The organism is Quyinboa sediminis (assembly GCF_042219855.1).
Classification (GTDB): Bacteria; Bacteroidota; Bacteroidia; order Bacteroidales; family UBA5342; genus JBHJHP01.
On the sequence record NZ_JBHJHP010000003.1, the window covers coordinates 571,024 to 628,694 of the forward strand.

A 57,671-nucleotide genomic window follows, 5' to 3' on the forward strand; every position below is an offset into this window, starting at 1 on the left:
ATGACACGAACATTTTCTCTTTCGCGGATGCAGCAATTACTAACATAATTATGGATTCGGTTAGCATCCGCGGAATATTTCTGAATGCCTGTCCCTTCGAGCGAAGCTAGAAGTCTCAGTCCGACTAGTTCAGAAATTTTGGGACTTTGCGGTGTTTGGTTTTTTGCTCGTATCCAAAAGCAATTTCAATTAAAACCGGTTCACTCCAGGCCCTTCCGAAAATTGAAATTCCAACGGGGAGGTTATTTACGAATCCCATGGGAAGTGTGATGTTGGGATATCCGGCCATTGCAGCAGGTGAAGAGCTTGAAAGCACAAAGCTATCTCCGTTTTCAAGGTCAGTGCGCCATGCCGGTGAACCGGTAGGTGCAATGATTGCATCGAGATCATATTCATCCATTAATTTATCAATACCCTCTGTTGTCGACATTTCTTTCATTTTATTTAAAGCCTCCAGGTATTCAGGTGAATTCAGATCTCCTTTATCTTCAGCCATTTCAAGTATTTTCTGATCAAAATATTTCAGTTCCAGGGAGTCACCTTTATTAAAAGCGATGATATCTGCCAGTGTTTTTACCGGAGCTTCATCCCCGAGTGAAGCAAGGTAGGAATTGATTCCATCTTTAAACTCATATAACAATACATCAAAGGAATAGTCCAGTGCCAGCGTGTCATATACTGTTTTAAAATCAGTCACCAGTTCAGCTCCAGCGGCTTTCATATCATTAATGGCAAGTTTGAAAAGTGAATCAACTTCGGGTAAAATACCGGTAGGACCGGTATACACTGCAATCCTTTTACCTTTTAAGCCCTTCGGATTAAGAAACGGAGTATAATCTGATAAACTTAAATCTTTGCTGTTCAGTGTTTTGCTGTCGGTGGTGTCTGTGCCTGTTAAGGCACCGAGGCAAATGGCTGCATCGGTCACGGTTCTAGCCATGGGGCCGGGGGTATCCTGCGTAAATGAGATCGGAATAATCCCCGACCTGCTTATCAAACCTACCGTTGGCTTGATGCCTACAATTCCATTGGCTCCTGAGGGACAAACAATGGATCCGTTTGTTTCTGTACCAATGGCTAACATGCAGAAATTGGCTGATACTGCTACGCCAGACCCGGAACTTGATCCACATGGATTTTGTGTCAGCACGTATGGATTTTTAGTCTGACCGCCAACACCACTCCAGCCACTGGAAGAACTGAATGATCTGAAGTTGGCCCATTCGCTTAGATTCGTTTTACCGAGGATAACAGCACCTGCTTCACGCAGTTTGGCTGCTACCCAGCTGTCTTTCAGGGGGTATGATCCCAATAGAGCCCTGGAACCACCTGTGGTTTCCATCATGTCATGTGTGTCAATATTGTCCTTTAGTAAAACCGGAATCCCATGTAAAGGTCCTCTGGAATGTCCGTTTTTGAGTTCTTCATCCAGTTTTGCAGCTATGTCTACGGCATCAGGATTAATCATGATGACTGAATGCAATTCAGGACCATCCCAATCCATGGTTTTTATTTGCTCTATGTAATATGCTACAACTTCTGATACCGTGCGTGTACCTTCGTTATAACACGTTTGCAGTTCAGGAATTGTAATCTCTTCGATTGGTTTACATTGTTCTTTGGGTTTATGTTTGCAGGATGCAATGCTGATCAGACTTAATGTAATAAAAATCCGGATAAATAAATTTCGGGTCATAACAGTGGATTAAGAGATTAATAATATGCAACAAATTACAATAAAATTATGAATTCTGTTTGATAATTGCGGTACAACCGGCTTAAAATACACAACCTGGCCCTGATAACATATTTTAACACTGTGGATGCTGAAGTACACAATTTATATAGGATTTTAAAAAAAATCAATAGGACTAAACATATTGCTATTTCATTGTGTTGCTTTAGGGTCACGCCTTATTTAGAACAACAAAAACGGTATGACATTGTTATAGTTTAGAATAAATAAAAACTGAATGGATAGTATTAACAAGCATCCGTTAATAACGGACGAACACAGAAACTATAGAGAAAAAATACGCTCGTTTGCTGAAAAAGAAATTAAGGGCATTGCAAGACAACTGGATAAGGAGAACCGTTTTTCTGTTGAACTCACAAAAAAGATGGGGAAGATCGGGCTTCTCGGGATACAGATTCCCAGGGTTTATGGCGGTCAGGAACTGGACACCTTATCTTACATTATTGCGGTTGAGGAGCTTGCCAGGGTTGATGGTTCTCAGTCAGCAACGATAGCTGCGCATAATTCACTTGGACTTTATCCTATTTACAAGTACGGAACTGATGCCCAAAAGGAAAAATATCTGCCTAAATTGGTGGCAGGTGACCATTTATGGGCTTTCGGAATAACAGAACCTACAGCTGGTTCAGACGCACAGGGTGTTAAAACAAAGGCAGAGCTTCAAGGTGATAAGTGGTTAATTAACGGGTCTAAAATTTTCATTACTAACTCTGCTTCGGATATGTCGGCAGGTGTGACCATTCAGGCTGTAACAGGCGAGAAGAATGGTAAACCCGAGTTGTCAGCTATATTGGTTGATCAGGATACCAAAGGTTTTTCCCGTGGTTTTATTACCGGAAAACTGATGTGGCGCGCAGCAGATACAGGACGTTTGTTTTTTCAAAATAGTGTAGTGCCCAGTGATAATTTGCTGGGGGAAAAAGGGCAGGGCGCCCGGATAATGCTCGAAACACTTGATGGTGGCCGCTTGTCCATTGCTGCAATGGGCCTTGGTTTGGCGCAGGGAGCATACGAAATGGCTAAGGATTATGCGCAGAACCGTCAACAATTTGGCCGATCAATTTCAAAGTTCCAGACGGTTGCTTTCAAACTGGCTGATATGGACAAAAAAATCGAGCTTGCCCGAAACACGCTTTATAATGCATGTTGGTTAAAAGATCAGGGGAAACCATTTGGCCGTGAAGCTGCCATATCAAAACTATATTGTTCAGAGGTGGCAAAAGAGGTGGCAGATGAAGCTGTTCAGATTTTCGGTGCATACGGATTAACCGATGATAATGACATTGAGCGTTTTTATCGTGATCAGCGCATTCTGCAGATCGGAGAAGGGACATCTGAAATTTTAAAGCTTGTTATATCACGACATATAGGCATTTAATGCGTATATTGTTTAATTGATTTGAAAAGACCCCAATAAAAAATGAAAAAGCGGAAAACAGAGCATTTAAATCTGGCCTTTCAATCCCGGACTGATGTGTCGGTATTGGATAATCGCTTTGTATATGAACCCATGTTTAGCGGGCATCCTGATCAGAACATCCCTACGGTAGAACTGGGCGGAAAGAAACAAAAGATACCGGTTTGGGTATCAAGTATGACCGGAGGTACAGATTATGCCGGCCATATAAACCGAAATCTGGCCAGGGCCTGTGGTGAATTCGGCATGGGAATGGGACTCGGTTCCTGTCGGGTATTACTGGAGGAAGATAAGTACCTGAGTCATTTTGACCTGAGGAAATACCTTGGGAATGAGGTGCCGTTTTTTGCCAATCTGGGTATTAGTCAGATTGAGAAATCCATCAGGAATAAGTCGGTAGACGATATTGCTTCAATGATAGAAAAGCTCCGGGCTGACGGACTTATCATTCACATCAATCCTATCCAGGAATGGTTGCAACCTGAAGGAGACAACATTTCTGTTCCCCCGATTGAAACGATTCAGACGTTTCTGGAAGAAACCGGTATTCCGGTTATTGTAAAAGAAGTTGGTCAGGGTATGGGATATGAAAGTCTGAAGGCCTTGTTGAAACTGCCTCTCGTAGCTGTTGAATTCGGTGCTTTTGGAGGAACCAATTTTGCCCGGATTGAACTGGAGAGAAGTACCCCGGAACGTAAAAAACTGTATGAACCACTGGCTTATATCGGTAACGATGCCTACAGAATGATGGACTATGCTAATACGATAAGGCAGTCAGAAGAGGATTTAAAGTGTGATCATCTGATTGTTTCGGGTGGATTGAAAAACTATCTTGATGGTTACTATTTTTTGCAGAAATCACAATTTACAACCATTTACGGGCATGCCTCGGCATTTCTGGAACACGCCAGAGAAGAGTACGAATTGTTAAGGGATTTTGTAAGCAGTCAGATAAAGGGCTTACAGATTGCCTATGCCTATCTGAAGTTGAATAAAGAGTATTAATCCTGAAAAACAACCTCAATGTTAAAAGGATTTTCAAGGTTATCGAAAGACGAAAAACGGCAAATTCTTATCGGGGAAGGACTAATTTCAGAGAGCGAATTAGATGAAATAATTCAATCTGAACACGTTGATCCTGAATTCCGAAAAAGACTGGAAGGATTCAGTGAAAATGTGCTTACATCCTACCATCTGCCTTTCAGTGTTGCGCCTAATTTTTTAATTAACGGCACTTCTTATATCATCCCAATGGTTACAGAAGAAAGTTCTGTGGTTGCTGCTGCAGCGTCTGCAGCCGGATTCTGGGCTATGAACGGTGGCTTCCATTGTAATGTGAAGTCAACAGTTAAAGTCGGCCAGGTATTTTTTGAATGGGGTGGCCCGGTTGATTTGATGCAAAGCCGTCTGGCTGAACTTACAACAGTGTTAAATGACGTAACAACTTCATTAACAGGGAATATGCAAAAACGGGGAGGGGGAATCACTGCATATAGTCTGATTCCGCATCCCAATGTTTCTTTTTCCTGCATTGAGCTTCATGTGGAATTTGAAACTGCTGATTCCATGGGGGCAAACTTTATAAACTCATGCCTGGAGGCGATAGCTGCGGAAATACCGGTGTTCACTGAGGAGCACTTTCCGGATTATCCTGGTGCAGATGTAATCATGGCAATCCTCTCAAACCATACACCACATTGTATTGTGGAATGTTACGTTGAAGCACCGGTTATGTCATTGAATAAGTTTGATGCTGATAATAATGGAGAACGATTTGCTGAACGGTTTAAAAAAGCAGTGGATATTGCATTACAGGACACTTCGAGGGCGGTTACACATAATAAAGGCATTTTTAATGGTATTTCTGCCGTTCTCCTTGCAACCGGGAATGATTTTCGGGCCGTTGAAGCAGCGGGACATGCTTATGCTGTTAAGGATGGTCATTATGCATCCTTGTCAAAGGTATCGCTAACGGGTGAAACGTTTCGCTTGTCCCTTGAAGTGCCTATGGCTGTTGGAACTGTTGGTGGTCTAACCCGTTTACACCCCATGGCAGCTGCTGCACTTCATATTCTCGGAAACCCCGGTGCTGAAAAGTTAATGATGGCCATTGCTTCTGTGGGGCTGGCTTCAAATTTTTCAGCTGTAAAAGCATTGACGACCAGTGGGATACAGCGCGGACATATGAAGATGCATCTGGTTAATATTCTGAACCAGTTGGGAGCAACAAACGAACAAGTTGAGCAGGCTCAGCGTTTTTTTAAAGATAAGACTGTTTCTGTAAGTGCAGTGCGTTCATTTTTAACAAAAAAGAATTAACTATGAAAGAAGATATTTACACTGCGTATTCAAAAGGTAAATTAATGCTGGCAGGTGAATACCTGGTCCTTGCCGGTTCCAAATCCCTTTCGGTTCCGTTAAAAGCCGGACAAAAACTAACCATAAGTTTTAACGCAGACGGTCCACATGAAGTGTTATGGAAAACATTTGAAGGTGAATCTCAGCCAATTGAGTTCAGTTTTCCGATAGAAGATATTGATCAGCAAAAATATAAGCCGGAAGGCGACAGGGGCTATTTGCTAAGGATTTTGCGTTCGGCACGAAGAATTAACAGAACTTTTCTGGCAGAAAGAGGATTATATGTGGCGGAGTCTGAATTTGATCCGGGGTTGAAGCCGGGACTCGGGCAGAGTTCTTCTCTTATTTCAAATATTGCTTTCTGGGCTGATGTGGACGTTTACCGGTTAAACCGTCTGATGAGTAAAGGTTCAGGTTATGATCTGGCAACAGCAAGAGCTGAATCAGCTATAACCTTTGTAAAGCAGTGTCCGTCACCTGATATTGAGTCCGTTTCACTGAAACCTGAAATTCTTGATAAATTATTTTTAGTTCATTTAAATAAAAAAGAGAGCAGTGAGAAATCAATTTCATTATATTTGAAATTATTGATGACAAAGAAGAAGGCTGTTGCTTCCATGAACACCATTATCGAAGAGATGGTAAATGCCGGTTCGGTATCTGTATTTGGAAAACTTATGGATCAACATGATAAACTTCTTGCAGGTGTATTGAGAAGAAAAACGGTTAAAGATCTTTATTTCAAGGATTTTAAGGGATTTGTAAAATCTTCAGGAGCCTGGGGAGGTGATTATATACTGGCCTTGACAGAGGAGAATGAAAAGTGGGTGAAAGATTATTTCACTGAAAAAGGGTATAAACAGGTTTTGAAGTTAAATGAATTGATAGCATGAGTTCAGCAATGGCATGGAAAAAAGTAGCTTGGCGCAGTCCGTCGAATATAGCTTTAATCAAATACTGGGGTAAATACGGAAGACAGCTTCCCCGAAACCCTTCCATCAGTATGACCCTGAAAAACTGTTACACGGATACCGAAATGGAATACCGTTTCGGAAATGTTTCAAATGGGCCTGTGCTTGATTTCAGGTTCCAGGGGAAGCATGACGAAGTATTTGCAGCCCGAATTATGCATTACCTGGATGACATAAGTGCGGAAAAGCCGTTTCTTAAAAATCTTGAGATGCGGGTTAATTCGTCGAATAGTTTTCCTCATTCTGCCGGTGTAGCTTCGTCGGCTTCATCAATGAGTGCATTTGTACTGTGTATGCTGGTAGCTGAAAATCAGATTATTGGTGTGGAAAAGGATATGGATGATTTTCTAAGGGAAGCTTCATCATTCAGCCGTCTTGCATCCGGCAGTGCTGCACGTTCTCTTTTCGGCGGTTATGTTATATGGGGAGAATCAGCTTTTATTCCTCATTCCTCATCAAGGTTTGCCATGCCTGTAACTGAAGTAGCACCGGTCTTTCAGCGTTACCGTGATGCAGTTATGATTGTTTCAAGTAAAAAGAAAACCATGGCCAGCACCCGCGGACATAAGCTAATGGAAGATCATCCTTTTGCCCAGGAACGCTATGGTCAGGCCAGGGTTAATCTGTCCCGCATGATAGAAATTCTTCGAAACGGTGATCAAATGGGATTCGCCGAACTTCTGGAACATGAAGCTCTGACCCTTCATGCCCTGATGATGTCATCCATTCCGGGCTACATTGAAATTAAACCCAATACAATCAACATCATTGATAAAATAAGGGAGTACCGGGATAAAAGTGGTGTTCCACTTGCATTTACACTTGATGCCGGACCAAACGTTCATATTCTCTATCCTGAGGAGGATAAGGAAGAGGTGATCTATTTCATCAAGCATCAGCTGAAGGATTTGTGTGAAAATAAGAAATGGATAGACGATGAAATGGGAACCGGACCGGAAAGACTTTTGTAAGATACAAGACGCAAGACACAAGATACAAGATACAAGATGTAAGGTTTAAGATGCTGGATTGATAGTTCTTGAATACGAAAAGAATATTTTAAAGTTGGGATAACTAACTTATTACTTACAACTTATTACTAATTAACCAAATCATGAATTACGCCAAACTGTTGCTTTTCGGTGAATATACTGTTCTTTATGGCGGAGATTGTCTGGAGTTGCCTTATAAAAGATACGGAGGCATGCTGACGCTGGAGGAACCGGTAGAAGGAGAGGAACAGTTGGCCAGATGGTCGAACAGACAGTTGCTTGAGTTTTACCATCATCTCTTAAAGGTATTAAATACCGGAAGATACAGGATGTCTTTTGATACAGAACAGATGGCTATAGATTTATCAAGAGGCTTATGGTTCAAAAGCGATATTCCCGGTCAGTCGGGGTTTGGCAGTTCGGGAGCTCTGGTAGCTGCTTTTGTGAATCGTTATGGTGTAAACGTACTCTCCGAACATACCGATAACCTGAAACAGCTGTTTGCATCACTTGAAAACAATTTTCATGGCAACAGTTCCGGTATGGATCCGTTGGTTTCATTTTTGAATATTCCTGTAGCAAAAACTTCAGCCGGATTATTGACTCCCGTATTGCAAAATCAGTTTGCTGACGATATAAAGTTATTTTTGGTTCATGCAAGACAGGAACGAAATACCAGGGAACTGATCCATGCATTTAAGAACCGGATGGCTGATGCAGGATTTCAAAAAGAATATATGGATACCATACTCCCTCATACAAACCGGGTAATCCAATCAATACTCAGCCATGATGACGATTCATGGTACGACCATCTAAAGGTACTTTCGCAACTTCAAAAGGTGTTTTATTCAGACATTATTCCTGACATTATTCCTGTCAAGTTTGATTCAGATATTTTTCATTTAAAACTTTTAGGTTCCGGAGGTGGTTTCATGCTCGGGTTTACAAGAGATTACAAAAAGACGGTTGATTTCTTTAATACCGCCGGTATTTCTGTTAACCGGATCAGACATTCTGATCTTATTCTGGCCTGATAACATCCTTAACACAACGAAAACCTATGTGAGGAGCACTGGTGTCAGGAGTGGATTTCATTCGCGCAGCTGCCCTGTAGCCGGAACAATATGCATCATTACATAAAAACGACCCTCCGCGGATCACTTTCTTATGCGCATAAGGTTCATCAGGATCATAACTCGTTTCAGGTCCCTTTGGATTATAAGCTATGGTGTTTACTAAAGTACTGTAATATTCGTTATGGTACCAGTCGCTGCACCATTCCCAAACATTCCCGGCCATGTCATACAGTCCAAATCCATTCTGCTTAAACTGTTTGACGGGAGCCGTAAAATAATATCCGTCTGATTCGGTGTTGATATAAGGGAATTTCCCATCCCAGCTATTGGCTTTTGCAGGTCCGGAATTGACAGGCTCTTTGCCCCAGGGATATACATTTTCATCGTTTCCGCTACGTGCTGCATATTCCCATTCTGCTTCTGTAGGAAGTCTTTTTCCGGCCCAATCAGCATAGGCTTTAGCATCTGTCCAGCTTACATGAACTACCGGATGATCCATTAGATCTGCAATTGAACTGTTTACGCCGGCAGGATGTCTCCAATTGGTTCCCGATGACCACTTCCACCAGATCATCGGATTATTCAGGGGGACTTCATGATCCGGAGGGTTAAACTGCAGGGAACCTGCTTTCAGCATGGCTTCAGGTGGTTTAGGTGTTCCCGGTGGCAGTTCTTTTTTCATTTCCTCCCAGTTTATGGCTTTTTCTGCAGTGGTGATGTAACCGGTTGCCTCGACGAAAGCCGAAAATTGCCGGTTAGTCACTTCATGTTGATCCATTAAAAAAGCCTTGATTTTTACCTTATGAACGGGAAATTCATCGGATCGCGCAAACCTTTTATCTCTTCCACCCATGCTGAATTCTCCGGCAGGCAAATAAACCATATCGTCAGGAATCTTTATATGCGCATTTACCTCATACTGTATCTGATCTCTGCTTTGCTTGAATGTTGTGTCTGCATTTTCTGTCATTAGTGCATACCTGGATTCTGCAGAAGGGGATATGCATTGCTTTGCTGAATCCTGCTGATTCATTCTGCCGGTTTCCTTTTTCAGATTATTTTTACAGGACAGGAAAAGAAGACTTGCCAGAAAAATAGAAAAAAATTGTTGCATAAATGATATGTATGGTTTATTAAACCACATAGTACTCAATTGGTTCAGCTTTTGGTATATAATAAACCTTAACAAATTACAATTTATTAACAATGAGTGTTTTAAACAATATGCACCTGAGTATGTTAAGTATGTGTAGGAATAGACAGGTTTAAATGTCAAACCCAAATTGAAACCATTCCTCTCTATACCGGTTTAATACCGGTTACACTGTTTAATCTTTACCCCACTGGTTGAACGTATACATTTCATAGTTCAACAATAAAATAAAAACAAGTAACATGCTGGATTTCAGAAAAGATAAACGGGGAGAACCCATGAATTTTGATTTTAATGGTCTCAAAGCCTTGTTTCTCAATTGTACGCTCAAACAAACGCCGGAACTTTCGCATACTGAAGGTCTGATATTGTTATCGAAGCTGATATTTGAAGCAAATGGTGTTGAAACTGAAATAATACGGCCCGTGGATTTTGATATTGCTCCTGGCGTTTATCCGGATATGACGGAACATGGCTGGGAAAAGGATGAATGGCCACAGCTGTTTGAAAAAGTTAAAGAAGCTGACATACTCATACTGGCCACGCCCATTTGGCTGGGTGACAAGTCATCGGTATGTACTAAAATCATTGAACGGCTTTATGGCCATTCCGCAGAATTGAATGAATCAGGACAATATATTTATTATGGAAAAACAGGAGGGTGTTTGATTTCAGGAAATGAAGATGGAGCCAAGCACTGTGCCATGAATATGTTGTATTCTCTTCAGCATATAGGGTATGTGGTTCCGCCACAGGCAGATGCAGCCTGGGTTGGAGAAGCCGGTCCGGGGCCGTCGTACCGTGATGAGGGTTCAGGAGGACCTGAAAATGATTTCACCAACAGGAATATTACATTCATGACCTGGAACCTCATGCACATGGCAGCTTTATTAAGACTGACCAATGGTATACCTGCATATGGCAATCTGCCTGAGCAATGGAAACAGGGAGAAAAGTTCGGATTCATGCAAATGAATAAATAAATACCACTATGAATTTACTGCAGTTTTACAGGGATGTCAGAATGGCCTCTCTGGATATGGTTAAACCACTTGAAATAGAAGATTATCTGCTCCAACCGTCTTATTTTGCCAGTCCGCCTAAATGGAATCTTGGTCATACCACATGGTTTTTTGAAGACATGGTACTAAAAAAATATATGCCGGATTATACGCCGTTTAATGATAAATTCAGTTTTATTTTTAACAGTTACTATAACAGTTTGGGGGACAGAATACGGCGCGATAGCCGGGGGGATTTAAGCAGGCCTACAGTTGATGAAGTGCTGAAGTACCGTGAATACGTTGATGTGAAAATGGTGGACTTATTATCCGGTTCAACCGAAAAATTTGAACATCTCGTAATATTGGGACTGAACCATGAACAACAGCATCAGGAGCTTTTTTTTACAGACCTGAAATATGCATTCAGCATTAATCCGCTCTATCCTTCTTATACTGGTATGGCATATTGCGAAGATGAAGATAAAAACGATACCGGATTTGCCATCGTAAAAGAGGGGATATATAATATTGGTTACGATGGCAGTGGGTTTGCATATGACAATGAACTGCCTCAACACAAGGTTTTTCTGACGGAATTTGAGATCAGGCATAAACTGGTAACTAATGGTGAGTTTCAAGAATTTATTGAAGCCGGCGGTTACGAAAATGCTGAATTGTGGCATGATGAAGGATTTTCCCGGATCAGGGAAAATAACATTACAAATCCGATGTACTGGCACAAAACCGAAGGGAAATGGTATCAGTACACTCTGGCCGGTTTGAGAATGATAAACCCCAGCCACATATTAACCCATATTTCCTACTACGAAGCATACGCGTTTGCTCAGTGGAAAGGGATGCGATTGCCAAGCGAATTTGAATGGGAAGTTGCAGCATCTCAGTTGGATTATGGAAAACGCTGGGAATGGACTGAAAGTGCATATCTGCCATATCCAGGATATAAAAGAGAAAAAGGTGCACTGGGAGAATACAACGGGAAGTTCATGGTGAACCAGAAAGTATTAAGAGGAGGTTCCGTTGTCACCCCCAAAGGGCACAGCCGAGTTAGTTACAGAAATTTTTTTCATCCTCAGATGGGATACCAGTTTAATGGAATCCGTCTGGTTAAATAGATATTATGGCTACAATTACATTGATGAAAGGGATAGTGGAAGATACCTACCGCGGTTTGACTTCTACTCCAAAATATTTGCTGCCCAGAAATTTATATGATGACAGGGGAAGCCGTATTTTTCAGGATATTATGGCTATGCCTGAATATTATCTTACAAATTGCGAAGAGGAAATTTTCCGAACACAGAAACAGTCCATACTGGATAGTATAAGTTTTGGGAACCGTTATTTTGATCTTATTGAACTGGGATCAGGCGATGGTATGAAGACCAGGATTTTACTCTCGTATTTTCAGCAGATGGGCGTAAATTTCAGTTATATTCCTGTCGATATAAGTGCAAAAGCCAACAGGATGCTGAAGGACAATTTAAGATCCTCTGTTCCTGATTTGAATGTTGAACCTAGAACAGGAAATTACTTTGATGTACTTGCGCAGATGCAGAAAAACTCTGCAGTACCAAAAACAATACTGTTTCTGGGGGCCAATATTGGAAATTTTTCGGTGCATGAAACGCGAAAGTTTTTATCCGAAATTGCACGCTTGTCTAATCCGGGTGATAAACTTCTGATCGGATTTGATTTGAAAAAGTCTCCTGCTGTGATCATGGAGGCTTACCATGACAGACACGGACATACCCGCAGGTTCAACCTGAATCACCTTACCAGGATAAACAGAGAACTGGGAGCGGACTTCATAACGGATAATTTTGAACACCATACCAGTTATGATCCTGTATCAGGAGCCTTACGGAGTTTTCTGGTCAGCAAAAAGGATCATACGGTGACGCTTAAGGATCCGGATATGAAAATAAGCTTTAAGAAATGGGAACCATTATATATGGAATTATCGCAGAAATTCAGCCTGTCTGATATCAATGAGCTTGCGAATGAAAACGGCTTCAGGGTGTTGCATCACTTTCTGGACAGCAGAGGTTATTTTACAGATTCTTTATGGGAAATTAAAAATGTACAAAGATGAAAGCGATATGGAATAATCAGGTAATTGCCGAAAGCAATAAAACAGTTGTAGTGGAAGGGAACCATTATTTTCCTATGGTTGCGGTAAATGAAGAGTATCTGAATGAGACTGATACGCATACTATATGTCCCTGGAAAGGAACCGCCTCATATTTTGATATAACAATAAACGGTAAGACAAACAGCGATGCCGCATGGACGTATAAAAATCCTAAAGACGCTGCTTCGAAGATAAAAAACTATGTTGCCTTTTGGAAAGGTGTCGAAGTTGTGGAATGACGAATCTGTTAACAGCTTTAAAGTATCCGTATTTTAATGTTCAAAAAAACTTAAAAGCATCAACTTAGCATTCGCCGAATTGTTTCAAAACAAACATTAAGCGGTAAAACTATGCACGTACATCTTCATTCCAACCGGCTGATTAATGAAAGCAGCCCTTATTTATTACAACATGCTCACAATCCTGTTGATTGGTATCCCTGGGGTGATGAAGCACTGGAAAAAGCACGAAAGGAAAACAAAATGCTGATCATAAGCATTGGGTATTCTGCATGTCACTGGTGTCATGTAATGGAACATGAAAGCTTTGAAAATAAGGAAGTGGCCAGTTTTATGAACCGGCATTTTGTGGCGGTAAAAGTTGATAGGGAGGAACGTCCGGATATTGACCACATTTATATGAGTGCTGTACAGTTGATTAGCGGAAGAGGAGGATGGCCTTTAAACGTGATTGCATTACCGGATGGCAGGCCGGTATATGGAGGTACCTATTTTCCACGGGTACAATGGCTGGATATGCTTCAACAGTTGGTCGATTTTGCTGAGAAAAATCCACAAAAGATGGAAGAATATGCTGAAAACCTGACCAACGGAATTATACAAAGTGATATTGTTAATCCGGTTCAGCATCCGGAGTCATTTTCGTTGGAGAAGCTGCATACTATTTTCAGAAACTGGAAAGAGCATCTTGATCCTGCAAAAGGTGGCATGCGGGGCGCACCTAAATTTCCGATGCCTGTCAGCTATCAGTTTTTAATGCATTATGCCTTTTTAACCGGTAATAATGAGGCACACGAAGCTGTTAACCTGACATTGAATAAGATGGCCATGGGTGGAATATATGATCAGATAGGTGGCGGATTTGCACGCTACTCTACCGACGAGGACTGGAAAGTGCCACATTTTGAAAAGATGTTGTACGATAACGGCCAGCTTGTGAGCTTATATGCCAATGCATACCAGAATGTTCAGGACAAAGAATATAAAAAAGTTGTGGAACAAACCCTTGGATTTGTTGAGCAGGAACTCATGTCGCACGAAAGTGGGTTCTATTCGGCTCTTGATGCTGACAGCGAAGGCGTGGAAGGTAAATATTATGTATGGACCAAACAGGAACTTGACCATCTGTTGGGTGATATAGCGCCTTTGGTTTACAGATACTATGACATTACGGAACACGGCAACTGGGAAAACGGACTGAATGTGTTGCACCGTTTGCTACCGGATAAAATTGTGGCCGATGAATTCGGTATTTCTGTTAAAGCGTTGCATCGGAAAATAAAGAAAGTCAACGAACTACTGCTTGATGAACGTGAAAACAGGGAAAAACCTGGATTGGATGATAAAATTCTTACTTCCTGGAATGCATTGATGTGCAAAGGTTTTATTGATGCATACCGTGTATTTGATGATCCGCATTATCTTGAAGTGGCCACCCGTAACCTGGCTTTTTTACTTTCAAAAATGAAAAAGCAGGATTACAGACTTGACCGGAATTACAAGGAAGGTAAATCCACAATAAATGGATTTCTGGATGACTATGCCTTTTTAATTGATGCCCTGATTTCAATGTACATGGCTACCTTTAATGAGTTTTATATTGATGAAGCACTGGCTTTTACACAATATGTTATTGTTCATTTTTACGACGATAAGGGTGGAATGTTTTATTATACCTCAGATCTTGATCATAAGTTAATAGCCCGTAATCACGAGGTTACGGATAATGTTATTCCTTCTTCCAACTCTGCAATGGCCAAAAATCTTTTTATGCTGGGGCATTATTTTGAAAAGCCCGCATATATTGGAATGGCCCAGCGTATGCTGACCAGCGTAAAAGAGGAGATGCAACGTTCGGGTGCGTATTTTGCAAACTGGTGTATTCTCAAAGCCTGGTTTGTGGAAAACCCGTTTGAAGTTGCTATTGCCGGAACCGATGCCGTCGGTATAAGAAAAGAGATGGATCAATATTATTTACCACATGTCTTGTTTTGTGGTGGAAATGGGAACAGCACCCTTCCGTTGTTAAAAAACCGGCAGGTAAAAGGAAAAACCATTATTTATGTGTGTAAGGACAAAACCTGTAAGCAGCCTGTGGAATCGGTTGATGAGGCAATGAACATGCTGAATAATGTAAACTGATCAGCCAAGGGCTACATCAAGCAGCATCATAGTTGCAAATCCAAGCATGGCACCAATGGTCGAGTAGTCTGTCTCATCTCCGGTTTGCGATTCAGGAATAAGTTCTTCCACAACAACAAAGATCATTGCACCGGCGGCAAATGCAAGTGCATAGGGCAATATAGGCGTAACCGATAACACTAAATAGGCTCCAAGAACTCCGGCTATAGGTTCAACCATGCCTGACAACTGACCATAATTAAATGCTTTTAACCTTGAAAAGCCCTCTCTCCGCAGAGGTATGGATACCGCAGCACCTTCTGGGAAGTTCTGCAAACCAATACCCATCGCTAAAGCAATTGCACCGATTAGTACAGCCGGATCGGGGTTATGTGCCAGTGCCCCGAAAGCAACACCTACAGCAAGCCCTTCAGGTATGTTATGAAGGGTAATCGCCAGTACCAGTAATATGCTTCGTTTCCATGTTGTATGTATCCCTTCCGCCTTATCACGTGATAAGCCAAGGTGCAGGTGAGGCAGTATTTTATCAACAATAAGTAAAAAGGCACCACCCGACAGAAAACCTATAACGGCCGGCAACCATGGAGATCCGCCACTGGCCTCTGACATCTCTATAGCCGGCTTCAGTAGCGACCAGAAACTGGCAGCAATCATTACACCGGCAGCAAATCCAAGCATTGAATTTAATACCCTTTTATTAATGGATTTAAAGAAAAATACCATCATGGCACCTAATGCTGTAACAGCCCAGGTAAATAGTGTTGCGCCCAGAGCAAGAAGTACCGGATTAAAGTCGAGTAAACGTTCAATGTTCATTGTTTGCTGCTGTATTGGTTAATCTAAATTTGTGTTCAAAATTAACACTTTTTCAGACATCAGCTAAATGTTGCAACAAGAGGAATAAAAAAGGGGAGAACTACAAAAAGATTTAACGTGTCTTATTTAAAACCTGTATGCCACAAATAAAGCTAAGTTGTGATCATTAAACTGAGGTATCAAGGTAAGTTTCATATCTGTTTTAAACGGATTAAAGTTCTTCAGCGGTTCAAAATAATACACCAAATGGGTTACCAGTAAACCTATACCTGCACCTACCATAACATCTGAAAGCCAGTGTTTATTATTAATCATTCGGAAAGAAGCAGTGGCTGTAGAGAAGGCAAAACCACTATAAGCTAAAAGTGGGGAGGTATTTCTAAATTCATGGTACAATACAGTGGCATTGGTAAATGCAAATGTAGTATGACCGGAAGGGAATGAAAACCTGGCTCCTGTTGGACGGGTTTTTAGGGTAAGTCTTTTTAGCCCGTGCGTGATAGAAGCCGTAATTATATTGGAAATTAAAAGATATTTTGTTTGATCAAACCAATGGTTCTTTGCTTTAATGCCAATAGCATCAGCTAAATACAGCTCAGCAACAGGGACATATTGCATGTAATCATCTATCCTGAATTCATACGTATTTCCTACAGCATCGCGCAGATTAGTTTGCAAATTTCTTTCAAACGGACTTCCATTAATAATTATACCTGCTCCAATTAAAGAAGCAGGTAATATTGTGGTTTTTAGAATTGGTCTAACTGCTGTACTGTCTTTAGTCTGTGCAATAGAAACATCATTAACAGTAAACGCGAATAGTGTAGTCAAAAGAATGCAGGTAAACCTTATATTCGCAAAAGGCCTAGTCATTGTCTTCCTCATCTTCATCAATTTTCTTCTGTTTGATCACTTTGGCGTTTTTATCAAAAACAACTTCAAGCTCCTTCTCTTTGTGTTCCAGTTTGACCTCATAAAACACTCCTTCAGCGGTTTCAGAAATCTCTGCTTCATCCGTTTTATACTCACTGAAATCTTTTTTAAGCGTGGATTTTATACTTTCGGGTAAATCTTTTTTGTTGATTTCAGATTCAGTTTCCAGCCATTTACCCGAAGTGTCATAATTTGCTGAGTATTCCATGCCATTTACTTTAAATTCAGCTTCCCATTCATTCTTAGATTCTTTTCCCCACTTCACATGTCTGGCATTCGGGAATTTATTCGCAAAAGCTGATTTAACCATTTCCGGAGCATTTGCTTCGGACTGTCCGCAAGCATTTAACATTGTTGTTATCAAAAGAACGATTGATAAAGTGATTGATTTCATGATCTGATTAATTTTAGAATTCATAATACTCAAATGTAAAACGTGAATCTAAAGTAATTCTATAGTCTGTCTATTTCCTGTAAAACCGGTATCCTATGTTCCATTCCACAAAGTCGGATACGTGGAATTTGTAGGCTCTTAATTTAATACCGGCAAAAACCTTGTCCGTCAGATAATATTTCAATCCGACTTTTTGATGAAAGACCGGCGTTAAAGTATCAATATGCTTACGATAAAGATAAAACGAAGGTTGGAGAACCAGAGAAATGCGATTGGCTACCAGTTCATAACTGGGATAAATACTGATCATCAGTTTATCAGTAAAAGGTCCGTCTACTGCTTCCAGTTCATTATTATTCACGGCCACCTGGGATGCGATGGATCCATCGTATGAAAAAGACATTCCGGCACCAATTTTTGATTTATAACTGATGCGTCTGTTATAGTCGAGTGAAAAGCCAAATTCAGGAAAGAAAACTCCTTCATATTTCTCCAGTATGTCGATGTCCACATTATCAAAAACCACATTTTTAGCACCACCATAAAATGAAATCAGCCATTCACTTTCGGGCGAAAAATCCGGTACTTCCCGATGAATAAATTCCGGTTTTTCATGCAGATCATATTTCAGGCTTACTCGCGGAGCAATTGTATTGAGTCCGAAATTAGGTTTTTTCATACCACCGTTAGAAAAATGGGTAAGGCTGAAACCTGCATTTAAAGCGATCTTATCTGTCAGATAGTATTCCAGGTTCATTCCTGCATCCAGTAAGAAGGATTCACCTGCTCCGATGGCCACATTGTACTGATTGGTTACCGGATTAAAAGATTTCCAGTTAAAGGTCGCCCCGAATCCGATTTCGTAGTTAAAGGTGAGGTTTTCCCAGCGGTGAAAAGGTGCGTTAAAAAAACCATATATGGCAATGGGATTACCAATCTCCTCCGGATTATAAAAATCTGCCGTGTATATTCCGGCTCCCCAATACGGATAATTGAATATTTGCTGCCACAGTTTATCCCCGGTGGTTTGTGTGGCAAGTTTAATGGCAAATGCCTGATAAGCTGTTATTTTTTCTGCTTCGGTATTAGTACCTCGAAAAAAATCGTTGGTGGCAAATACATGGCCATTCTGATACATAAACTGCAGGGACGAATAGTTCAGGAAATTGTGTTTTTTAATTTGCGTGGAATCCGTCTGGGCCATTGCAACAACAACACAAAACAGAAAGAAGAGGGTGTAAATAATTTTCATGTGTAACTCTTATGAATTTAATGTTTGATTATCAGTACTAAAATGGAAGGAAGCACAATTAACAGTAGCGGCAATGCCAGAATTAATCCACCGATTACGGCAATGGCAAGTGGCTGGTGCATTTGTGCGCCGGTTCCTATTCCAAGGGCTAATGGCAGCAATGCAACAATGGCACCGGATGCTGTCATAAGTTTCGGGCGAAGCCGGGTGGATATGGCATAATACATGGCCTTATTGAAAGATGCGTTTTTAAGTTCACTAAAAAACTGCTGAATCGTAAATATTGAGTTTTCTCCAATTATTCCAATGATCATTATAAGACCGGTATAACTGCCAACATTCAGGGGTGTTCCGCTGATAAGAAGGGCTGCAAGACTTCCTGAAATTCCCAGTATGCTGATGAATAAAACGGCAAATGCAATGCGTATATTCTTAAACATAAACAACATAACAGTGAAAACAAGTAAACCACCGGAAAGTAATATCATTAATAATTCAGAGAAGGATTTTTGCTGTTCAGCAAAAGAACCGCCATACACAATCTGATAAGATTGCGGTAGGGAAATACCTTTCAGTCTGGATTGAATATCCTTCATTACACTCCCCAGATCACGATTGTTCAGACGGGCAGTTACTACGCCCATCGTTTGCAGGTTCTCCCGCTCAATTTCCGATACGCCGCTTTCAACAGAGAAATCGGCAAACCGTGTTACCGGAAGTTGATGTCCGTCAGGTATGCTGATATTGAAATGTTTCATATCCTCTACAGAGGTCTGATTATTCCCGGGGAATATCATTCTGATATCAGTAAGTTGTTCCTTTTCCGGAATGTTGCCAACCACAATTCCAGCCAGGTGCATTTTAATCTGTTTCTGGAAATCTGTTGTTGTTAGGCTGAACTGTTTAAGAATGTTCTCTTTAGGATGGACTCTAATGACAGGCCCTGCTATTACAATGCCGTCAAATACATCTGCCGTTCCCCGGACTTTCCCCACAGAATCGGCAACCTGCCTTGAGAGCTCCTGAAGTTTTTTATGATCGCTGCCGAATATTTTTATTTCCACCGGTTGAACACTGCTCATCAGATCTCCCAACATATCTGTAATGACCTGACCGAAATCTACGGTAAGCATGGGCAATGTTGCCTCAATCTTTGTCCTGATCTCATCGGAAACTTCATCCGTGGTTTTTTTTCGGTTTTTTTTCAGTTCAATCAGGTAATCTCCCCTGTTCGGTTCCGTAATAAAAAAGCCCATTTGTGTTCCTGTTCTTCTGGAATAAGTGTCAACTTCGGGAACCGTTCCAAGAATTTTATCCACCTCATTTAATATCCGGTCGGTCTCCTCCAGCGAGGTGCCAGGCGGGGAATTATAATCGAGTACAATGGAACCTTCGTCCATTTTGGGCAGGAAACCGGTAGAAAGTTTTGGAATGATTTCAATTACGGCAAAGATCAGCAATGCAACAAATCCAAGACTTATGTACGGACGTTTTATAAAGTACCGGATCCACTGATGTGACTTTTCTTTTTGTGGTTTTATTGTATTTTGTTTCAGCGGATGCCTTATGATTAACAGATAAATTACCGGTAATCCGATCCATGTGATCAGAAATGAACATACCAGGGTTATAATCATGGTTTGAGTAAGAATTTTAAAATAGGTTCCTGCTACACCGGACATCAGTTCAAAGGGGATTAAAATGACTATGGTGCTGAGGGAAGAACCAACCATTGACGGAAACAAAAACGAAATGGCTTTTCCGATTAGGTGTCTGGATTTTTCACCGGGATGCTCTTCCCGCGTTCGGTGAATCTGTTCAACCACAATTATGGCATCATCAATAATCAACCCAATGGACGCGGCTATTGCACCTATGGTCATCAGGTTCAGATCGAATCCAATGGCATTTAATACAATGAAAGTCAGGCTTAGCGTAAGTGGAATGGTAATCAGGATGACCGTACTGGCTTTGGCAGAGCGGAGAAAAATAATGACTACCACGATAGCCAGCAGCAATCCTATCCATAAAACATCAATAATGCTCCTGATGCTGGTCCTTACAAAATCTGACTGATTGTAATAGGGTTTGAGCCTCACACCCGGCGGAAGCAGGTGGTTTATTTCTTTTACGTGTGCCTGAACCTGGTCCGCAACATTGATAAGGTTACTGTGTGGTTGTTTCAATACTGCTAAAAGCGGCACATTTTGTCCGTCTGCCTTGATTTTGACATACTCTGTTTTTTCAGCAATTTTAACTGTTGCAATATCCGAGATCCTTATTTTACGTTGGGCATTGTCAAATATTACCAGCTTTTCAAGTTGTTCCTTGTTTTTTATCGTTGCATCAGTTACCGTTAAATAAAGCCGCTTATAATCGTTGGTGTATCCGTTTGATGTAATGAACCCGGTATTATTGATGGCTGTTTCAATATCCTCTGGATCAATTTTCAGTTGCTGAAGCTTGTCCTTATTCAGCACAATCCTGTATTCTTTATCTTTTCCGCCGATAACTTCGACAGAGGAAACGCCATTTATTCTTGACAGGTAAGGTTTGATCACGTAATTTGCAAGCATTTTAAGCTCAATCTGACTTTTGGTATCAGACTGCAAAGAATAACCCATAACCGGTAAAATGGAAGGATTCATCTTTTCGATGGTCAGATGCAGATCAGGTGGCAACAAATCCCTGATTTGATTGATCCTGGATTCTACCTGCTGCTTATCCAGATTTATATCTGATCCCCAGTTCATGAAGGCTGAGATTTCACTGCTTCCCATACTGGTTGTGCTGCGTATCATGCTGAGATTTTCTACCTTCTTTACCGCATCTTCAAGGGGTTTGGTGACGGTCACCATCATCTTATCGACCGGTTGTTCTCCGTTTTCGGCGATGATTTTTATTTTTGGAAAAGTGACATCCGGGAAAAGTGACGTTTTAAGATGCGTAAATGAATATACACCGCCCGCCAGCAGTAGAATTAAAATGACAGTAACCGGATTTTTATATTTTACAAATATTTTTTCCATCAGTTTACTTTATAATATTTACAATACTGCTGTCAGGTAATTCGTAGCTACCTTCCTTTATAATAAGATCATTTCTGTTGAAATTTGGTTCCGTGATTTCAATAAGTGAATCGTTCTCTATGCCTTTTTTAACCGGTATTTTTAGGGCTCTTTCACCTGAAACTTTCATAACCCAGAATTCGCTTTGACTTTCATCAGTCATTACTGCCTGCCTTGGTAAAACAGTGGCTGATTTGTGTATTGTGGCTATAAAACGGACTGTGACGTTTAAATTTTCAGGTAATGTTTCATCGCTTTCCGGTTTTATAAGAATATCCTGTGTCTGATCCTGATCCTGAATCATCGGGATAGCCCGCAATACTTTTGCCGGGATGACCGTATAATCCATCAGGATAATATCACATGAATCCCCCGCTTTTATATTTCCCGTTTCTTCAAACGGAACACTGACTTTGATTAAAGGTTGTGCGTTTTCAGTTACAACACAAAGAATGTCACCTTCAGAAACAAAGTCTCCTGTGTTATTAAAGTTTAATTCTGAGATATACCCATCGGCATTTGACCGGACTTCAATGTGTTTTGCAGATGCTGAATTTCCCAATGCTTTTTGTTCCCGTGTTTCAAGTTTAAACAACAGATCATTTTGATGCACCTTTTTACCAAAGAATGCCTTATTCTCTGTAATGTATCCTGTAACCGGCGCTGTTAACCTGTTTTTATTCAGGAATATTGTATTTCCATAATACGTTTCAAAGCGCTTAATATCCAATGTTTTAATCCCGGTAACTTTAACATTAACAGCTTCCTTCGATGAGCTTTCCTGCTGTTTTTGTCCGCTATTGCATGCCGGGATCAACACTAATAACAAGGACACTAAAAGTTGTATATATAAGGTTTTCATTGTTGCATATTTAATAGTTCCAGTAATTATAAGCATTGATCAGATACTGTTTTTCCGTTTTCAACCGGAGCAAATCTTTCTTTTTCGATGCCATATCACGGTAAATATTATTGATATCCATAACTGAAGCTTCTCCCAGTGTCAACTCTTTATTGTAAGCTTCAATTAAAGTTTTGTATTGTTTAATCTGATTTTCCAGAAGTTGTATCTGCCCTGTTTTTAAGCTGATTTGTTTCAATAAGCCGTTGTTTTGCATTTGATATTTCGATAAGAAACGATCCTTTTTGAATTCCAGTGTCTCCAGATGAATCCTGTTTTTTTTCTGTTCTGCTGCACGTTGATTCCCATCGAAAAGGGGCATGGAAAAAGATAATCCGGTACTAAACCCCAACCGGTTTATACCCGGCACATAAACGGCATTCATACCGGCACTGCCATAAAGATCGATCTTAGGTTTGTATTGCAGGTCATATAAATCCTGTTCAGTACGTATTTTCATACTGTCCAGTTTGAAGGTTGTAAGAAAATCAGATTGTTTCTCAATAGCTGGTTTGAGTGTGTAAACCGTATCCGCAAGGTTGACGAGCGTTGTGTCACTGATGCCACATAGCAGATTCAGATCGTACAGGTTTTGTTGAAATTCTGACAACTGGTTTTTATATTGGATCATATAATTTTTAAGCTCAATATCAAGCAACATCAGGTCTGTCTGCTTATATATTCCATTATTTACCAGGTTCTGTAGCGTCCTTTTCTGTTCCCTGAGATCATGAATCATTGTTTGTTGTAAACCTTTTTCATTTTGACTTTTAACGCATAATAAATACTGGTAACCAACAAGCTGTTCAACTTCATGCACTGTCATCTTAATTTTGTTTTCATTAATCTGATGTGAGACAGCATTATTGTTTTGATATGCCTCAAGCTTTGATTTATTAAACAATGGTTGTTTTACGGTTACCACAGCCTGGTACTGACCACCGTCAGTTCCGGCCAGATCGTAACCCGTATATTGTTCTGCTCCGGATGATACCCACTGAAACCGGTTTTTCAATCCATCATGATTGATGATTGGTGCAAACAAAACATTTACACTGGCATCGACTTCCGGTTTTTTTAAAACGGCTTCAATCTGATCCATATTCAGGTCAAGTATCTTATTCAAATTTCGTGTCTCATGAATGAGAGGGCTGTTCGCCTTTGCCTTATCCATGTAATATGACAAAGTCCTGGTTTGGGAATCAAGTTTTGAAAACGTAAGTAAAACGCTTATTATAAGACAAAAATATCTCATGATTTGAACTCAGTTTTTTGGATTAAGAAGCAGTGTATATCATCATTCGAATATGAAATGGTGAGATTATGCGTATCGCATATTTTCTTTACAATGGAGAGGCCTAAGCCATACGATTTGGAATTCCCTTTAGAGAAGCGATTAAAAATGGTTTCGTTTGTAAGACTGTTGGAATCACCGGTGTTGCAGATTTTTATGTATTGATCGCCTGTGAGGATTTCAATACGTCCCTTGTAACGATTATGGTTTACGGCATTTGATATCAGATTATTCAAAAGAATATCTGCAAGCTGTTCACTCATAAAATGTTTGAATGTGCCATTTTCAGTATAGTTAACAGTAATGGATTTTGTGTCGAACAATACAGAGAATTCCTCTTTTTTGTAAGCGATCAGTTTGTTGAATGTAACTTCCGACTTCGGTTCAAACTGACGATTCTCTATTTTTGTCAACAACAGAAGACTCTGATTCAGTTTTGAAAGCCGTTTAATGGCTTGCATTGCAGTAGCAATTTTTTGAAACGATTCCGAATCCATATCCTGTTGCAGGATCTCTTCAAGATTCAGACTGATAGTTGCCAAAGGAGTCTGCAATTCGTGAGACGCATTTTCTGTAAACTCTTTCAGGGCATCATAATCTGACTTTAACTTGCCTGTTAAATTCTCAACAACCCGGTTAAGTCTGTCAAATTCTTCAATATTAGTATTATTGAGCACCAGACGGTCACTATCTGAAAATCTGAAACTTTCTATTGCACCTAGGTTTTCTTCAAAACGGGCCCAAATTGTTTTATTAACCTTTTTGCTGATAAAATAGAAAACCAGAAATGCTGTTATCAGCAGCACAAACAAAGTTATGGTAAGAATGATTATGAGATCTTCAAATTCAAATGTAGGTTGTCGGAGAATGATTTTATATTGTATCCCATCAATTTCTGCAAAACCCGTATATTCCAGATACGGTTCCAACTCATTTTCCTGCTTATTATAAATTGTGATAATCTTAAATTCTGCCAGAGCGTCAGTTTTATCTGTAAGTATGTGGATTTCAGTGCCGGGATTTGAATTCCGGATCTGGCCGGTTTCTCTGATCTGATTCGTTATGGTAGTGGCCCTGGACAGCAGTTGTTCTTTAGCCTCGTGAATAACAGTGAAACGAAGAATAAAATATCCACCGAATGAAATGAGGAATACTACAATGGCGAAAAGCGAAAAGTAATTTCTGTTTATTCGGCTTAAGAATTTCCTGTTTTTTCTGTAAGGATATTTGCCCATAGAGCTTATTTTTCTGAAAATTTATACCCCATGCCGTATACCGTTTGGATATAGTCAGTACCTCCGGCGTTTTTAATCTTTCTGCGGATATTATTGAGATGGGTATAGATAAAGTCGAAGCTGTCAGCCAGGTCTATTTTATCACCCCATAGGTGTTCAGCAATGGATTCCTTGGTTAGCACCCGGTTCTTATTCACCATAAAATACAGCAGCAACTCAAACTCTTTTTTTGTAAAAACCACAGTATTATGACCCACGCTTATTGTTTTGCCAGTGGTACTAATGGTTATTTCATTAAAGGAAATGGTATCTGATCCATCAAAATGTTTTCGTCTTAAAACGGCTTTAATACGCGAGTTAAGTTCTGAAAACTGAAAGGGTTTGGTCAGATAGTCATCTGCACCCAAATCCAGCCCCGTGACTTTATCATCCAGAGAATCTTTGGCCGAAACAATAATGATACCCGATTTTATTTGCTTTTGTTTGATGATTCGAAGAAGGTCCAACCCGTTGCCATCGGGCAGGGAGATGTCTAAAAGGATCAGATCGTATTCATAAATAAAAAGCTTTTCTTCTGCCTTTGAATAACTCTCTGCCAGTTCACATATGTATTCTTCTTTTACCAGGAAATTATTGATGGCAAGTAACAGATCAATCTCATCTTCAATCACTAAGATTTTCATACTTCAAAATAACAAAGAAAATCTAAAGAGATTCTAAAGATTTGCTTCAGGTTTTCTTAAGGATGGTTAAAAACTATCTTCTGTTATTTCTGTATTTATCCCAGCTTTGCTGTACACAGTCCTCTGTTTCCCAACGTTTGGCGTAGCTTCCAGCTACGTCATAAATAGTTTATGCCTCTCACATGTAGAATTTACGATCATCAAAGCAAAATTTATTTATTACCGGGTCTATAAGCAAGTAGAATTTTAAGGCGATACTTTTGATCTTATCAGGAGATTGGTTTTAAAGCGACGTAGGAATGAGCCATACGCCTAATCATAATTCGAATTAATACAACTAGGGTTGCCCAGAATGCAGTTACATCCTGGACAACCTTAGTTTTAATCAATGTTCATGTTCCGTTTCTTCCTTATTCATATCAGCAAGCAAATAGTAAGCGGCATTCAGAACTACCTCTGCATTTTCAGGAACAGAATCAATCAGTTTTATAGCGGTGAAGTCCCCGTCCTGACGTCCCGCAACCACTTCAATCATCTTAAATTCCGTGCTTTCCTCTTCGTGTGAATCGCCATCCTCATTTGCTTTTATAAAAATAAAGGATTTGGTCCCTTCACTTACAATGGCATCGTTGGGAAGAGCTGGCGTGCTTTGTGCATCGGTATGAATATGTCCGGAAATATACAGCCCCGGAATCAGGCTTTCATCAGGTTCATCCAGCGTGGCATGAATGTGTACGGCCCTGGTTTCCGGTTCAAACACTTTTCCAACCGCAAAAATAGTAGCCAGGTACTCTTTCCCGGTTTGATTGGCCACATCAAAATGAATCTTCTGTCCCGGTTTAACACGTGGCACATCTTTTTCATACACCAGGAAATCTGCATGAATGTCGGCATTGTCGGTGATTTCAAACATAATATCCCTGGCATCAACATATGATCCGGATTTGATATTGATCTGGTTTACAAAACCATTTATGGGGGACAGGATTCGGATCGACCCCGATATTTTTCCGTTCAGCACATCGTCAGGATCAATATTCAACAGATCGAGCCGCGATTTGAGTCCTTCGTATTTTGCCTTGGTAATGTTGAAATTGGAGGTGGCCTGTTGCAATGCCTTTCCTGAACCAACATTATTATCATACAGTTCCTGCTGGCGTTCAAGTTCCTTTTTCTGAAACTCAAGGTTACTGGCAGCTTCAGCAAAATTTTCCTGTATGGTGATGTAATCAGGATGGATCAACCGGGCCAGTAATTGTCCTTTTTTTACCTTATCGCCATGAAAAACAGCGATTTCTTTCACGTTGCCGCCAAACAGTGCCGTGACTTCAGCACTACCGGATGGTGGTACCATTAGCTGACCATTGGTTTTTACCACGGTGGTCAGATTGCGCATTTGAATATGCCCCAGCTTCAGGCCGAGGGCGTTTTGCTGTTGCTTTGTTAACAAAACCACACCTTCCGCTTGATGATGATGTTCTTCTTCGTGGTTTTCTTTTTGAACCGGACCGCATGCAGCGCTTAAGAATGCAAGTCCTGTGAGAAAAATATATATCTGTTTCATCTTGTTTTATTTTCCGGTTAAATAGTTTAATTCTGTTTGTAATCGCAATGCTTCAGCTTGCTTTTGAATGTAAGTCCGTCTGGTTTTATAAGCCGCTTCCACGTTTTGAATAAACTGGATATAATCAATGCTTCCAAGTCTGTAACCCAGTTTTGCGGCTGAAATCTGTTCGGCTGCCAATGGCAGAGCTTCGTTTTGGTAGTAGCTAAGAACCCCGGAAAGGCTGTTATACCTGCTGAGTTTTTCATTATAGGCAGCCTGAAGTTTTAAGCGATTCATTTTATAATTCTGACCAGCCATCTTGTAGTCCAGTTCAGCTGCTTTGTTTTTCCCGTGTTGTGAAAAGACCACTAACGGAACAGAAATGCCGGCCTCCCAGCCGTAAAATCCATTTTCCCCATCAATACTTTGAAGCTTATAACCCAGATCAAGTTTCGGGAGCAAAGCTGACTTTTCCGCTTTCCATTCAGCTTTACTGACCTCCGTTTTTGCACTCAGGGCATTCAGTATCGGACTACTTTGAATAGAATCTTCAGAAAATACCTCTGGTTTCTTAAATGGTGTTTCAGCGATTACCACAAATGGTTCTTCCAGCAAAAGGTATTGATTCAGCGATTGCAAGGCAGCGTTATAATCACTTTCTGCAGTTTTTATATTCAGCTGTAGTTCACTGTACTTTGAAGAAGCCGCAAGGTATTCAATCTTAGAGGTTTGTTCGGTTTTATAGCGCAGTTCTGCTGCTTTAAGAAAACCTGCAAAAACAGTGTCCAGTTCCCGGTAAAGCAACCATTCTTTTTTTGCATTCAGTGCGGCATACCAGGCTAAACTTACCTGCTGTTTTAGTGCCTGCACCGTAATTTCTTTTTGTGTTTCGGCCAGTTGAATGCGTTCATTAGCCAGTTTTGTTTTTGCCGGTACAGCAAAAAGATCGATGTCGTTTTGTCCTACACCAATCCGGTTTTGAATTCCCGGTATCCCGCTCTTGGTCTCTTCCCGTCCGGTGTAAACCGAGGTTGATCCTAAATCGTAGGCGGTGGATTTCAGCGCTTTCTGCTTTTGAATTTCCATGTCAGCTGTTTTCACCGAAGGATATACCGCATAGGCTCTTTCAATAGCATCCTGAAGAGAAAGCGATTGAGTCTGAGCTGATACCGGGTTGGCTAACAGGATCAGTCCGGTAACTAAAACGACAGGTATTGCTTTTGTGTTCAACCCGTTAAGTGGCCCCTCCAGTCTGTGCTTACCGGATTCCACCATTTTATAAAGAACCGGTAACACAATCAGGGTCAAAAGGGTAGAGGTAAGCATTCCGCCAATGACCACTGTGGCCAGCGGACGTTGTACTTCGGCTCCGGCAGATGTTGAAACAGCCATAGGGAGAAACCCAAGGATGTCTGTAGATGCAGTTAGCAGAATAGGCCTGATGCGTCTTACCGTACCTTTTTTAATGATGTCGCTCAATCCAAATTTACCTTTTGCCTTGAGTTCATTAAAACTGCTGATTAAAACCAGCCCGTTTAATACGGCAATACCGAAAAGAACGATAAAACCGACACCGGCAGAAATACTCAGTGGCATGCCACGAAACCAGAGGGTGAAGATTCCACCAATGGCAGCAAATGGAATGGCAGCATAAATCATAAGCGTTTGTTTAAACGATTTTACAGCAAAAAAGACCAGCAAAAAGATCAGTGCCAGTACCAGCGGTACCACCAGCGTTAAGCGTTTAGTTGCCCGTTCCAGGTTTTCGAAGGCGCCGCCGTAACGAATATAATATCCGGGAGGCAGATCCAGTTGTTCATCCAGCGTGCTGCGGATTTCGTTCACCAGCGACTTTACATCGCGGCCTTCCACGTTAATGCCGACATACGTTCGACGGTTTGTATTGTCCCGGCTGATCTGCATCGGACCCGGCTGGTAGCTAATCTCAGCCACTTCTTTAAGCGGGATCTGGTTACCATCCGGCAGGTTGACATATAAATTCCGTATGTGATCAATGCTTTTCCGGTGTGCTTCATCCAGCCTTACCACCAGGTCGAACATGCGTTCACCCTCGTATATAACGCCGGCCACGCCGCCACTGAAAGCCGTTTGTACCGCCGTATTCAGTTCTTCGATGTTAAGTCCGTACTGACCAAGTTTATTCCGGTCATAATGAACCGTAATCTGCGGTAAACCGCGGGTAGCCTCTGCTTTTATGCCGGCAATGCCTTCAATGCCCGATACCAGACCCGCTATCTCCTGGGCCTTATCGGCCAGCACATCCAGATCATCACCATACAACTTGATGGCTACGTCTTCACGAACGCCTGTAAGCAGTTCGTTAAAGCGCATCTCAATGGGCTGGGTGAACTCATAGTTAATGCCCGGAAATACTGCAACGGCTTCTTTAATTTTGTCCATGAGTTCCTGTTTTGAGGATGCTTTGCTCCAGTTTTCTTCTGGTTTCAGGATCACAAAAATGTCGGCAATATCCATGGGCATAGGATCTGTGGGAACATCAGCCACGCCAATCCGGCTTTGAATGGAAGCTACCTCATCCGGAAATTCCTTAAGCACCAGTTTTTCAATACGCGTGGATGCATCTTTTACCTCTGTAAGTGATGTACCCGGTTTTAAAAATGCATGAAAGGCAAAATCGCCTTCATCCAGTTGGGGAATAAACTCCGCGCCCATGCGGCTGAAAACAAATCCACCGGCAATTAGTAGGAGAACTGCTGAAACTGTGATGAGTTTTGTTTTACGAATGGACCACGAAATAATGGGCTTGTAAGCTTCTTCCAGTCGCTTAATAACCTTTTCTCCCCACGTTTTTTTATTGTTTTTAGGCGGATGTAAAAACAGGGAAGCCATCATGGGAATATAAGTCAGGCAAAGAATGACTACTCCCAAAACCGCAAAGCCAAAGGTCATGGCCATAGGCTTGAACATTTTTCCTTCCACGCCCTGAAGTGCCATAACCGGAATAAAAACGATCAGGATGATCAGCTGGCCGAAAAATGCTGAATTCATCATTTTTTTCGCCGAGCTTTCAGCAATTTTATTGCGTTTGGAAGCCGTAAGTGTTGTTCCGATGAACTTCTTTTTATGGAGGTAGTAGATCATGCTTTCCACAATAATGACAGCACCATCCACCAGAATCCCGAAGTCAATGGCTCCAAGACTCATCAGGTTTGCCCATACCCCAAACAGATACATCATGATAAATGCAAAGAGCAGGGACAACGGAATAGTAGAGGCTACAATAAGTCCACCTCTGAGGTTGCCAAGGAAGATGACCAGAACAAAGATCACAATCAGTGCACCAATGGTGAGGTTTTCGGCAACGGTTGAAGTGGTGTGTTTGATTAAGCGGCTTCTGTCCAGAAACGGTTGTATGGTGACACCTTCAGGTAGTGACTTTTGAATCAATTCAATCCTTTCTTTCACATTACGAATGACATTGTTGGAATTTTCACCTTTCAGCATCATCACTATACCACCAACGGATTCTCCTTTTCCGTTTTGAGTGAATGCCCCGAACCGGACAAAACTGCCGTATTTTACTTCAGCTACATCTCTTATAAAAACAGGATGTCCGTCAATGGATTTAACCAGCGTATTTTTTATGTCATCCGGCGAACGCATCAGGCCTTCGCCACGAATAAAGTTGGCTTTGTGATTTTTTTCGATATAGGCGCCACCGGTGTTTTGGTTGTTGGCTTCCAGTGCGTTAAAAATATCAGTGATGGTCAGACCCATGCTGCGTAACTGATCCGGATTCACAGCCACCTCGTATTGTCTGCCGCGGCCACCAAATGAGTTTACCTCAACTACGCCGGGCACCATGGCCATCTGTCGTTTTACAATCCATTCCTGCATGGTGCGCAGATCCATGTCGTTATAGGCTGTGTCAAAACCCGGTTCAACCTGAAGCGTATACTGGTAAATTTCGCCGAGCCCTGTGCTGATGGGGGCTATAAATGGCTGACTAAAGCCTTTCGGTATTTTTTCTTTCACATCATTCAGCGCTTCACTTACCAGTTGGCGCGGCAGGTAAGTTCCCATGTTATCTTTAAATACAATGGTAACGACCGATAATCCAAACCGGGAAACTGAACGGATCTCGGTTACTCCGGGCAGATTGGCAACAGCCAGTTCCACCTGGTAAGTAATAAATTGTTCTATGTCTTCGGTGCCCAGATTTGGCGCTGTAGTGATGACCTGAACCTGGTTGTTGGTAATATCAGGTACGGCATCCAGCGGAATACGGGTCACCGAATAAATGCCGCCCAGGATCAGGCCAACGGTCATTAGGCCGATCAGGGCTTTGTTTTTAATGGAAAATGATATTATACGATTGATCATACATCTGATTTGTAAGATTAATAATATGGCAGAATTGATCCGTTTGAATCCGACGGAACCGTTCTGTAGCACCTTTAATAAAGGCGATTTAAATAACCTGTTAGTGAGTACAACCTTTGGTTTTCTGCATCACCCTTTATGCGTGGGGTAAATAGCAGAAAACACGAAATTTTGCTATCACATTTGGTAAATAATTAAAAATCAGATGAATTGTGGCGGACCTCGTAATGGATCCGAATCGGGAAAATTATGTTGTTTGAAGCAGACCGGGTTAAATGCAAATATATTGGATAGGTGAACCTCCGGTTGAAGCTCCGATACTGTATTAACAATTGCAATAAAAAAATATTCAGGTTGAACCGAATGAAAACGTGCCGTTAAAATACGGTCAACAAACGAATCGTTGAACGCATGACAATGCGATGAAGAGTCTTCGTGATTACCATGCTGAGTATCATGATTGGTTTTAAACGGCGATTCGGATGTATGCGAATAAACGGAATCAAAGTGGTGATGATGCGGAATCAGTTCGTGTGCGGAAATTAAAACTCCCGTCAGCAGAATAAAAAACAACCCGATATATTTTTTTAACCTTTTCAAAACCTCATTCTGAATGAACCACAAATATAAAATAATTTACAAAGTCCTTCAATACTCAAATGTAATGATATTGCTTTAACGGTCCATCCATGATTTAAATGCTGCAACACGTTCCCTGCTGACCAGGATATTTTCAGCTACTGGTGCCGTGTTTAGCGTAAGTTTTAAACGGCTTGAAGAGAAGGCAATTATTTCCCTGATGGCAGAAAAATTCAGGATGAAGTTTCGGTTCACACGAAAAAAGCGGTTAGGGTCAATCTGAGATTCAATGTTATCCAGGGAAAATTCCACGGGATAGTTCCTGCCATCATGAGTGAAGATAAATGTACAGCGTTCGATAATGTAAAAGCAGGCAATATCCGTAACCGATACCGAATGGAACCGGTTACCTGTTTTAATTAAGAAGCGTTCCTTTGTTTTGGGTTTCAACTGAGTGATCAACGACTGAATATCGGTTATTCCAGTTTTGTTTTGATGAATATTTTTGAATTTACTCACGGCCCGGTTCAACTCGTCCTGATCAATTGGTTTCAGAAGATAATCCACGCTGTTTACCTTAAAGGCTTTGAGTGAGTATTCATCGTATGCTGTCGTGAAAATAACCGGTGTATGAATCTCCACATTATCAAAAATCTCAAAGCAGATGCCGTCTTCCAGTTGAATATCCATGAATATCAGTTCGGGATCGGGATGGCTTAATAGCCAACCGGAGGCAGATTGAACAGAACTTAACTGATCCAGAATATGGATCTCCGGATCAGTTTCGGTCAGCATGCGTTTCAGTTTATCAGCAGCCGGTTTCTCATCTTCAATGATCAGAACGTTCATTATCAGTCTTTTTAAGTGGCAGATAGACCACGAATTGATTATGCTCTTCTTTATAAGTCATGGTTTTATTCAGAATCAAATGTACACGTTCTTTCAGGTTTTTCAATCCTGTGCCGGTAGATTCCTGCATGGTCGATTTACGTTGAATATTGTTTTTAACGCAAATCACATCATTTTCTATGTTGAGTTCAATGATCAGCGGCTGATTCATCGAAACCGCATTGTGTTTTAATGCATTTTCGATCAGCATCTGAACCGAGACCGGAATAACCTGGTATTGGTCTGCGTCGAAGATCGTTGAATGCAATTCAATTTTTCCATTGTCCCGTGCTTTTTGCAAGGCAAAATATTTATCCACAAACACCAGTTCGTTTTTCAAAGGAAGCAGATCTGTTTCTTCGTTTTCAATGATGTAGCGATAGATCTGTGATAAGTTCTGGATGTAGTTGTCTGCTTTTTTTGCATCACTGTAAACCAGTTCTGAAAGGGTATTCAGACTATTGAATAAGAAATGTGGATTGACCTGTGATTTCAGCGTCCGATACTTAAACCGAAGATTCTCCTCGCGTAATTGCTGTTCTTTTTTAGCGGACTTCTGCCATAAAATGATGAAAAAGCCAAGAGTGAAAAACAACAGCCATATCAACAAGCGGGCATTGCCAAAAACAAGTTCCTGATTTACCAGACGGTTCCAGAATCCCTGAAAGCTCTCACCGGAAAAAAAGTACCATCCTGAAACACCTAGAGTGATCGCAATGTTGGCAATGATGAAAGCAGCAAGGTAAAAAATAAGGAGTCCCGGAATGATCTTTTTACGCAATTCTTTATGCGAATATTTTTTTGAATGGTTTACCAGATAAATGGTCAGGTATCCCAGCGAAATACTCATAATGAAAACTGTAAAGAATGAGGCCAGAACAGTTGGATGAAATGCATTATGGTATTGAACCAATTTCATAATCATGGCTGCAAATAAACTGAAGAACATCAGCCCAACATGATATGTTATCCAGAATTTCGTTTTACTTAAGCGTGTCATTTTGGTTTATTTTTATGTTCACCACCAAAATAAGGGTGAATTCTCCATATAAATAAAATTAAGTTGCAGAGCTGTTGAATTATTATGCTGAGTCGTAAATATACTTATTTTGAGCATTATACCCGGATGATTTTAAGCGAATTTTAAGGAAGTACTTACCTCCGTTTAAGCGGTCGGTGTCTAATTTTGACATGACTAATTAAAAAGAAACGTTATGATAGATTCAACTCACCTGCACCCGATGATTGTACACTTTCCAATAGCTCTTTTGATTGTTGGATTCATATTTGACATTGTCAGTCTGTTTTTCAGAAAGGAGTTTTTTAAATGGGCAGGTTTTACATTACTTCTGCTTGGCGCTGTGGGTACGATTGCTGCTTTGCTTTCAGGAGAACTGGCCGGCAGTGGTATAGCTGAAGAAGGCATGCTGAAACAGGCACTGGATGTTCACGAAGCAGCAGCAGAATTAACGATTTGGTTGGTTAGCATTACTGCACTTTTCAGAATACTAATCGTATATTTGAAGAAATATTCGGGATTTTTAAAGGCCTTATCTATGATTTTGTTTCTGGCTTCAGTTGTTGCTATTGCCAGAACAGGATATTATGGCGGAGAACTTGTATTTAAACATGCAGCAGGTGTAGAACTCAACCTGGGATTTTAAGCAAGATATGAAGGATATAAAACTATTTTTTAATGCGTATACTCATTGTTGAAGATGAACCCGGAATAGCCAATCTTTTAAAAGAAGGTCTGGAAGAGGAATCTTATGCTGTAGATGTGGCATATGAAGGACACAAAGGGCTTGAACTTGCTCTGACCAATGATGGTGAATATGATGTCCTTTTGCTTGACTGGATGGTGCCCGGTATCACAGGTCTTGAAATTTGTCGTCAGGTCAGAAAGGCCGGTTCTGTAGTTCCCGTTATCTTTCTTACAGCAAGAGACACAGTGGATGATACTGTTTTTGCTCTTGATATGGGGGCGAACGATTATATTAAAAAACCATTTTCATTTGATGAGCTGCTGGCCAGGATAAGGGTTCAGCTTAGGGCCGAAAAATCGGATACTTCATTACTGAAAGTCGGGGAATTGACCATGAACATGGAATCCCACCAGGTGTTCCTGAAAGGAGAAGAGTTAGCTATGACCCAAAAAGAATTCGCGCTATTGGAGTATTTAATGCGAAACAAGGAAAAGGTCTGTTCCAGAACCAGGATCATTGAACATGTTTGGGATATTCATTTTGATTACGACACTTCTGTTATTGATGTGTATATTAATGCCTTGCGTAAAAAGATTGATTCAGGAAGGAATTCCAGTTACATCCGTACCATCAGAGGTGTTGGATATCTGATTAAAGACAATGAAAAAAAGCAAATACAGTAACCGTGTAGCACTCAATTTTATGCTGGCTTCGGCCATCCTGTCCAGCGGAATTTTCCTTACCGTTTATTTTGTGGTTCATTCTACCGTATATAATCATCTTGAGGGAGATTTGGATGCAGAGTCGCTGGAGTTGTTTAACAGTGTTGTGGTGCTCAGCGATAAAATTTACTTTGCAAATCCGAATGAGTGGCTTGAGAATGAACATGGACAGATTGAGGTTAATCCGATTTTTATTCAATATGCTGACAGTTCCGGTTCAGTCATAAAAAAGTCTCCAAATCTTGTGAACGGATCGTTACGCGTTTATAAAGACAAATCAGCAAAGTTTAATTTTAAGGATGTAATTTCCGGATCGCAGATTTATCAGTTGCAGGTACCGGTTAAGAACCTGCAGAGTAAAATACTGGGTTTTATTTCTGTTGCCATGCCTCTGGAGGATACACTGATGGTACTGAAGAATCTCCGAATCATATTAATTATTGCTTTCCCTTTGGTTTTGCTTATTCTTTACTTTATATCGGATTATATTGCCCGGAAAAGTATTGAACCTATCTTCAGGTTAACAAATACGGCACAGGAAATAACACATGAAAATTTAAAAGAGCGAATTGAACTGCCGGGGCGAAAGGATGAACTGTATACATTGACAGAGACCATTAACGGATTACTGGACAGGCTGCAGAATGCTGTGCAGCGCGAAAAACAATTTACCTCCGATGCTTCACATGAACTGCGGACTCCACTTTCCATTTTAAAAAGTACACTGGAACTTATGCTGAGAAAACCGCGTGAAGTGGAGTATTACGAAAATAAACTCAAATATGGTCTTTCTGAGATAGACCGCATGTCGGAACTTGTAGAGCAGCTGTTGTTGCTGGCACGCTATGAAAGTGGAAAAGAAACCCTTGTATATTCTGAAGTACAAGCGGTAAACCTTATTCCTGAAGTGTTATCCAGACTTGAACCCCAATTAACTAAAAAGGATATTAGTTTTGATATTAAACTATCGGAGTCGTTGAAAATTCGTGGTGATAAATTTATGTTGAGCCAAATATTTGACAATATTATCACCAATGCCATAAAGTATTCAGATCCTGGAGGGATGATTCGTATTTTTTCTGAAACGTCAGGTGAGCATGACTCCATTGTGATAGAGGATGAAGGGGCAGGTATGCCACAGGAGGAGCTTACGAAAATCTTTGAGCGGTTCTACAGGACAGATCAATCCCGCAACAGTAATGTGGGAGGGAACGGACTGGGGCTTTCGATAGTAAAGCGTTTTTCAGATATACTTGGCATTACCGTTAAAGTAAACAGCAAACCCGGATCAGGCACTTCGTTCCGGTTAATCTTCACCAATAATTTAAGTGATTCTTAAGGTTTCTTTCAGGTTCTTCTCATCGTGTCGGCCGTAGATTTGTGACAGTTAAAATTAAAAACAAAAAGTTATGAGAACAGTAATGACCTCTTTATTTTTAGTATTTGTTCTGGTTTTCACGATAACGACAGATGCAGAGACCCCTCTGGCAATGAATTACCAGAAATCAGTTCAGGATTTACAAAATGCATTCAAGGGTGAAACAACCGCGAGTACCAAATATGCATCATTTGCGGATAAGGCCGAGAAGGAAGGTTACGACAGAATTGCGCTGTTATTCAGGGCTGCATCCAAAGCAGAAAGCATTCATGCAGGGAATCATAAGGCCGTTCTGGAAAAAATGGGTGCCGACGTTCCCGCAGTAAACCCGGAATTTGAAGTTAAAAGCACAAAGGAAAATCTTGGTGATGCTATTTCCGGAGAATCATATGAAATTGCAACAATGTATCCCGATTTTATCAAGGATGCATCGGCAGAAAGTGCAAGTCTGGCAATGATCTCATTTAACTATGCCTATCAGACAGAGAAAAAGCACAAGGCAATGTATGAAAAAGCCCTGGATGCTTTAAACGCTGGTAGTGCCGGTTCATTACCTGATCTTTATATGGTTTGTACAACCTGTGGGAATACTTACGAAGGCGAAGCCCCGGCCAGATGTGGAATCTCAATGACCCCTAAAGAGCGATTCGTGAGAATCAAATTGTAATAAACAGGTTTCTATGGTTAGACATCAGGAAATAGTAAACCTGAAAATGAGACCCGGCTCAAAAAGGCCGGGTTTTTTTGTGGATTGATCAAAAGTATTAGTGAGCTACAGATTCGTCTGTTTCATTAATCCATGCATTTGCCTTATCGAACGTTGTAAACGTTTTTATTATCAATCCGTTGTGTTTTGCATACTGAGCGATCAGATATACAATTATTGAAACCGATCCTACAGATACCAGGGCTATTTTATTTTTAAGCTTTTCTTTTTGTTTAATCAGTTTGGCTTTTATACTTTCAATTTCGTTGTAGGATGGGTTAAATTTTATTTCAGTCAGATCAACGTTAAATTTTAGGTTCTCATGAAAGTCGGGATGGTTCATGACCTTATTTAGTGCTTCAAGAGATTCACTGATTGATATATTTCCGACCGCTTTAATATTGCAAATATTTTCTTCAGTATTAAATTGATGCATAAATCCATCTCTCACATTTCCATTCTCAAATATCATATCGATCAGGTATAAAGTATTATTTTAAAGTGGCGGCAAAAGTACAACCCTCAGTAATACAAATTTATGATTTTTATTAGGTCTTAAAATTACAATTCATGCACTGTATCCAGATGTATCTCTTCGCCGGAAAGCATAATGGCTGTTTCTATTAAAGCCAGATGCGAATAGGCCTGAGGGAAGTTTCCCAGCAACCGTTTAGTTTTAAAGTCTATATCTTCACTATACAGCCCCAGGTGATTGCTGTAACTCAGAATTTGCTCAAAAAGCTTTTTTGCTTCTACCTTTTCCCCTATTTTGTATAAGCTGTTAATCAGCCAGAATGTACAGATGGTAAATGCGGAGGAGGGGACCCCAAAGTCATCTGTATTACGATACCGGTACATCAATCCGTTATGAACCAGTTGTTTTTGTGTGGCTCTTACCGTAGAGATATATCTTGGATGCTTTGCATCGATAAAGCCATAAGCCTCCATCAAAAGGGTGGATGCATCCAGTTCCCGGGAACCATAGCTTTGTGTATAAGCACCTATCTCTTCGTTCCAGGCTTTTTTATGAATATCCTTTTCAATATTATTGCGTAGTTTTTCCCAGGGCTCAATGTATTCATTCTGTTTAATGAGTTTAGCAATTTTCAGACCCCTGTCGACAGCCACCCAGCACAGCACCTTGGAAAAGGTAAAATGCCGCTGTTCATTCCGAATTTCCCAGATTCCGCGATCCGCTTTTTTCCAGTTGCGTTCTACGCTTCTCAGTATGCTTCTTGTAATGGTCCAAAGCTCCTCACTGTTTTGCAATGATGTTTCATAGAGTTTGAACTGCTGATACATAACATCCATCAAAACGCCATAAATATCGTGCTGTTTCTGTTTGTATGCATCGTTGCCTATACGCACCGGCTTTGATCCTTTGTAGCCACTGAGGTAATCCAGTGATTTTTCTGTCAGTTTCTTTTCACCGTTTATGCCATACATGATTTGTATCTTATCATCCTTATCTGAAATGATATCAATAATAAAATTCAAATACTGTCGGGCAACGTTCATATGACCGAGTCCTGCCATAACTTTAATTACCATTGAGGCATCTCTGATCCAGCAAAAGCGATAATCCCAATTGCGTATTTCTCCAATAGTTTCCGGCAGAGATGTAGTCAGTGCAGCGATAACAGCACCGGTTTTATCGTAGCTCAACAGTTTTAAAGCAAGTGCACTGCGGATGATCTCGTCATTATAATTTGTGTACAGCATTGTTCTTTCCGACCAGTTTAACCAGTAAACTTTTGTCCGCTGCAGCTTTAGATAGCTGCGCTGAACAGACTGCGGCAGGATTTTCTGATTGTAGGAAACTAAGAAATAAGCATCTGAAGTCACTGTTATTTTTTCGCCTTTCAGAATGGTTTCAAAATCTATATCTGAATAAAGGTACAGGGAATCATATGTTCCTTTCAAGGTATGACTTTTTACATAACCATCGTGAATATAGGTTTCGGTTTCATACTCAGCATATTCCAGTTGTGGGTCGTATTTAACAGAAAACTCCGGTGCGCCCTTTATATGCTTAATGAACCGGATAATATCAGGCGGACAATAATAACCTTCGGCTGATTCATTTTTATAGCGGGGCATAAAATCAACAACCTCAAATATGTTTTCCCCGTTATCAAATCGTGTAGATAAAATATTTGTATTTTTTATGTATTTCTGGCTGATCCGGTAAGATTTATCGGTTAAGATTTTAAAGCTACCACCCTTATTATCATCCAGTAAGGCTGCGAAAACCGATGAAGAGTTAAAAGCCGGAAGACAGAACCAATCCAGTGATGCATGCTCAGAAATGAGCGCCGCGCTACGGCAGTTCCCAACAATTCCGTAGTTTAAGTTGTTCATTTTTAATATATTTGTAAGTGTACGCAGTAAAATAAATCAAAAACCTTTAGTATTTCAAGGAATCCCCGTATTTAAAAGAAAAAAATACAACTTTATATATATGAGTAAAATTTTAATTGTTTCAAACAGATTACCTAATCAGATTACCATTGAGGAGGACAAAATTTCAACAAAACCAAGTGTTGGTGGTCTGGCCACCGGAATGAAATCAGTTTACAAATCCAGTGAAGGAGAGTGGATAGGATGGCCCGGTTTTAATAATGAAGATGTAACCCCGGAACAAAAAACTGAAATCGAAAAGCTGCTGAAGTACGATAACTGTATTCCTGTTTATCTGGATCAGCAGGATATGGATGAATATTATGATGGTTTCAGTAACAGTACAATTTGGCCCCTATTTCACTATTTTGCGCAATATACGGAATACAATCAGGAATTCTGGGAGGCGTATAAATCAGTGAATCATAAATTTGCCGATGTGATATTGAAGAACCTTGAAGGTGTTGATAAGGTCTGGGTTCATGATTATCATCTGATGCTTTTACCAAAGATTATAAAGGAGAAACGACCGGATATTTCTATTGGCTTCTTTCTTCATATTCCATTTCCCTCTTATGAGATTTTCAGAATACTACCGTGGCGTGAAGAACTTCTTGAAGGTGTTTTGGGTGCAGACCTCATTGGATTTCATACCTATGATTATCAGCGACATTTTACCAGTAGCGTCAGACGATTGCTTGGATATGATGTACAGATGAACCAGATAAATCTGGGTGACCGCATCGCAACTGTAGATGTATTTCCCATGGGAATTGATTTTGAGAAATTCAGTAAAGCATCAGAGAACAGCATTATGAAGGCGGTTCATGACAAATCAGAAATCCGCCAGGAACTGGAGAAGTATCAGCTCCTTGAACCGGGTCGTAAACTCATCCTTTCAATTGACCGGCTCGACTATTCAAAAGGTATTCCTAACAGGTTACATGCCTTTGAGCGTTTCCTTGAAAAGTATCCGAAGTATATCGGTAAGGTTACCTTGATTCTGCTGGCTGTACCTTCGAGGGTAAAAGTGGAGCATTACCAGGAGATGAAAAGCGAGATTGACGAACTGGTTGGACGCATTAACGGAAAATATTCCAAGGTTAACTGGACACCGATATGGTATTTCTATCGTTCTTTCCCGTTTGATAATCTGATTGAACTTTACAGCTCAAGTGCAATAGCTTTAATTACACCCGTAAGAGACGGAATGAATCTTGTCGCCAAGGAATATATTGCTACAAGAACTGATAATAAAGGTGTTTTGATCCTGAGTGAGATGGCCGGCGCTACAAAGGAACTGGGTGAAGCACTGATCATCAATCCCAATAATTTTGAACAGATTGCAGATTCCATTTTTGAAGCCCTTAATATGCCTGAAGAAGAGCAGATTGAACGCAATATTATGTTGAAAGAAAGACTCCGACGGTATAATGTTGAACGTTGGGCAAATGATTTTCTGAAGGCTTTAATAGAAACGGCAAGCAACAGGGAAAAATATCTGGCTAAAAAACTCAATGACAACCTTATTCAGTCGATTAAAAAGGATTATGATAAAGCGCAGAAACGTGTTGTTTTCCTGGATTACGATGGAACGCTTGTCGGTTTTAAAAAGAACCCCAAACAGGCCAGCCCTGAGAAAGAGGTGTATGATATTCTGGATAAACTGGCAGCAGATCCTAAAAACCAGGTGGTCCTTATCAGCGGTCGTGATAAAGAAGTCTTCACTGAATGGTTTGATCAACGTGACTATACACTTATTACAGAACATGGTGTCTGGATCAGAAAACCCGGAGGTGACTGGGAAATTATTGAACAGATGGATAATGACTGGAAATCGTTTATAAGGCCTGTAATGGAGCTTTATGTGGACCGGACACCTGGTTCATTTATTGAAGAGAAGAATTATTCGCTGGTCTGGCATTACCGGAAAGCAGATCATGAACTCGGAGCAATGCGTGCTCTTGAAATCAAAGATGAATTAACCAGTATGATTGCCAATCTGAGCCTTGAGATTATGGAAGGCAGTAAGGTAATAGAAATCAAAAACTCCGGAGTGAATAAAGGAAGAGCAGCAGAAAAATTATTACTTAATTCAAACGAACAGTTCGATTTTATTTTAGGTGCCGGCGACGACTGGACGGATGAATATCTTTTTGAGCGCCTGCCGGAAAGTGCAGTGACCATAAAGGTGGGCATTGTAAATACACAGGCCAAATATAAAGTAGACAATTTTAAGGCCGTCCGAAGTTTCCTGAAAACACTGACTGAATAACTGAATCAGTTAAACTGATCGATCCCTTTCTGAAGATCATTGTTTCTTCAGAAACGGGATCATATAGGGTAATCAGGTAATAATACGTCTGTTGTTCAATTATCCTGAATTTAAAATTCCAGGTATAGTAACACATACACCTGCAATAACAGCTTTCCTGATCAACCTTGCAGGTGTCTTTGATTTTAATAAAAAGAGTGTCGTTGTTGAAATCTGTATGCGTCTCAAAAGGGGCACAGCAAATATATCTGATGCCTATGAAGGCATTCAGAGTATCGTCGTTCATCTGAATCAATAATGTATCCTGCTCTTCTAAAAGAATACTTTTTATTTCGGTACTTAAATTCCTTAAATTACAACCTCCAGGTTGAACCGAAATATATTCAATTTTGACTGTATCTTCTTTATTTGGGTCTTCACACGAAATGGTGCAGTAAGATAGCAAGATAAGGGCTATGCATAAAAGTTTTTTCATGGGATGGGATTTTGACTAGTGTAAATTTAGGGAATTATATATTCTGTTTCTGCATAGTAAAAGGAGTATTTTTATAACAATTATCATGACGATATCGATGCGGGTTTTGTATTTTTAAGGTCCAAAAAAAGCAACATGACACACAACATTATTCAGGAAGAAATCATAGATGAAATAGCAGAAGAACTGGCAATAGAGGATTTGGGAAAGGCAACAATCAGGGAAATCGTATCGTTGGTGAATAAAACCGAACAATATACACATGAGAAATACATTCGCATGGAGATGGGTGTTCCCAGTCTTCCGCCTCCTGAAATTGGCATTAATGCTGAAATAGAGGCACTCAGAAAAGGTGTAGCTTCTAAATATCCTATGCTTGAGGGACATCCTGAACTGAAAGATGAAGCATCGCGGTTTTTTGAAGCCTTTCTGGATGTGGTTATATCCCCTAAACACATTGTGCCTGTTGTCGGGACTATGCAGGGAACCTATATTTCATTTATGACAGCAACGCAGGCGATGACAGGAAAGGATCATGTACTTTTTATAGATCCGGGTTTCCCCGTACAAAAACAGCAACTGCAGGTGATGGGAATAAAATACAGAACGTTTGATGTATACCGGTACCGTGGCACATATCTCTCAGATAAACTGGATGATATGTTGCATGATGGCAAAGTTGCCTGTATTATCTACTCAAATCCTAATAACCCTTCATGGATATGTTTTACGGAGGAGGAACTTCGGATCATTGCAAAGAAAGCTGATGAATATGGTGCTATAATTATAGAAGATCTGGCCTATTTTGGAATGGATTTCAGAAAGGATCTTGGAAATCCCTACGAACCACCTTATCAGCCAACTGCCGCGAAGTATACCGCCAATTATATCATCCACATGTCCAGTTCAAAGGTGTTCAGCTATGCCGGACAACGTGTGGCACTAACTGCAATTTCCGATCTGTTGTATGAAAGTAAGTTTAAAGCACTTTACGAACGGTATGGCGTTTCATCTTTCGGGGCCACATATGTTACACGCATATTGTACGCATTGACGGCCGGAACATCTCACTCAGCTCAGTACGGACTTACTGCTATGCTTAAAGCTGCCAATGAGGGACGGTTCAAATTTCTGGATGACGTAAAGGTTTATGGGAAGCGGGCCGGAATTATGAAAAAAATGTTTCTGGACAATGGATTTCATCTTGTTTATGAAAAAGATATGGATCAGGAACTGGCAGATGGTTTTTATTTTACGCTGGGTTACAAAAGTATGACCGGAGGAGAACTGGCGCACCGTTTAATATATTACGGTATCAGTTCCATATCGCTGGATACAACAGGAAGTCTTCAGCAAGGCATAAGAGCGTGTACTGCATTTGTTACCGAAGATCAGTTTGATGATCTGGAAAAAAGGATTAAAGCTTTTACACATGACTTCTGAATCGCATAGTCTGGAAGACTTTATTCATACAGATCTGGTGTTGTCGGCTCTTCCGGAGCTAAGCAGGAAAGCTGCTTCAGATCCGGAATTATTTAATGAGCTGTGGTCTTTTGTCAGACGGCGTGAACCAAAATTATCATGGCGGTCAGCCTGGATTCTGGATCATGCAACAGAAAAACAACCTGAATTGCTTGATCCTATTCTTGTTGACGTATATAAGGAACTTAACGCGACAGGAGATGATATGGATGGCACAGTCAGGCATTTAATGAAATTTGTGTTACGACGGCCGGTGCTGGAAGAGGAGGGTGGTTATCTCATTGATAAATGTATGCGTTGGTTAATGACGAATGATACTCCCGCTGCAATCCGGGTTCATTCTCTGGAATACCTTCATAATATTTATCTGATGATGCCGGAATTTGAAAATGAGCTGTTGTCCGTCATTGATGCCAATATGGAAAAAGGATGCTCTCCCGGACTTATGGTGAGGTTGAAGAGAGTAAGGCTAAGCATTGAAAAGAGACGAGTGTGAAAGGTGATAAGCTAAGGGGTACTCGGAATAGCGTCTTACATCTTATGTCTTGAGTCTTATGTCTTATATATCAATGCGTTATTTTCGCCAGAATGCAGCACTGAACATCACAATGATGGTAAATAATTCCAGTCGGCCAAGAAGCATAAGAAAGGATAGAAACCATTTTCCAAAATCCGGAATATAGGCAAAGTTTGCAGCCGGACCAACTTCTCCGATTCCGGGACCTATATTCCCGATACATGTTACCACCGCACCAACACTGGTTTCAAAATCAATGCCCAAAGCAGAAAGTACGACGATACTGACAATGATGCTTATCACATAAAAGACAAAAAATGCCAGCACATTTGTAACAATCTCCGGTGCAACAACTCTTGAATTATAGCGGGCCGGAATAATGGCATTAGGATGGATCAGCCGTTTCAACTCATAGGAACTGTTCTTAATCAGCATAACAATGCGTACGATTTTTATACCACCACCCGTTGACCCGGCGCTACCGCCAAAAAACATAAGAATAAAAATCAGGATGGATAAAAGTGGAAACCATGTCAGGTAATCTGCTGTAGCATATCCCGTGGTAGTTATAATGGATACCACCTGGAACAAGGCATCCCTGAAGGCATGTTCAAGTCCCAGACCATGTTTATACATTAAACCGGCACCGATAATAAGTGTAAAAAGGATTACAAACCCAAGGTAAAACCTGAATTCTTCGTTTTGGATTACTTTTTTGGGCTTTAGCTTAATGGCAAAATAAGTCAGAGTAAAGTTTGTTCCGGCCAGAAACATAAATAATGTTATAATGTATTGGATATATGGTGATTCCCAGTAGGCCACGCTGGCTTGTTTTGTTGAATAACCACCGGTTGCCATTGTCGTAAAAGCATGACATACCGAATCAAAAATATCCATACCGCCAAAAGTAAGGAGTGCAGTCTCAGCTATGGTTAAAGCCAGGTAAATACCCCAGAGGCGTTTGGCTGTTGATGTAATCTTAGGATGTAGTTTGTCAGGTGTCGGCCCCGGAACTTCTGCTGCAAACAGCTGCATTCCACCAACACCCAGAAATGGTAATACGGCAAGTGATAACACAATAATACCCATACCACCGAGCCACTGAATAATGCTTCTCCAGAAGAGGATACCATGTGGCAATGCTTCAATATCGTTTAGTATGGATGATCCCGTGGTAGTAAAGCCCGACATGGTTTCAAAAAAACTATCGGTGAATGACGGAATGTAATCCCCTATATAAAACGGCAACAATCCAAAAAACGAAAATACAATCCATACGAGACTAACAATGATGTAACCTTCACGTTTGCCGATTTTCTTTCCAGATTTACGCCCAAGGATTCCGAACAGAATTCCGGTTCCACCTGTAATTCCTGCCGCTTTGATGTGTGACATGAAATCCGGTTCTCCATAGATTAGAGATACTCCGGCAGTGACAAGCATGAAAAATGCTTCTACTGCTAAAAGTAAACCCAGAACCCGGAAAATCAGTTTATAGTTTATCATCAGGGCAGTAAATATTTAGAACAGTTTTTCAATTTTTCTGATGCCTGATGGCAGACAGAATACAATCACCTGGTCGCCCGCGAGAATCTGAAGATCTCCGTGTGCAATAAAAATTTCACCGTTTCTGATTACTGCTCCGATATTAACATCCCGGGGAAGTTTCATTTCGTTAAGTTTTCCGCGGGTTATTTTAGATCCTTCCTTGGCAATAAGTTCCATAACCTCAGCATCAGATGCCGTAAGGCATTTTACATGAGAAACTTCAGCATTTAAAGTTAACTGGTAGATATGGCTGGCTGCAATGCGTTTTTTATTAATTATGGTTCCGACACCAAAATTCTCAGCCAACCCGAAGTAATCAATGTTTTCAACTTCGGCAACGGTCTTTTTGACTCCCATCTGTTTGGCCAGCATACACGACAGAATGTTCGTCTCAGCATTTCCTGTCAGGGCAACAAAGGCATCCATCTTTTCAATCCCTTCTTCCCTTAACAAATCCATATCGCGTCCGTCGCCGTTAATGACCAGTGCCCGGTCCAGCTTATCCACAATTTTAAAACTACGGGCTTTATCTATTTCCACAATTTTAACGTTGTAATAGTCCGGTACATATTGCGCTGTTTTAATTCCAATGCGCGATCCACCCATAATCATCACATTCTTGACATCGAAATTCTTTTTGCCGGCTCTTTCCTTCACGACAGGAAGTTGTGATTTTGTGGTTATAAAATAGACAATATCACCGTCTTCTATCTCGTCATCGCCGGTAGGAATTATGGTATCGTATCCTCTTGTAATAGCAAGTATACGGTAGTTCTCATCACGGGCATCAAGATAGGCCAACGGTTTATTGACGATGGGTGCATTGCCTCTGATTTTTAAACCTATCAGAATGAGTTCCCCATCTGAAAAGTCAAAGAGCTGACGTATACCGGGCATACGAAGCGACTGCACAATTTCGCGTGCAGCAAGCATCTCGGGATAAATCAGAGAATCGACACCGAATCGTTTGAAACGTTCAATATTTTCGGGTTGAACATAATCGTTGTTATCGATTCTGGCTACGGTCATTTTTGCCCCCAGGTCTTTTGCCAGAATGCACGATGTTATGTTTTCCGATTCGTAAGGCGTAACCGCAATAAACAAATCAGCATTTTTAATATTACTGTCCTTTAAGTCATAAATGGATACCGGACTACCTGCATGTGTCATGAGGTCGAAGTTGGCATCCAGTGGCTTTAAATTTTCTTCTTTCTGATCCAGCAGTACGATATCATGTCGTTCTGTGGAAAGCATTTTTGCAAGGTGAGTACCTACTTGTCCGGCTCCTGCAATAACAATATTCATAGTGTTGTTCCTTTCTCGCTAATAGCAAATCAGGTGCAAATTTAATATGAAAAACCCATATGACTAAATTTAGAGTATGAATTACCGTTAAAAATTTGTTATATATCAGTAAGTGTGTAGTTTAACTTAATTTAAATATGGAAAACACGGAAGCAGGAATATGTTTAGCCTGTTTTTAAATCCCTGCGTTACTAAATTTTTTTTTAGTAAAAGATACAGTAAGTCAGACAACTACGCAGCAGGTGTAAATATATTCGTTATATTGTGAGATTATTTTGACCTAATATAAGTGTATGCTAAGGTTTTTTAATCCTGAAGAAAACAGTGAAATCCTGATTCCGATGTATGGAACGATTCATTTGCTGACCCTGGCAGGCGTTGTTCTCCTTGTTTTATTGATGATCATGAACAGAAAAGGTATAAGGAGACTGGCAGGAAACCGTAGATTCATGGTTGGTTTTATCTCGGTTTACATGGTTATTGAGGTACTCTACTGGACGCTAACCTGGGCATTTAAAGTAGAACCGTATTACGAACGATTTCCTCTGCACCTTTGTGCTTCGTTATCTATACTTATGCCTGTTCTGATCCTGACACAGAAATACGATTTATTTCGCTTTTTTTCTTACTGGTCATTATGTGCAGGCTTTATATCTTTTGTAAATCCAAGTTTTATTCATGATGCTCCCTTAAGTTTCCCTTTTATGCATTATCTCATCAGGCACTATTTTCTTTTTACCATCCCGATTTTTATGCAAATAGGTCTTGAATTCAAACATACCTACAGGGAATTTCTGTTGTCTATCGCAAGTCTTGCGGGTTATGCGTTTTTCATCTTTTTACTTGACTGGGCTACCGGTGCGAATTATATGCATCTTGGTAAGCATAATCCATTGGATATAGGCTTCTTGCCTTCAGGTTTTACTGCCTGGCCATGGAGCTATCCCAGCTTTGTGGGTGTGGGGATTATCCTATTGCACCTGGCCTATTGGGGACTCAAAGGAATGGAATTGAAAGATGTGAGAAGATAATATTCTCAGTTTGCTGTTATGTACTGTGTGATCATTTATATGTATGAGATGAATAAAATCAATTTTTTGAACATATTGAAGTGTAAATGTTTGGGAATCACAGAAAAAATGCGTTATTTTGCGCTCCGATTAAATAAATAAATAATTATGAGTTATTTGACACCAGAGAAAAAGCAAGAGATCTTCGGGACTCACGGAAAGTCTAATTCTGATACTGGCAGCCCAGAGGCGCAGATAGCATTATTTTCATACCGTATCTCCCACTTAACAGAACACTTAAAGATCAATAAAAAAGACTTTGCTACTGAACGTTCTTTGAAGAAACTGGTAGGTAAACGTCGTCGGTTGCTTGATTATTTAAAATCAAAAGATATCGAACGTTACCGCTCAATTATCAAAGAACTTGGAATTCGCCGTTAATTCCATTGCTCTAAAAGAATTAAAGCTGCCTTTTTCAGGCAGCTTTTTTTGTTTATATATCAGAATTCTTCACACCCTTTAAAGCATAAACCATCGGAAGCATTTCTTCCATGCCTTTAATCATAAACTTTCCGGGTTCGGTTTCAACTGTATTTTGAAAACAGTCGTAAGGAGAGTAATCAAATTCTCTGAAAATTTCTACTAATATGCCATTTTGTTTTAAAGCTGTAAATACATCGGATAAGGTGTGGTTCCACGAAACGGATTCCAATTTAATAGCCTCGCTGCCATCAGTATATGAACCATTTTCTGTTTCAACGAAGGAGCCGGTGTTAAAATATCCGTATGTTACCGTCGTAAAATCATTGCTGAACATCCATACCACCGGATGGAATTCTGCGAAAATGAAAGTCCCTCCAGGTTTGAGATAATGATTTATAATTCCGGCCCAACGCTCAATATCAGGCAACCATCCAATGGTGCCGTAACTGCTAAATACAATATCGAAAGTTTCGTCAAGGTGATTTGGGAGGTCATAAATATCACAACAAATAAATTCGGCTCTTAAATTGGTGCTCTTGCCCAGTTCCCTTGCTTTCTCAATGGCCACGTCTGAGAAATCCACACCGGTGACAACCGCTCCCATACGCGCCAATGACAAGGTGTCCTGTCCAAAATGACATTGAAGGTGAAGGATCCTTTTACCGGATATATCCCTGAGTAAATCCAGTTCAATTTGGTTTAAGGTATTTCTTCCACTCAGGAAAGATGCATTGTCATAGAATTTTGATCCGAAATGAACTTTGCTCCGTTCATTCCAGAGTTTCCGGTTAATATCAATATAATTCATGGTGTAAGGTAATATTTATAAGCATTTCATCTGATTTGTATTCTCTGTAAATCTGATATAACGTTAAAAAACAGTCAGAAATAATACGCACATTAAATATTAAACGTACATTTGTCGCGATTTCAGGTTTGAAAATTTGTACTTTCATTTTCTAATTTCCATTTAGCTCTTAGTCAATTTCAGTTCACCTTTTTGAATCCTTATTTTATTGACAATGGATTTTTAACGCTTGTAAGTATTTTTAACCTTAGAAAACTGTATTCCGGTTTCAACAGGTTTATTGCTGCAACGTAAATATCTAACGTCAAATCACATATTAAAATTAAATATATGAATATTTATGTTGGAAACCTTGATTATAAGGTTAATGAGTACGATTTAGAACAGTTGTTCAATACATTTGGTTCGGTAAGCGAAGCCAAAGTTATCATGGATAAATATAGTGGCCGCAGCAAAGGTTTTGGTTTTGTAACCATGGATGATGAGGGTGAAGCCAGGAAAGCTGTAGAAGGATTGAACGGCACATCATTTAAAAACAGGGATCTGGTTGTAAATGAAGCCAGACCGCAAAAGTCGCGTTATTGATAATACATTAGTATGCAGAAAGGTAAAGTAAAATGGTATGATGAAATCAAGGGATTTGGTTTTATCGAATCGGAGGGGGATGGCGACATTTTTGTACATCGTACCGGACTTGATAGTCCGTTCAGCGGTTTACAGAATGATGAGGAAGTGGTTTTTGATACGAAGCGGGGAGAAAAAGGCCTTGTTGCGTTTAATGTTAAACTGGTTAATTAATTGCGAGGTTGAAAGGATTTAATATAGGGGACCTGAGAATTCCTGTCCCCATTATTCAGGGGGGAATGGGGATAGGTATATCTCTATCCGGACTGGCTTCTGCCGTGGCAAACATGGGTGGAATTGGTGTTATTTCAACTGTTGGAATTGGGTTTATTGAGGATAGCAGCAGTGTAAACCTTAAGAATAAACATATCGATGCCATCAGGAGAGAGATCCGTAAGGCACGTGAAAAGACGAAGGGTATTCTTGGCGTAAATATCATGTCGGTAATTACAAATTTTGCCGATATGGTACGCACTTCAATTGATGAGGGAATAGATATTATCTTTTCCGGGGCAGGATTGCCACTTGATCTTCCTAAATATCTGGGAGAAGGGATTAAAACCAAGCTGGTGCCGATTGTATCATCAGGAAGAGCAGCCTCTGTATTGTGCGCGAAATGGAAGCAGAATTTTAATTATCTGCCTGATGCCCTGGTTGTGGAAGGTCCTAAAGCCGGAGGACATCTGGGCTTTAAACCGGATGCAATTGATGATGAAGATCAGTCTCTGGAGTTTTTAGTAGCTGAGGTTCTTGAAGTCGCCAGAGATATAAAATCGAAATATGATAAGGACATACCTGTAATTGCTGCAGGTGGGATTTATTCAGGAGACGATATGTACCATATTATGGAAAAAGGTGCAGCAGCTGTACAGCTTGGTACGCGTTTTGTGGCAACTGAGGAGTGTGATGCATCCATTGATTTTAAAAAAGCGTTTATTGCAGCAGTGGATGATGACATACGCATCATTAAAAGTCCTGTTGGATTACCGGGCAGAACCATTGGTAACCGATTCTTAGATGATGCGAGTGCAGGACTGCGGAGACCGGAGATTTGCAAGTATAACTGCATTAAAACCTGCAATCCTAAAACAACATCATATTGTATCGCTGATGCTCTTTTAGCTGCTTATCATGGCAATATGAACGATGGTTTTGCTTTCACAGGTGCCAATGCAGGTAAAGTTGACCGTATATCAACAGTGAAGCAGGTATTTGAAGATTTGATATCTGAATTTAAAAAAAGACAAAATATATTTCAATCGTAATTTTAAAAGTATTTTATGGGAAGATCACAAGAAACCTTTAACAAAAAAGAAGTCAGAAACAAAAAAGAGAAAAAGAGAAAAGAAAAGGAAAAGAAAAGGCTGGCCAGAAAAGAAGGTGATAAGAAAAACAGCCTTGATGATATGATTGCCTATGTGGATGAGAATGGACAGATTACATCCACACCTCCGGATCCTGATAAAAAAACTGAGGTTGAGCTTGATGATATCGAAATCAGCACACCCAAAATGGATGAATCCAATCGTCCAGACCCAGTAAGAAAAGGTATCGTTATCTTTTTCAATGATTCAAAAGGTTATGGTTTTATAAAGGATAAGGAAACACAGGAAAAAATCTTCGTGCATATAAATAACCTGAAAGAGGAGATCAAGGAAGGCAACGTCGTATCCTTTGAAATAGAGAAAGGTCCTAAAGGACTGACTGCCGTAGAGGTTTCTGTTGTGAAATAGGTTACCTGATATGTTTGCTTTTAGGTGTGAATTCAGATCCTAATTGATGCCTCGAAGACATTGAAATGCTCGCTATGGTAACCTGTTGATGCGATTGTTTATTTCAGTTACATGATTATCTTTGTGAACACCAAAACGGTATGCAGCAATTATTTACCATATCTACCAATGTTCATGAAGGTCTGTTTGATATCACCCGGGAAGTTGAACAGATTGTCAGCCGGACAGGTGTAAAGCAAGGATTGGTTTGCGTTTATGTTCAGGGGGCAACTGCCGGGATTATGATTCAGGAAAACTGGGACGATTCTGTTCAAAATGATGTTGTAACTTTATTGCGTAAACTCATACCACCTGGTGTTTGGCAACACGATGCGCAGGATAACAACGGAGACTCTCATTTAAAGGCAGGATTGGTTGGTCCCTCAGAGACTATTCCACTTATAAACGGGAAGATGGGTCTTTCTACCTGGCAAAACATTTTTTTGTGCGAGTTTGACGGACCACGTGATAAACGGGCAGTGGTTGTCACAGTTATTAAAGATCACACTTAATGGGAAACACTTCTTTCAGGATACGATCTTTTATCGTACATCTTTTCACTGCCTTAAGAAACGACAGAGGTTTCGGTGTTCAATCTCCCTTTGCCTATAACCTGTTGAAAGATGCCATTCATGGGGAACATTCGTTTTATGCATTTCTGGATTTACGAAAGGAAAAGAACAGAATGCTTAGGGTAAAACGGAAGATTGAAGTAGAAGATTTTGGTGCAGGAGGGTACAGAAGTTATTGGTGTCCGATATGCGAGATAGTTTTTAAATCCGTTAAATCAAGTGGCCAGCAGGAGATGTTGTTCCGTTTGGTGAACTATATGAAATCTTCTTCAATTCTGGAACTTGGTACCTCGCTGGGCCTTACAACAGCGTATCTTGCTTCAGCAAATCCCAAAGCACAGGTCGTTACTATTGAAGCCTGTCATTCCTGCGCAAAAGAAGCCACAGATCTTTGGAAAAAACTCAGCCTAAATAATATTACACTGATTGAAGATACTTTTGAGAACAGATTGCTGCCTTCACTGAAGCTGCTGAAGAATGTGGATTTCGTTTTTATTGACGGCAACCATACCGGCAAAGCCCTGGAGCAGTATTTTAACCAGGTACTTCCTTTCTGTACTAAGAATTGTATGGTGATTGCCGATGATATTTACTGGTCCGCAGATATGTTTCAGACATGGGAGCGGATACGAAATCATCCATCTGTTCGGGTCTCATTTAACTTATTTCATATGGGTATAATGATCCTGAATTCTGATGTAACACCCGGACATTATAAAGCAATTGTGTTTTAATTGATGAAAGTTTGAAGACTTTTCTGACAGCCTCTTCAAAACAGACCATTATTATGATACCCTTTTACGTACGCTTATACATACATTTATATCAATTTCATGGGAAATGTTAATAAAATGCGTATAGTTTGAATACACTAATTAAGCAGCTTACACGTTATTTTAGTTAATTTGTATAACAAAACTCAAAACTGATGAAACTTCGTAACGTCATTTTATTTCTTACAGCAACGCTAATAATCAGCAGTTGTGTTCCATTAAAATCGTTTAAAGATATTGAAGAGCAAAATAAGAATTTTGCTTCGCAAAATAGCCGTTTAAACCGGGAGAACCGGGAGATGACCGTAGCCAATAAAGAGCTGAATGCTCAAAACGCCAGTCTGGCCAACGAAGTTGATTTATTGGTAGCAGATACATTAAGGCTGGCAAAGAAGGTTCATGATTTACAGTACAGTCTGGATCAGAGCCGCAAGCAATATGATGATCTGATTAGTGCATATGAATCATCTTCGTCGGGAAATACGGCTGAGATGACCCAGTTACTCCAACAACTACAGACTTTACAGAATGATCTTCAGGCACGTGAAGATGCACTGAATTCCACACAGCAGGCGCTGTCAGAAAAACGTAAAAACCTTGAAAATGCAGTGGTTAACCTGGAACAGGCACAACAGGAAATAGAAGCCAGAAATGCCCGCATTCTTGAGATGGAACGAATTCTCCACCAGAAAGATTCTATAATGAACAGTCTGCAGAGTAGGGTTATGGAAGCATTAAAAGGCTATCATGGCAAAGGTCTTCAGGTGCATATGAAAGACGGATTGCTTTATGTGTCTCTGGATGAAAAACTGTTGTTCCAATCCGGAAAATGGGATGTGGATCCCAATGGTGTAGCTGCACTCAATAAGCTGGCCGAGGTTTTGGCTAATAATCCGGATATCCGGGTTATGATAGAAGGTCATACTGACGATATGCCATATAATGGGACAGGCCAGATACTGGACAACTGGGATCTGAGTGTGAAGCGTGCCACGGCAATTGTACGCATTCTACTTAAAAATCCTGGAATTGATCCCAAAAACATTACGGCAGCAGGTCGGAGTAAATATGTACCACTTGATCCTGCTAATACACCTGAAGCCCGCCAGAAAAACAGGAGGACTGAAATTATACTTACACCAAATCTTGACGAATTGATGAAGGTGATTGGAAATGTGGAATAATGGAACTGTCGACTAAAGTTACGATTCATGAGCCTGTTTTACGGCTTGAGCATTATCATCCTGTAATGTTCCTTGGATCGTGCTTTGCTACAAGTATCGGTCACCGATTCATTAAAGGTAAATTCCCATCAGTTGTTAATCCGTTTGGCGTGATTTATAATCCCTATTCTGTTGCCAGTGCTACAGGTTTTTTAATATCCGATGATCCGATACCGGAAACAGCGCTGGTAGAGCATGACGGACTCTGGCACAGTTTCTATCATCACAGTACATTTTCTGCTGAAACCAAATCTGCTTTACTGCAAAAGATTGAAGAGGAGCGCTTGCGGGCTTCTGAATTTCTTAAAAGTGCTGAATGGTTGTTTATTACCTTTGGCACTTCATGGGTTTTCGAGCATCAGCAGACAGGCCTTATAGTCTCTAATTGCCATAAGATTCCTTCAGTACAATTTAACCGATATCGGTTAAATCAGGATGAAATAGTATCGCAGTACAAGGATTTACTGGTTAAACTCAATGTGTTTAATCCGGCACTTAAAGTCGTATTTACCGTTAGTCCGGTGCGGCACTGGAAAGATGGTGCTCATGGCAATCAGCTCAGCAAGGCAGTTTTGCTTCTGGCTGTAGAACAGTTGTGTGAGTGGTTTGATTCAGCCAGCTATTTCCCGTCCTACGAAATTGTGATGGATGAGCTTCGCGATTACAGGTTTTATGCGTCAGATATGTTTCACATGAATGAACAGGCAGTGGAATATATCTGGCAGCGCTTCGCTGAAAAGTGGCTCAGTCGTGAAGCAGTACAGTTGGTAAAAAAAGTTGAGGATATAATTAAAGCAGTCGAACACAAACCCTTTAATCCCAACAGTGAGGCCTATATAGCATTTTTGGAGAATGTGTTACAAAAAGCTCATGATTTGGAAAACAGATTTCCGCACCTTGATTTTTACGCAGAAAAACGTATCTTGAACGATCGTTTATCACAGGTATGATCAACCTCTCTTTAAAAGATATTGCACAAATTACCGGTGGCGAATTAATTGGCGACGGTGATGTGTTGGTAAGCTCTGTTCTGACTGACAGCAGAATCATTGGTAAATCGTCAGGCACCCTCTTTTTTGCCCTGAAAACAACCAGGAACAACGGTCATAAATATATACCGGATCTGTTGAAAAATGGCGTCAACTTATTTGTGGTTTCTGAAAAGCCCAGGGATAAAAAGGTACACGGAATACTGGTAGAAGATACCTTAAAAGCCTTGCAGGAGCTGGCTTTTTATCAGCGCAGACAGCTGCAGGGGAAATTTATTGCTATTACGGGTAGTAACGGTAAAACGGTCGTTAAAGAGTGGCTTTTTCAACTGTTGAGCACCAGATTTAAGGTTTACAGATCACCCCGAAGTTATAATTCACAACTGGGTGTGGCATTATCGCTTATTAATGCAGATCATGGCAGTGAGGTTTACATTATTGAGGCCGGAATTTCTCAACCTGGCGAAATGGAGCGGCTCGAGGAAATGATAGCACCGGATGTAGCTGTTCTTACCAATATCGGCGAGCCACATCAGGAAAACTTTACATCTTATGAGGAGAAAACCCGCGAAAAGCTGGCGTTGTTCAGACATGCTGAGGTTAAGGTTGTTCCCGCGGATTGTGTTCCTCTTCAAAAGTTATTGCTGAATAATTTTACCGGATATTATGCATGGTCATACCATAGCAGTTACGGTGCTTCTGTTTCTGTGATGTCCACAGGTAAGAAATCTGTCTTAACTTTTAAGGGTAGAATCAACCATGAAGTTAGTATTCCTTACACCGACAGAGCCTCTATCGAAAATGCAATAACCTGTTTTTTTACACTACATGCTTCCGGGTTTGATCCAAAGGAATTTGAAATCGTATTTTCAAAGCTGGAGCCGGTTGCAATGCGGATGGAGCTGAAACAGGGGATTAACAATTCTATTTTGATTAATGATTCCTATAACTCAGATATCGGTTCGTTGGCTATTGCTCTCGATTTTTTGTTGCAACAGGCCGGAAGTGGTAAACGGATTAAGAGAGTCATTCTGTCGGACATTGTTCAGTCCGGTAAAAAACCTGAGGATTTATATGATGAGGTGAACAAGTTGCTTGAAGAGAAAGGGATTGATCAGTTAATTGGCGTAGGAGAGGCTATTTCGGATCATGCCGGATTATTCACTATCCCGGGACATTTTTATAAATCGACCGGTGATTTTCTGAAAGATATTGACCAGTTTCATTTTAGTGGTGAAGCCATTCTGATTAAAGGCGCAAGGCGTTTTGAATTTGAGTCGGTAACCGAGCATCTGGCATATAAAGTGCATAAGACCACACTTGAGATTAACCTGAACCGTCTGGCACAGAATATCTCTGTCTTCAGGGGAATGTTAAAGCCGGAAACGCGTATTATGGCTATGGTGAAGGCTTTTGCATATGGCTCAGGATCATTCGAAGTGGCCAGACACTTGCAGTTCCATGGGGTAAATTATCTGGCTGTAGCAGTTGCCGATGAAGGTGTGGAATTACGAAATGCAGGTGTGACTCTTCCTATTGTGGTTATGGCACCCGAAATGCAAAGTCTTGATACATTGTTCAGGTATCATCTGGAACCCGAGATCTTTTCATTTGATATTCTCGATGCTGTGATTGCTGAGGCAAAAGCACTGGGAGAATCATCATATCCTGTGCATATTAAGCTGG

51 protein-coding genes (1 of these 51 running past the window's edge) are annotated in these 57,671 nt (G+C 40.5%); 29 read left to right on the top strand and 22 right to left on the bottom strand.

Annotation, left to right across the window (positions count from 1 at the left end):
* Positions 1-124 precede the first annotated feature (124 nt).
* Entirely contained in the window at positions 125-1,696 is a 1,572-nt protein-coding gene (locus ACE1EF_RS10335) for an amidase (protein ID WP_375720583.1), read from the bottom strand.
* Positions 1,697-1,973: 277 nt separating this feature from the next.
* Between ACE1EF_RS10335 and ACE1EF_RS10340 the strand changes: the two genes are divergently transcribed.
* The 6 genes from ACE1EF_RS10340 to ACE1EF_RS10365 all read left to right on the top strand — a co-directional run bounded on the left by ACE1EF_RS10340 (position 1,974) and on the right by ACE1EF_RS10365 (position 8,531).
* A complete protein-coding gene (locus ACE1EF_RS10340) occupies positions 1,974-3,134 on the top strand; it encodes an acyl-CoA dehydrogenase family protein (protein WP_375720584.1) in 1,161 nt (386 codons plus the stop codon).
* Between the two features lie 42 nt (positions 3,135-3,176).
* Positions 3,177-4,178 (top strand): beta/alpha barrel domain-containing protein, encoded by a 1,002-nt coding sequence (locus ACE1EF_RS10345; protein WP_375720585.1) that lies wholly within the window; start codon positions 3,177-3,179, stop codon positions 4,176-4,178.
* A gap of 18 nt (positions 4,179-4,196) precedes the next feature.
* Positions 4,197-5,492, top strand: coding sequence for a hydroxymethylglutaryl-CoA reductase (locus ACE1EF_RS10350; RefSeq protein WP_375720586.1), 1,296 nt, complete (start codon positions 4,197-4,199; stop codon positions 5,490-5,492).
* A 2-nt stretch (positions 5,493-5,494) separates the two neighbouring features.
* A complete protein-coding gene (locus ACE1EF_RS10355; protein WP_375720587.1) occupies positions 5,495-6,424 on the top strand; it encodes a GYDIA family GHMP kinase in 930 nt (309 codons plus the stop codon).
* Positions 6,421-7,473, top strand: a complete 1,053-nt coding sequence (locus ACE1EF_RS10360) for a diphosphomevalonate decarboxylase (protein ID WP_375720588.1) — start codon at positions 6,421-6,423, stop codon at positions 7,471-7,473. Before ACE1EF_RS10355 ends, ACE1EF_RS10360 begins: the two co-directional genes overlap by 4 nt.
* 143 nt (positions 7,474-7,616) lie before the next feature.
* A complete protein-coding gene (locus tag ACE1EF_RS10365; RefSeq protein ID WP_375720589.1) occupies positions 7,617-8,531 on the top strand; it encodes a GHMP family kinase ATP-binding protein in 915 nt (304 codons plus the stop codon).
* Here ACE1EF_RS10365 and ACE1EF_RS10370 read toward each other — a convergent pair.
* Positions 8,518-9,687, bottom strand: a complete 1,170-nt coding sequence (locus ACE1EF_RS10370) for a formylglycine-generating enzyme family protein (RefSeq protein WP_375720590.1) — start codon at positions 9,685-9,687, stop codon at positions 8,518-8,520. The two genes, ACE1EF_RS10365 and ACE1EF_RS10370, sit on opposite strands and share 14 nt — an antisense overlap.
* Positions 9,688-9,968: 281 nt before the next feature.
* On the opposite strand from ACE1EF_RS10370, the gene ACE1EF_RS10375 reads away from it, so the two are divergent.
* The 5 genes from ACE1EF_RS10375 to ACE1EF_RS10395 all read left to right on the top strand — a co-directional run bounded on the left by ACE1EF_RS10375 (position 9,969) and on the right by ACE1EF_RS10395 (position 15,263).
* Positions 9,969-10,709, top strand: coding sequence for a flavodoxin family protein (locus ACE1EF_RS10375; protein WP_375720591.1), 741 nt, complete (start codon positions 9,969-9,971; stop codon positions 10,707-10,709).
* Positions 10,710-10,717: 8 nt separating this feature from the next.
* On the top strand, positions 10,718-11,863 hold the full coding sequence (egtB, locus tag ACE1EF_RS10380) for an ergothioneine biosynthesis protein EgtB (RefSeq protein ID WP_375720592.1): 1,146 nt from the start codon (positions 10,718-10,720) through the stop codon (positions 11,861-11,863).
* A gap of 5 nt (positions 11,864-11,868) precedes the next feature.
* Positions 11,869-12,843 carry an L-histidine N(alpha)-methyltransferase gene (locus ACE1EF_RS10385; RefSeq protein ID WP_375720593.1) on the top strand — a complete coding sequence of 325 codons (975 nt, stop codon included), beginning with the start codon at positions 11,869-11,871 and terminating at the stop codon, positions 12,841-12,843.
* Complete coding sequence (locus tag ACE1EF_RS10390) at positions 12,840-13,121, top strand: DUF427 domain-containing protein (protein ID WP_375720594.1); 282 nt, start codon at positions 12,840-12,842, stop codon at positions 13,119-13,121. The genes ACE1EF_RS10385 and ACE1EF_RS10390 overlap by 4 nt, the downstream gene beginning before the upstream one ends.
* Positions 13,122-13,232: 111 nt before the next feature.
* Positions 13,233-15,263: a thioredoxin domain-containing protein gene (locus ACE1EF_RS10395; RefSeq protein WP_375720595.1), complete on the top strand. Its 2,031-nt coding sequence runs from the start codon at positions 13,233-13,235 to the stop codon at positions 15,261-15,263.
* On the opposite strand, the gene ACE1EF_RS10400 is transcribed toward ACE1EF_RS10395, so the two are convergent.
* The 14 genes from ACE1EF_RS10400 to ACE1EF_RS10465 all read right to left on the bottom strand — a co-directional run bounded on the left by ACE1EF_RS10400 (position 15,264) and on the right by ACE1EF_RS10465 (position 34,217).
* Complete coding sequence (locus ACE1EF_RS10400) at positions 15,264-16,079, bottom strand: ZIP family metal transporter (RefSeq protein WP_375720596.1); 816 nt, start codon at positions 16,077-16,079, stop codon at positions 15,264-15,266.
* A 126-nt stretch (positions 16,080-16,205) separates the two neighbouring features.
* Positions 16,206-16,910 (bottom strand): phosphatase PAP2 family protein, encoded by a 705-nt coding sequence (locus ACE1EF_RS10405; RefSeq protein WP_375720597.1) that lies wholly within the window; start codon positions 16,908-16,910, stop codon positions 16,206-16,208.
* A 34-nt stretch (positions 16,911-16,944) separates the two neighbouring features.
* Positions 16,945-17,406, bottom strand: a complete 462-nt coding sequence (locus tag ACE1EF_RS10410) for a PepSY-like domain-containing protein (protein WP_375720598.1) — start codon at positions 17,404-17,406, stop codon at positions 16,945-16,947.
* Between the two features lie 70 nt (positions 17,407-17,476).
* Entirely contained in the window at positions 17,477-18,658 is a 1,182-nt protein-coding gene (locus tag ACE1EF_RS10415) for an acyloxyacyl hydrolase (protein WP_375720599.1), read from the bottom strand.
* Positions 18,659-18,675: 17 nt separating this feature from the next.
* Positions 18,676-21,687, bottom strand: coding sequence for an efflux RND transporter permease subunit (locus tag ACE1EF_RS10420; protein WP_375720600.1), 3,012 nt, complete (start codon positions 21,685-21,687; stop codon positions 18,676-18,678).
* 4 nt (positions 21,688-21,691) lie between these two features.
* Positions 21,692-22,588: an efflux RND transporter periplasmic adaptor subunit gene (locus ACE1EF_RS10425; RefSeq protein ID WP_375720601.1), complete on the bottom strand. Its 897-nt coding sequence runs from the start codon at positions 22,586-22,588 to the stop codon at positions 21,692-21,694.
* A 10-nt stretch (positions 22,589-22,598) separates the two neighbouring features.
* Positions 22,599-23,882 carry a TolC family protein gene (locus tag ACE1EF_RS10430; protein ID WP_375720602.1) on the bottom strand — a complete coding sequence of 428 codons (1,284 nt, stop codon included), beginning with the start codon at positions 23,880-23,882 and terminating at the stop codon, positions 22,599-22,601.
* Positions 23,879-25,156: a sensor histidine kinase gene (locus ACE1EF_RS10435; protein WP_375720603.1), complete on the bottom strand. Its 1,278-nt coding sequence runs from the start codon at positions 25,154-25,156 to the stop codon at positions 23,879-23,881. Before ACE1EF_RS10435 ends, ACE1EF_RS10430 begins: the two co-directional genes overlap by 4 nt.
* 5 nt (positions 25,157-25,161) lie before the next feature.
* Positions 25,162-25,839 (bottom strand): response regulator transcription factor, encoded by a 678-nt coding sequence (locus ACE1EF_RS10440; RefSeq protein ID WP_375720604.1) that lies wholly within the window; start codon positions 25,837-25,839, stop codon positions 25,162-25,164.
* 385 nt (positions 25,840-26,224) lie between these two features.
* Positions 26,225-27,403 (bottom strand): efflux RND transporter periplasmic adaptor subunit, encoded by a 1,179-nt coding sequence (locus ACE1EF_RS10445; RefSeq protein WP_375720605.1) that lies wholly within the window; start codon positions 27,401-27,403, stop codon positions 26,225-26,227.
* Positions 27,404-27,409: 6 nt separating this feature from the next.
* Positions 27,410-31,750: a CusA/CzcA family heavy metal efflux RND transporter gene (locus ACE1EF_RS10450; protein ID WP_375720606.1), complete on the bottom strand. Its 4,341-nt coding sequence runs from the start codon at positions 31,748-31,750 to the stop codon at positions 27,410-27,412.
* A 201-nt stretch (positions 31,751-31,951) separates the two neighbouring features.
* On the bottom strand, positions 31,952-32,350 hold the full coding sequence (locus ACE1EF_RS10455) for a hypothetical protein (protein WP_375720607.1): 399 nt from the start codon (positions 32,348-32,350) through the stop codon (positions 31,952-31,954).
* A gap of 75 nt (positions 32,351-32,425) precedes the next feature.
* Complete coding sequence (locus ACE1EF_RS10460) at positions 32,426-33,178, bottom strand: LytR/AlgR family response regulator transcription factor (RefSeq protein ID WP_375720608.1); 753 nt, start codon at positions 33,176-33,178, stop codon at positions 32,426-32,428.
* Positions 33,159-34,217, bottom strand: coding sequence for a sensor histidine kinase (locus tag ACE1EF_RS10465; protein ID WP_375720609.1), 1,059 nt, complete (start codon positions 34,215-34,217; stop codon positions 33,159-33,161). The genes ACE1EF_RS10460 and ACE1EF_RS10465 overlap by 20 nt, the downstream gene beginning before the upstream one ends.
* A gap of 214 nt (positions 34,218-34,431) precedes the next feature.
* Here ACE1EF_RS10465 and ACE1EF_RS10470 point away from each other — a divergent pair, with 214 nt between their 5' ends.
* From ACE1EF_RS10470 to ACE1EF_RS10485, 4 genes are all read left to right on the top strand, one after another.
* Positions 34,432-34,881 carry a DUF2231 domain-containing protein gene (locus ACE1EF_RS10470; RefSeq protein ID WP_375720610.1) on the top strand — a complete coding sequence of 150 codons (450 nt, stop codon included), beginning with the start codon at positions 34,432-34,434 and terminating at the stop codon, positions 34,879-34,881.
* Between the two features lie 32 nt (positions 34,882-34,913).
* A complete protein-coding gene (locus tag ACE1EF_RS10475; RefSeq protein WP_375720611.1) occupies positions 34,914-35,606 on the top strand; it encodes a response regulator transcription factor in 693 nt (230 codons plus the stop codon).
* Positions 35,584-36,984, top strand: coding sequence for a sensor histidine kinase (locus ACE1EF_RS10480; protein WP_375720612.1), 1,401 nt, complete (start codon positions 35,584-35,586; stop codon positions 36,982-36,984). Before ACE1EF_RS10475 ends, ACE1EF_RS10480 begins: the two co-directional genes overlap by 23 nt.
* A 70-nt stretch (positions 36,985-37,054) precedes the next feature.
* The gene (locus tag ACE1EF_RS10485) at positions 37,055-37,690 is read left to right on the top strand and encodes a rubrerythrin family protein (protein ID WP_375720613.1); all 636 of its coding nucleotides are present in this window, start codon (positions 37,055-37,057) and stop codon (positions 37,688-37,690) included.
* A gap of 97 nt (positions 37,691-37,787) precedes the next feature.
* Here the strand turns inward: ACE1EF_RS10485 and ACE1EF_RS10490 are convergent, their stop codons facing one another.
* Positions 37,788-38,201, bottom strand: a complete 414-nt coding sequence (locus tag ACE1EF_RS10490; RefSeq protein WP_375720614.1) for a hypothetical protein — start codon at positions 38,199-38,201, stop codon at positions 37,788-37,790.
* A gap of 89 nt (positions 38,202-38,290) precedes the next feature.
* Positions 38,291-40,090 (bottom strand): glycoside hydrolase family 15 protein, encoded by a 1,800-nt coding sequence (locus tag ACE1EF_RS10495; protein ID WP_375720615.1) that lies wholly within the window; start codon positions 40,088-40,090, stop codon positions 38,291-38,293.
* 100 nt (positions 40,091-40,190) lie between these two features.
* Here ACE1EF_RS10495 and ACE1EF_RS10500 point away from each other — a divergent pair, with 100 nt between their 5' ends.
* On the top strand, positions 40,191-42,404 hold the full coding sequence (locus ACE1EF_RS10500; protein ID WP_375720616.1) for a bifunctional alpha,alpha-trehalose-phosphate synthase (UDP-forming)/trehalose-phosphatase: 2,214 nt from the start codon (positions 40,191-40,193) through the stop codon (positions 42,402-42,404).
* On the opposite strand, the gene ACE1EF_RS10505 is transcribed toward ACE1EF_RS10500, so the two are convergent.
* Positions 42,364-42,879: a hypothetical protein gene (locus tag ACE1EF_RS10505; protein ID WP_375720617.1), complete on the bottom strand. Its 516-nt coding sequence runs from the start codon at positions 42,877-42,879 to the stop codon at positions 42,364-42,366. The genes ACE1EF_RS10500 and ACE1EF_RS10505 overlap by 41 nt on opposite strands.
* Positions 42,880-43,014: 135 nt before the next feature.
* Here ACE1EF_RS10505 and ACE1EF_RS10510 point away from each other — a divergent pair, with 135 nt between their 5' ends.
* On the top strand, positions 43,015-44,322 hold the full coding sequence (locus tag ACE1EF_RS10510) for a pyridoxal phosphate-dependent aminotransferase (protein ID WP_375720618.1): 1,308 nt from the start codon (positions 43,015-43,017) through the stop codon (positions 44,320-44,322).
* Complete coding sequence (locus ACE1EF_RS10515) at positions 44,312-44,857, top strand: hypothetical protein (protein WP_375720619.1); 546 nt, start codon at positions 44,312-44,314, stop codon at positions 44,855-44,857. The genes ACE1EF_RS10510 and ACE1EF_RS10515 overlap by 11 nt, the downstream gene beginning before the upstream one ends.
* A gap of 78 nt (positions 44,858-44,935) precedes the next feature.
* Here the strand turns inward: ACE1EF_RS10515 and ACE1EF_RS10520 are convergent, their stop codons facing one another.
* Positions 44,936-46,384 carry a TrkH family potassium uptake protein gene (locus tag ACE1EF_RS10520; RefSeq protein WP_375720620.1) on the bottom strand — a complete coding sequence of 483 codons (1,449 nt, stop codon included), beginning with the start codon at positions 46,382-46,384 and terminating at the stop codon, positions 44,936-44,938.
* 15 nt (positions 46,385-46,399) lie between these two features.
* Positions 46,400-47,731 carry a Trk system potassium transporter TrkA gene (trkA, locus tag ACE1EF_RS10525; RefSeq protein ID WP_375720621.1) on the bottom strand — a complete coding sequence of 444 codons (1,332 nt, stop codon included), beginning with the start codon at positions 47,729-47,731 and terminating at the stop codon, positions 46,400-46,402.
* Positions 47,732-48,024: 293 nt separating this feature from the next.
* On the opposite strand from trkA, the gene ACE1EF_RS10530 reads away from it, so the two are divergent.
* Together ACE1EF_RS10530 and rpsO are read left to right on the top strand one after the other, a co-directional pair.
* The gene (locus ACE1EF_RS10530) at positions 48,025-48,762 is read left to right on the top strand and encodes a YwaF family protein (protein ID WP_375720622.1); all 738 of its coding nucleotides are present in this window, start codon (positions 48,025-48,027) and stop codon (positions 48,760-48,762) included.
* A gap of 147 nt (positions 48,763-48,909) precedes the next feature.
* The gene (rpsO, locus tag ACE1EF_RS10535) at positions 48,910-49,182 is read left to right on the top strand and encodes a 30S ribosomal protein S15 (protein ID WP_375720623.1); all 273 of its coding nucleotides are present in this window, start codon (positions 48,910-48,912) and stop codon (positions 49,180-49,182) included.
* Between the two features lie 52 nt (positions 49,183-49,234).
* On the opposite strand, the gene ACE1EF_RS10540 is transcribed toward rpsO, so the two are convergent.
* On the bottom strand, positions 49,235-50,032 hold the full coding sequence (locus tag ACE1EF_RS10540) for a class I SAM-dependent methyltransferase (RefSeq protein WP_375720624.1): 798 nt from the start codon (positions 50,030-50,032) through the stop codon (positions 49,235-49,237).
* Between the two features lie 330 nt (positions 50,033-50,362).
* Here ACE1EF_RS10540 and ACE1EF_RS10545 point away from each other — a divergent pair, with 330 nt between their 5' ends.
* From ACE1EF_RS10545 to ACE1EF_RS10585, 9 genes are all read left to right on the top strand, one after another.
* Entirely contained in the window at positions 50,363-50,617 is a 255-nt protein-coding gene (locus ACE1EF_RS10545) for an RNA recognition motif domain-containing protein (RefSeq protein WP_375720625.1), read from the top strand.
* 12 nt (positions 50,618-50,629) lie between these two features.
* Positions 50,630-50,830: a cold-shock protein gene (locus ACE1EF_RS10550; RefSeq protein ID WP_375720626.1), complete on the top strand. Its 201-nt coding sequence runs from the start codon at positions 50,630-50,632 to the stop codon at positions 50,828-50,830.
* A gap of 8 nt (positions 50,831-50,838) precedes the next feature.
* Positions 50,839-51,921, top strand: coding sequence for an NAD(P)H-dependent flavin oxidoreductase (locus tag ACE1EF_RS10555; protein WP_375720627.1), 1,083 nt, complete (start codon positions 50,839-50,841; stop codon positions 51,919-51,921).
* 15 nt (positions 51,922-51,936) lie between these two features.
* Positions 51,937-52,389: a cold-shock protein gene (locus tag ACE1EF_RS10560; protein ID WP_375720628.1), complete on the top strand. Its 453-nt coding sequence runs from the start codon at positions 51,937-51,939 to the stop codon at positions 52,387-52,389.
* A 140-nt stretch (positions 52,390-52,529) separates the two neighbouring features.
* Positions 52,530-52,940, top strand: a complete 411-nt coding sequence (locus ACE1EF_RS10565; protein ID WP_375720629.1) for a secondary thiamine-phosphate synthase enzyme YjbQ — start codon at positions 52,530-52,532, stop codon at positions 52,938-52,940.
* Complete coding sequence (locus ACE1EF_RS10570) at positions 52,940-53,734, top strand: O-methyltransferase (protein ID WP_375720630.1); 795 nt, start codon at positions 52,940-52,942, stop codon at positions 53,732-53,734. Before ACE1EF_RS10565 ends, ACE1EF_RS10570 begins: the two co-directional genes overlap by 1 nt.
* Before the next feature lie 194 nt (positions 53,735-53,928).
* On the top strand, positions 53,929-54,957 hold the full coding sequence (locus ACE1EF_RS10575) for an OmpA/MotB family protein (RefSeq protein WP_375720631.1): 1,029 nt from the start codon (positions 53,929-53,931) through the stop codon (positions 54,955-54,957).
* Entirely contained in the window at positions 54,957-55,946 is a 990-nt protein-coding gene (locus ACE1EF_RS10580) for a GSCFA domain-containing protein (RefSeq protein ID WP_375720632.1), read from the top strand. The genes ACE1EF_RS10575 and ACE1EF_RS10580 overlap by 1 nt, the downstream gene beginning before the upstream one ends.
* A protein-coding gene (locus ACE1EF_RS10585) for a bifunctional UDP-N-acetylmuramoyl-tripeptide:D-alanyl-D-alanine ligase/alanine racemase (RefSeq protein WP_375720633.1) crosses the window boundary here: on the top strand, positions 55,943-57,671 show its 5' portion. It continues 713 nt past the right edge of the window; only the first 1,729 of its 2,442 coding nucleotides appear in the window; it begins with the start codon at positions 55,943-55,945; its stop codon lies off the right edge, out of view. Before ACE1EF_RS10580 ends, ACE1EF_RS10585 begins: the two co-directional genes overlap by 4 nt.

Excerpts from the sequence above, each read along its gene's own strand:
- ACE1EF_RS10400 (WP_375720596.1), bottom strand. The coding sequence starts at position 16,079 with ATGAACATTGAACGTTTACTCGACTTTAATCCGGTACTTCTTGCTCTG.
- ACE1EF_RS10415 (WP_375720599.1), bottom strand. The coding sequence starts at position 18,658 with ATGAAAATTATTTACACCCTCTTCTTTCTGTTTTGTGTTGTTGTTGCA.
- ACE1EF_RS10505 (WP_375720617.1), bottom strand. The coding sequence starts at position 42,879 with ATGAAAAAACTTTTATGCATAGCCCTTATCTTGCTATCTTACTGCACC.
- ACE1EF_RS10410 (WP_375720598.1), bottom strand. The coding sequence starts at position 17,406 with ATGAAATCAATCACTTTATCAATCGTTCTTTTGATAACAACAATGTTA.
- ACE1EF_RS10425 (WP_375720601.1), bottom strand. The coding sequence starts at position 22,588 with ATGAAAACCTTATATATACAACTTTTAGTGTCCTTGTTATTAGTGTTG.
- ACE1EF_RS10580 (WP_375720632.1), top strand. The coding sequence starts at position 54,957 with ATGGAACTGTCGACTAAAGTTACGATTCATGAGCCTGTTTTACGGCTT.
- ACE1EF_RS10495 (WP_375720615.1), bottom strand. The coding sequence starts at position 40,090 with ATGAACAACTTAAACTACGGAATTGTTGGGAACTGCCGTAGCGCGGCG.
- ACE1EF_RS10560 (WP_375720628.1), top strand. The coding sequence starts at position 51,937 with ATGGGAAGATCACAAGAAACCTTTAACAAAAAAGAAGTCAGAAACAAA.
- ACE1EF_RS10390 (WP_375720594.1), top strand. The coding sequence starts at position 12,840 with ATGAAAGCGATATGGAATAATCAGGTAATTGCCGAAAGCAATAAAACA.
- ACE1EF_RS10340 (WP_375720584.1), top strand. The coding sequence starts at position 1,974 with ATGGATAGTATTAACAAGCATCCGTTAATAACGGACGAACACAGAAAC.
- ACE1EF_RS10500 (WP_375720616.1), top strand. The coding sequence starts at position 40,191 with ATGAGTAAAATTTTAATTGTTTCAAACAGATTACCTAATCAGATTACC.
- ACE1EF_RS10355 (WP_375720587.1), top strand. The coding sequence starts at position 5,495 with ATGAAAGAAGATATTTACACTGCGTATTCAAAAGGTAAATTAATGCTG.
- ACE1EF_RS10350 (WP_375720586.1), top strand. The coding sequence starts at position 4,197 with ATGTTAAAAGGATTTTCAAGGTTATCGAAAGACGAAAAACGGCAAATT.
- ACE1EF_RS10510 (WP_375720618.1), top strand. The coding sequence starts at position 43,015 with ATGACACACAACATTATTCAGGAAGAAATCATAGATGAAATAGCAGAA.
- ACE1EF_RS10520 (WP_375720620.1), bottom strand. The coding sequence starts at position 46,384 with ATGATAAACTATAAACTGATTTTCCGGGTTCTGGGTTTACTTTTAGCA.
- ACE1EF_RS10460 (WP_375720608.1), bottom strand. The coding sequence starts at position 33,178 with ATGAACGTTCTGATCATTGAAGATGAGAAACCGGCTGCTGATAAACTG.
- ACE1EF_RS10395 (WP_375720595.1), top strand. The coding sequence starts at position 13,233 with ATGCACGTACATCTTCATTCCAACCGGCTGATTAATGAAAGCAGCCCT.
- ACE1EF_RS10420 (WP_375720600.1), bottom strand. The coding sequence starts at position 21,687 with ATGGAAAAAATATTTGTAAAATATAAAAATCCGGTTACTGTCATTTTA.
- egtB (WP_375720592.1), top strand. The coding sequence starts at position 10,718 with ATGAATTTACTGCAGTTTTACAGGGATGTCAGAATGGCCTCTCTGGAT.
- ACE1EF_RS10385 (WP_375720593.1), top strand. The coding sequence starts at position 11,869 with ATGGCTACAATTACATTGATGAAAGGGATAGTGGAAGATACCTACCGC.
- ACE1EF_RS10335 (WP_375720583.1), bottom strand. The coding sequence starts at position 1,696 with ATGACCCGAAATTTATTTATCCGGATTTTTATTACATTAAGTCTGATC.
- ACE1EF_RS10450 (WP_375720606.1), bottom strand. The coding sequence starts at position 31,750 with ATGATCAATCGTATAATATCATTTTCCATTAAAAACAAAGCCCTGATC.
- rpsO (WP_375720623.1), top strand. The coding sequence starts at position 48,910 with ATGAGTTATTTGACACCAGAGAAAAAGCAAGAGATCTTCGGGACTCAC.
- ACE1EF_RS10515 (WP_375720619.1), top strand. The coding sequence starts at position 44,312 with ATGACTTCTGAATCGCATAGTCTGGAAGACTTTATTCATACAGATCTG.
- ACE1EF_RS10470 (WP_375720610.1), top strand. The coding sequence starts at position 34,432 with ATGATAGATTCAACTCACCTGCACCCGATGATTGTACACTTTCCAATA.
- ACE1EF_RS10475 (WP_375720611.1), top strand. The coding sequence starts at position 34,914 with ATGCGTATACTCATTGTTGAAGATGAACCCGGAATAGCCAATCTTTTA.
- ACE1EF_RS10440 (WP_375720604.1), bottom strand. The coding sequence starts at position 25,839 with ATGAAAATCTTAGTGATTGAAGATGAGATTGATCTGTTACTTGCCATC.
- ACE1EF_RS10575 (WP_375720631.1), top strand. The coding sequence starts at position 53,929 with ATGAAACTTCGTAACGTCATTTTATTTCTTACAGCAACGCTAATAATC.
- ACE1EF_RS10565 (WP_375720629.1), top strand. The coding sequence starts at position 52,530 with ATGCAGCAATTATTTACCATATCTACCAATGTTCATGAAGGTCTGTTT.
- ACE1EF_RS10435 (WP_375720603.1), bottom strand. The coding sequence starts at position 25,156 with ATGGGCAAATATCCTTACAGAAAAAACAGGAAATTCTTAAGCCGAATA.
- ACE1EF_RS10345 (WP_375720585.1), top strand. The coding sequence starts at position 3,177 with ATGAAAAAGCGGAAAACAGAGCATTTAAATCTGGCCTTTCAATCCCGG.
- ACE1EF_RS10360 (WP_375720588.1), top strand. The coding sequence starts at position 6,421 with ATGAGTTCAGCAATGGCATGGAAAAAAGTAGCTTGGCGCAGTCCGTCG.
- ACE1EF_RS10370 (WP_375720590.1), bottom strand. The coding sequence starts at position 9,687 with ATGCAACAATTTTTTTCTATTTTTCTGGCAAGTCTTCTTTTCCTGTCC.
- ACE1EF_RS10445 (WP_375720605.1), bottom strand. The coding sequence starts at position 27,403 with ATGAAACAGATATATATTTTTCTCACAGGACTTGCATTCTTAAGCGCT.
- ACE1EF_RS10570 (WP_375720630.1), top strand. The coding sequence starts at position 52,940 with ATGGGAAACACTTCTTTCAGGATACGATCTTTTATCGTACATCTTTTC.
- ACE1EF_RS10430 (WP_375720602.1), bottom strand. The coding sequence starts at position 23,882 with ATGAGATATTTTTGTCTTATAATAAGCGTTTTACTTACGTTTTCAAAA.
- ACE1EF_RS10545 (WP_375720625.1), top strand. The coding sequence starts at position 50,363 with ATGAATATTTATGTTGGAAACCTTGATTATAAGGTTAATGAGTACGAT.
- ACE1EF_RS10490 (WP_375720614.1), bottom strand. The coding sequence starts at position 38,201 with ATGATATTTGAGAATGGAAATGTGAGAGATGGATTTATGCATCAATTT.
- trkA (WP_375720621.1), bottom strand. The coding sequence starts at position 47,731 with ATGAATATTGTTATTGCAGGAGCCGGACAAGTAGGTACTCACCTTGCA.
- ACE1EF_RS10485 (WP_375720613.1), top strand. The coding sequence starts at position 37,055 with ATGAGAACAGTAATGACCTCTTTATTTTTAGTATTTGTTCTGGTTTTC.
- ACE1EF_RS10365 (WP_375720589.1), top strand. The coding sequence starts at position 7,617 with ATGAATTACGCCAAACTGTTGCTTTTCGGTGAATATACTGTTCTTTAT.
- ACE1EF_RS10550 (WP_375720626.1), top strand. The coding sequence starts at position 50,630 with ATGCAGAAAGGTAAAGTAAAATGGTATGATGAAATCAAGGGATTTGGT.
- ACE1EF_RS10480 (WP_375720612.1), top strand. The coding sequence starts at position 35,584 with ATGAAAAAAAGCAAATACAGTAACCGTGTAGCACTCAATTTTATGCTG.
- ACE1EF_RS10540 (WP_375720624.1), bottom strand. The coding sequence starts at position 50,032 with ATGAATTATATTGATATTAACCGGAAACTCTGGAATGAACGGAGCAAA.
- ACE1EF_RS10530 (WP_375720622.1), top strand. The coding sequence starts at position 48,025 with ATGCTAAGGTTTTTTAATCCTGAAGAAAACAGTGAAATCCTGATTCCG.
- ACE1EF_RS10375 (WP_375720591.1), top strand. The coding sequence starts at position 9,969 with ATGCTGGATTTCAGAAAAGATAAACGGGGAGAACCCATGAATTTTGAT.
- ACE1EF_RS10465 (WP_375720609.1), bottom strand. The coding sequence starts at position 34,217 with ATGACACGCTTAAGTAAAACGAAATTCTGGATAACATATCATGTTGGG.